57 protein-coding genes and 2 pseudogenes (1 of these 59 cut by a window edge) are annotated in these 56,271 nt (G+C 65.8%); 31 read left to right on the top strand and 28 right to left on the bottom strand.

What is annotated here, in order from left to right; translation table 11 throughout:
* Positions 1 to 39 precede the first annotated feature (39 nt).
* A complete protein-coding gene (locus tag ACWCPQ_RS17525) occupies positions 40 to 9,114 on the top strand; it encodes a preprotein translocase subunit SecA (RefSeq protein ID WP_449899873.1) in 9,075 nt (3,024 codons plus the stop codon).
* Positions 9,115 to 9,138: 24 nt separating this feature from the next.
* Here ACWCPQ_RS17525 and ACWCPQ_RS17520 read toward each other — a convergent pair whose 3' ends face one another.
* Positions 9,139 to 9,933 carry an IclR family transcriptional regulator gene (locus tag ACWCPQ_RS17520; protein WP_449899871.1) on the bottom strand — a complete coding sequence of 265 codons (795 nt, stop codon included), beginning with the start codon at positions 9,931 to 9,933 and terminating at the stop codon, positions 9,139 to 9,141.
* Positions 9,934 to 10,106: 173 nt separating this feature from the next.
* Between ACWCPQ_RS17520 and ACWCPQ_RS17515 the strand changes: the two genes are divergently transcribed.
* From ACWCPQ_RS17515 to ACWCPQ_RS17490, 6 genes are all read left to right on the top strand, one after another.
* On the top strand, positions 10,107 to 10,973 hold the full coding sequence (locus tag ACWCPQ_RS17515) for an isocitrate lyase/PEP mutase family protein (protein ID WP_449899869.1): 867 nt from the start codon (positions 10,107 to 10,109) through the stop codon (positions 10,971 to 10,973).
* Between the two features lie 17 nt (positions 10,974 to 10,990).
* Positions 10,991 to 12,235 (top strand): 3-isopropylmalate dehydratase large subunit, encoded by a 1,245-nt coding sequence (locus ACWCPQ_RS17510; RefSeq protein ID WP_449899899.1) that lies wholly within the window; start codon positions 10,991 to 10,993, stop codon positions 12,233 to 12,235.
* Positions 12,232 to 12,765, top strand: coding sequence for a 3-isopropylmalate dehydratase (locus tag ACWCPQ_RS17505; RefSeq protein ID WP_449899866.1), 534 nt, complete (start codon positions 12,232 to 12,234; stop codon positions 12,763 to 12,765). The genes ACWCPQ_RS17510 and ACWCPQ_RS17505 overlap by 4 nt, the downstream gene beginning before the upstream one ends.
* On the top strand, positions 12,762 to 14,111 hold the full coding sequence (locus tag ACWCPQ_RS17500; RefSeq protein ID WP_449899864.1) for an MFS transporter: 1,350 nt from the start codon (positions 12,762 to 12,764) through the stop codon (positions 14,109 to 14,111). Before ACWCPQ_RS17505 ends, ACWCPQ_RS17500 begins: the two co-directional genes overlap by 4 nt.
* Positions 14,108 to 15,817, top strand: a complete 1,710-nt coding sequence (locus ACWCPQ_RS17495; RefSeq protein WP_449899862.1) for a class I adenylate-forming enzyme family protein — start codon at positions 14,108 to 14,110, stop codon at positions 15,815 to 15,817. Before ACWCPQ_RS17500 ends, ACWCPQ_RS17495 begins: the two co-directional genes overlap by 4 nt.
* 455 nt (positions 15,818 to 16,272) lie before the next feature.
* Positions 16,273 to 17,172 carry a hypothetical protein gene (locus tag ACWCPQ_RS17490; RefSeq protein WP_449899860.1) on the top strand — a complete coding sequence of 300 codons (900 nt, stop codon included), beginning with the start codon at positions 16,273 to 16,275 and terminating at the stop codon, positions 17,170 to 17,172.
* Between the two features lie 395 nt (positions 17,173 to 17,567).
* Here ACWCPQ_RS17490 and ACWCPQ_RS17485 read toward each other — a convergent pair whose 3' ends face one another.
* The gene (locus ACWCPQ_RS17485; RefSeq protein WP_449899858.1) at positions 17,568 to 18,617 is read right to left on the bottom strand and encodes a hypothetical protein; all 1,050 of its coding nucleotides are present in this window, start codon (positions 18,615 to 18,617) and stop codon (positions 17,568 to 17,570) included.
* Between the two features lie 104 nt (positions 18,618 to 18,721).
* Between ACWCPQ_RS17485 and ACWCPQ_RS17480 the strand changes: the two genes are divergently transcribed.
* Both ACWCPQ_RS17480 and ACWCPQ_RS17475 read left to right on the top strand, forming a co-directional pair.
* Entirely contained in the window at positions 18,722 to 19,042 is a 321-nt protein-coding gene (locus tag ACWCPQ_RS17480) for a transposase (protein WP_449899855.1), read from the top strand.
* On the top strand, positions 19,042 to 19,941 hold the full coding sequence (locus ACWCPQ_RS17475) for an IS3 family transposase (protein WP_449899852.1): 900 nt from the start codon (positions 19,042 to 19,044) through the stop codon (positions 19,939 to 19,941). The genes ACWCPQ_RS17480 and ACWCPQ_RS17475 overlap by 1 nt, the downstream gene beginning before the upstream one ends.
* A 27-nt stretch (positions 19,942 to 19,968) precedes the next feature.
* On the opposite strand, the gene ACWCPQ_RS17470 is transcribed toward ACWCPQ_RS17475, so the two are convergent.
* The 3 genes from ACWCPQ_RS17470 to ACWCPQ_RS17460 form a co-directional block, all read right to left on the bottom strand.
* A complete protein-coding gene (locus tag ACWCPQ_RS17470; protein ID WP_449899849.1) occupies positions 19,969 to 20,259 on the bottom strand; it encodes a hypothetical protein in 291 nt (96 codons plus the stop codon).
* A gap of 500 nt (positions 20,260 to 20,759) precedes the next feature.
* Positions 20,760 to 21,206, bottom strand: a complete 447-nt coding sequence (locus tag ACWCPQ_RS17465) for a hypothetical protein (RefSeq protein ID WP_449899847.1) — start codon at positions 21,204 to 21,206, stop codon at positions 20,760 to 20,762.
* A 26-nt stretch (positions 21,207 to 21,232) separates the two neighbouring features.
* A complete protein-coding gene (locus ACWCPQ_RS17460; RefSeq protein ID WP_449899844.1) occupies positions 21,233 to 22,621 on the bottom strand; it encodes a hypothetical protein in 1,389 nt (462 codons plus the stop codon).
* A gap of 389 nt (positions 22,622 to 23,010) precedes the next feature.
* Here ACWCPQ_RS17460 and ACWCPQ_RS17455 point away from each other — a divergent pair, with 389 nt between their 5' ends.
* From ACWCPQ_RS17455 to ACWCPQ_RS17425, 7 genes are all read left to right on the top strand, one after another.
* Entirely contained in the window at positions 23,011 to 23,313 is a 303-nt protein-coding gene (locus ACWCPQ_RS17455) for a hypothetical protein (RefSeq protein ID WP_449899841.1), read from the top strand.
* A 79-nt stretch (positions 23,314 to 23,392) separates the two neighbouring features.
* The gene (locus ACWCPQ_RS17450; RefSeq protein ID WP_449899839.1) at positions 23,393 to 24,772 is read left to right on the top strand and encodes a hypothetical protein; all 1,380 of its coding nucleotides are present in this window, start codon (positions 23,393 to 23,395) and stop codon (positions 24,770 to 24,772) included.
* Positions 24,773 to 24,780: 8 nt separating this feature from the next.
* Entirely contained in the window at positions 24,781 to 25,353 is a 573-nt protein-coding gene (cyaB, locus tag ACWCPQ_RS17445) for a class IV adenylate cyclase (RefSeq protein WP_449899836.1), read from the top strand.
* A gap of 166 nt (positions 25,354 to 25,519) precedes the next feature.
* Positions 25,520 to 26,560: a hypothetical protein gene (locus ACWCPQ_RS17440; RefSeq protein WP_449899834.1), complete on the top strand. Its 1,041-nt coding sequence runs from the start codon at positions 25,520 to 25,522 to the stop codon at positions 26,558 to 26,560.
* A gap of 539 nt (positions 26,561 to 27,099) precedes the next feature.
* The gene (locus ACWCPQ_RS17435) at positions 27,100 to 27,402 is read left to right on the top strand and encodes a hypothetical protein (RefSeq protein WP_449899832.1); all 303 of its coding nucleotides are present in this window, start codon (positions 27,100 to 27,102) and stop codon (positions 27,400 to 27,402) included.
* 511 nt (positions 27,403 to 27,913) lie between these two features.
* The gene (locus tag ACWCPQ_RS17430; protein ID WP_449899830.1) at positions 27,914 to 28,945 is read left to right on the top strand and encodes a Fic family protein; all 1,032 of its coding nucleotides are present in this window, start codon (positions 27,914 to 27,916) and stop codon (positions 28,943 to 28,945) included.
* Between the two features lie 321 nt (positions 28,946 to 29,266).
* A complete protein-coding gene (locus ACWCPQ_RS17425; protein ID WP_449899828.1) occupies positions 29,267 to 29,509 on the top strand; it encodes a hypothetical protein in 243 nt (80 codons plus the stop codon).
* A 393-nt stretch (positions 29,510 to 29,902) separates the two neighbouring features.
* Here the strand turns inward: ACWCPQ_RS17425 and ACWCPQ_RS17420 are convergent, their stop codons facing one another.
* Positions 29,903 to 30,226 carry a hypothetical protein gene (locus ACWCPQ_RS17420; RefSeq protein WP_449899826.1) on the bottom strand — a complete coding sequence of 108 codons (324 nt, stop codon included), beginning with the start codon at positions 30,224 to 30,226 and terminating at the stop codon, positions 29,903 to 29,905.
* Positions 30,227 to 30,443: 217 nt separating this feature from the next.
* Here ACWCPQ_RS17420 and ACWCPQ_RS17415 point away from each other — a divergent pair.
* Positions 30,444 to 30,748, top strand: a pseudogene (locus tag ACWCPQ_RS17415) (IS3 family transposase); the annotation flags it as partial.
* Here the strand turns inward: ACWCPQ_RS17415 and ACWCPQ_RS17410 are convergent.
* On the bottom strand, positions 30,714 to 30,929 hold the full coding sequence (locus ACWCPQ_RS17410; RefSeq protein ID WP_449899902.1) for a hypothetical protein: 216 nt from the start codon (positions 30,927 to 30,929) through the stop codon (positions 30,714 to 30,716). The pseudogene ACWCPQ_RS17415 and the gene ACWCPQ_RS17410 sit on opposite strands and share 35 nt — an antisense overlap.
* Positions 30,930 to 30,971: 42 nt before the next feature.
* Here ACWCPQ_RS17410 and ACWCPQ_RS17405 point away from each other — a divergent pair, with 42 nt between their 5' ends.
* Positions 30,972 to 31,130, top strand: a complete 159-nt coding sequence (locus tag ACWCPQ_RS17405) for a hypothetical protein (protein ID WP_449899824.1) — start codon at positions 30,972 to 30,974, stop codon at positions 31,128 to 31,130.
* Positions 31,131 to 31,262: 132 nt separating this feature from the next.
* Here ACWCPQ_RS17405 and ACWCPQ_RS17400 read toward each other — a convergent pair whose 3' ends face one another.
* The 8 genes from ACWCPQ_RS17400 to ACWCPQ_RS17365 all read right to left on the bottom strand — a co-directional run bounded on the left by ACWCPQ_RS17400 (position 31,263) and on the right by ACWCPQ_RS17365 (position 37,585).
* Positions 31,263 to 31,727 (bottom strand): hypothetical protein, encoded by a 465-nt coding sequence (locus ACWCPQ_RS17400; RefSeq protein WP_449899821.1) that lies wholly within the window; start codon positions 31,725 to 31,727, stop codon positions 31,263 to 31,265.
* A 31-nt stretch (positions 31,728 to 31,758) separates the two neighbouring features.
* Positions 31,759 to 32,499 carry a hypothetical protein gene (locus ACWCPQ_RS17395; RefSeq protein WP_449899818.1) on the bottom strand — a complete coding sequence of 247 codons (741 nt, stop codon included), beginning with the start codon at positions 32,497 to 32,499 and terminating at the stop codon, positions 31,759 to 31,761.
* A 32-nt stretch (positions 32,500 to 32,531) separates the two neighbouring features.
* Entirely contained in the window at positions 32,532 to 33,662 is a 1,131-nt protein-coding gene (locus tag ACWCPQ_RS17390; protein ID WP_449899816.1) for a hypothetical protein, read from the bottom strand.
* Positions 33,663 to 34,348: 686 nt separating this feature from the next.
* Positions 34,349 to 34,708 carry an RDD family protein gene (locus ACWCPQ_RS17385; protein ID WP_449899814.1) on the bottom strand — a complete coding sequence of 120 codons (360 nt, stop codon included), beginning with the start codon at positions 34,706 to 34,708 and terminating at the stop codon, positions 34,349 to 34,351.
* Positions 34,709 to 34,871: 163 nt separating this feature from the next.
* Entirely contained in the window at positions 34,872 to 35,534 is a 663-nt protein-coding gene (locus ACWCPQ_RS17380) for a hypothetical protein (protein ID WP_449899812.1), read from the bottom strand.
* A 9-nt stretch (positions 35,535 to 35,543) separates the two neighbouring features.
* On the bottom strand, positions 35,544 to 36,782 hold the full coding sequence (locus tag ACWCPQ_RS17375; RefSeq protein ID WP_449899810.1) for a hypothetical protein: 1,239 nt from the start codon (positions 36,780 to 36,782) through the stop codon (positions 35,544 to 35,546).
* Positions 36,779 to 37,012, bottom strand: a complete 234-nt coding sequence (locus ACWCPQ_RS17370; RefSeq protein ID WP_449899807.1) for a hypothetical protein — start codon at positions 37,010 to 37,012, stop codon at positions 36,779 to 36,781. The genes ACWCPQ_RS17375 and ACWCPQ_RS17370 overlap by 4 nt, the downstream gene beginning before the upstream one ends.
* 105 nt (positions 37,013 to 37,117) lie before the next feature.
* Positions 37,118 to 37,585, bottom strand: a complete 468-nt coding sequence (locus tag ACWCPQ_RS17365; protein ID WP_449899805.1) for a dihydrofolate reductase family protein — start codon at positions 37,583 to 37,585, stop codon at positions 37,118 to 37,120.
* On the opposite strand from ACWCPQ_RS17365, the gene ACWCPQ_RS17360 reads away from it, so the two are divergent.
* Together ACWCPQ_RS17360 and ACWCPQ_RS17355 are read left to right on the top strand one after the other, a co-directional pair.
* The gene (locus ACWCPQ_RS17360; protein ID WP_449899803.1) at positions 37,490 to 38,125 is read left to right on the top strand and encodes a DUF2461 domain-containing protein; all 636 of its coding nucleotides are present in this window, start codon (positions 37,490 to 37,492) and stop codon (positions 38,123 to 38,125) included. The two genes, ACWCPQ_RS17365 and ACWCPQ_RS17360, sit on opposite strands and share 96 nt — an antisense overlap.
* Before the next feature lie 62 nt (positions 38,126 to 38,187).
* A complete protein-coding gene (locus ACWCPQ_RS17355; RefSeq protein ID WP_449899801.1) occupies positions 38,188 to 38,607 on the top strand; it encodes a hypothetical protein in 420 nt (139 codons plus the stop codon).
* Between the two features lie 18 nt (positions 38,608 to 38,625).
* Here ACWCPQ_RS17355 and ACWCPQ_RS17350 read toward each other — a convergent pair whose 3' ends face one another.
* Together ACWCPQ_RS17350 and ACWCPQ_RS17345 are read right to left on the bottom strand one after the other, a co-directional pair.
* Positions 38,626 to 39,003: a hypothetical protein gene (locus ACWCPQ_RS17350; RefSeq protein WP_449899798.1), complete on the bottom strand. Its 378-nt coding sequence runs from the start codon at positions 39,001 to 39,003 to the stop codon at positions 38,626 to 38,628.
* Between the two features lie 351 nt (positions 39,004 to 39,354).
* Positions 39,355 to 40,275: an NAD(P)-dependent oxidoreductase gene (locus ACWCPQ_RS17345; protein ID WP_449899796.1), complete on the bottom strand. Its 921-nt coding sequence runs from the start codon at positions 40,273 to 40,275 to the stop codon at positions 39,355 to 39,357.
* Positions 40,276 to 40,334: 59 nt separating this feature from the next.
* Here ACWCPQ_RS17345 and ACWCPQ_RS17340 point away from each other — a divergent pair, with 59 nt between their 5' ends.
* Positions 40,335 to 40,733: a MerR family transcriptional regulator gene (locus ACWCPQ_RS17340; RefSeq protein WP_449899794.1), complete on the top strand. Its 399-nt coding sequence runs from the start codon at positions 40,335 to 40,337 to the stop codon at positions 40,731 to 40,733.
* A 61-nt stretch (positions 40,734 to 40,794) separates the two neighbouring features.
* Here ACWCPQ_RS17340 and ACWCPQ_RS17335 read toward each other — a convergent pair whose 3' ends face one another.
* Positions 40,795 to 41,133: a hypothetical protein gene (locus ACWCPQ_RS17335; protein WP_449899792.1), complete on the bottom strand. Its 339-nt coding sequence runs from the start codon at positions 41,131 to 41,133 to the stop codon at positions 40,795 to 40,797.
* Positions 41,134 to 41,397: 264 nt separating this feature from the next.
* A complete protein-coding gene (locus ACWCPQ_RS17330; RefSeq protein WP_449899789.1) occupies positions 41,398 to 42,375 on the bottom strand; it encodes a helix-turn-helix transcriptional regulator in 978 nt (325 codons plus the stop codon).
* 81 nt (positions 42,376 to 42,456) lie between these two features.
* On the opposite strand from ACWCPQ_RS17330, the gene ACWCPQ_RS17325 reads away from it, so the two are divergent.
* The 3 genes from ACWCPQ_RS17325 to ACWCPQ_RS17315 all read left to right on the top strand — a co-directional run bounded on the left by ACWCPQ_RS17325 (position 42,457) and on the right by ACWCPQ_RS17315 (position 44,954).
* The gene (locus ACWCPQ_RS17325; protein ID WP_449899787.1) at positions 42,457 to 43,041 is read left to right on the top strand and encodes a VOC family protein; all 585 of its coding nucleotides are present in this window, start codon (positions 42,457 to 42,459) and stop codon (positions 43,039 to 43,041) included.
* A 174-nt stretch (positions 43,042 to 43,215) separates the two neighbouring features.
* Complete coding sequence (locus ACWCPQ_RS17320; protein WP_449899785.1) at positions 43,216 to 44,193, top strand: ATP-binding cassette domain-containing protein; 978 nt, start codon at positions 43,216 to 43,218, stop codon at positions 44,191 to 44,193.
* Entirely contained in the window at positions 44,190 to 44,954 is a 765-nt protein-coding gene (locus ACWCPQ_RS17315; protein WP_449899782.1) for an ABC transporter permease, read from the top strand. The genes ACWCPQ_RS17320 and ACWCPQ_RS17315 overlap by 4 nt, the downstream gene beginning before the upstream one ends.
* A gap of 86 nt (positions 44,955 to 45,040) precedes the next feature.
* Here the strand turns inward: ACWCPQ_RS17315 and ACWCPQ_RS17310 are convergent, their stop codons facing one another.
* Positions 45,041 to 45,421, bottom strand: coding sequence for a MerR family transcriptional regulator (locus tag ACWCPQ_RS17310; RefSeq protein ID WP_449899780.1), 381 nt, complete (start codon positions 45,419 to 45,421; stop codon positions 45,041 to 45,043).
* A 59-nt stretch (positions 45,422 to 45,480) separates the two neighbouring features.
* On the opposite strand from ACWCPQ_RS17310, the gene ACWCPQ_RS17305 reads away from it, so the two are divergent.
* On the top strand, positions 45,481 to 46,278 hold the full coding sequence (locus ACWCPQ_RS17305; protein ID WP_449899778.1) for an alpha/beta fold hydrolase: 798 nt from the start codon (positions 45,481 to 45,483) through the stop codon (positions 46,276 to 46,278).
* Positions 46,279 to 46,298: 20 nt separating this feature from the next.
* Here the strand turns inward: ACWCPQ_RS17305 and arfB are convergent, their stop codons facing one another.
* The 3 genes from arfB to ACWCPQ_RS17290 all read right to left on the bottom strand — a co-directional run bounded on the left by arfB (position 46,299) and on the right by ACWCPQ_RS17290 (position 48,667).
* Complete coding sequence (gene arfB, locus ACWCPQ_RS17300; RefSeq protein ID WP_449899776.1) at positions 46,299 to 46,727, bottom strand: alternative ribosome rescue aminoacyl-tRNA hydrolase ArfB; 429 nt, start codon at positions 46,725 to 46,727, stop codon at positions 46,299 to 46,301.
* Positions 46,728 to 46,838: 111 nt separating this feature from the next.
* Complete coding sequence (locus ACWCPQ_RS17295) at positions 46,839 to 47,735, bottom strand: aminoglycoside phosphotransferase family protein (RefSeq protein WP_449899774.1); 897 nt, start codon at positions 47,733 to 47,735, stop codon at positions 46,839 to 46,841.
* Positions 47,736 to 48,061: 326 nt separating this feature from the next.
* Positions 48,062 to 48,667 (bottom strand): dihydrofolate reductase family protein, encoded by a 606-nt coding sequence (locus ACWCPQ_RS17290; protein WP_449899772.1) that lies wholly within the window; start codon positions 48,665 to 48,667, stop codon positions 48,062 to 48,064.
* Positions 48,668 to 48,851: 184 nt separating this feature from the next.
* Here ACWCPQ_RS17290 and ACWCPQ_RS17285 point away from each other — a divergent pair, with 184 nt between their 5' ends.
* Positions 48,852 to 49,715, top strand: coding sequence for an alpha/beta fold hydrolase (locus ACWCPQ_RS17285; RefSeq protein WP_449899770.1), 864 nt, complete (start codon positions 48,852 to 48,854; stop codon positions 49,713 to 49,715).
* 112 nt (positions 49,716 to 49,827) lie between these two features.
* Positions 49,828 to 50,190 (top strand): MmcQ/YjbR family DNA-binding protein, encoded by a 363-nt coding sequence (locus tag ACWCPQ_RS17280; RefSeq protein ID WP_449899767.1) that lies wholly within the window; start codon positions 49,828 to 49,830, stop codon positions 50,188 to 50,190.
* 120 nt (positions 50,191 to 50,310) lie between these two features.
* Here ACWCPQ_RS17280 and ACWCPQ_RS17275 read toward each other — a convergent pair whose 3' ends face one another.
* The 3 genes and pseudogenes from ACWCPQ_RS17275 to ACWCPQ_RS17265 all read right to left on the bottom strand — a co-directional run bounded on the left by ACWCPQ_RS17275 (position 50,311) and on the right by ACWCPQ_RS17265 (position 51,804).
* Complete coding sequence (locus ACWCPQ_RS17275; protein ID WP_449899764.1) at positions 50,311 to 50,832, bottom strand: GNAT family N-acetyltransferase; 522 nt, start codon at positions 50,830 to 50,832, stop codon at positions 50,311 to 50,313.
* 267 nt (positions 50,833 to 51,099) lie between these two features.
* Positions 51,100 to 51,303, bottom strand: a pseudogene (locus ACWCPQ_RS17270) (dihydrofolate reductase family protein); the annotation flags it as partial.
* A 357-nt stretch (positions 51,304 to 51,660) separates the two neighbouring features.
* The gene (locus ACWCPQ_RS17265) at positions 51,661 to 51,804 is read right to left on the bottom strand and encodes a hypothetical protein (RefSeq protein ID WP_449899762.1); all 144 of its coding nucleotides are present in this window, start codon (positions 51,802 to 51,804) and stop codon (positions 51,661 to 51,663) included.
* Positions 51,805 to 51,866: 62 nt separating this feature from the next.
* On the opposite strand from ACWCPQ_RS17265, the gene ACWCPQ_RS17260 reads away from it, so the two are divergent.
* The 3 genes from ACWCPQ_RS17260 to ACWCPQ_RS17250 all read left to right on the top strand — a co-directional run bounded on the left by ACWCPQ_RS17260 (position 51,867) and on the right by ACWCPQ_RS17250 (position 53,881).
* A complete protein-coding gene (locus tag ACWCPQ_RS17260) occupies positions 51,867 to 52,049 on the top strand; it encodes an AAC(3) family N-acetyltransferase (RefSeq protein WP_449899759.1) in 183 nt (60 codons plus the stop codon).
* A gap of 32 nt (positions 52,050 to 52,081) precedes the next feature.
* Positions 52,082 to 52,588, top strand: a complete 507-nt coding sequence (locus ACWCPQ_RS17255; RefSeq protein WP_449899757.1) for a polyketide cyclase — start codon at positions 52,082 to 52,084, stop codon at positions 52,586 to 52,588.
* Between the two features lie 162 nt (positions 52,589 to 52,750).
* Entirely contained in the window at positions 52,751 to 53,881 is a 1,131-nt protein-coding gene (locus ACWCPQ_RS17250) for an NADH:flavin oxidoreductase (protein ID WP_449899754.1), read from the top strand.
* A 30-nt stretch (positions 53,882 to 53,911) separates the two neighbouring features.
* On the opposite strand, the gene ACWCPQ_RS17245 is transcribed toward ACWCPQ_RS17250, so the two are convergent.
* Positions 53,912 to 54,925, bottom strand: coding sequence for a zinc-dependent alcohol dehydrogenase family protein (locus ACWCPQ_RS17245; protein ID WP_449899752.1), 1,014 nt, complete (start codon positions 54,923 to 54,925; stop codon positions 53,912 to 53,914).
* A gap of 85 nt (positions 54,926 to 55,010) precedes the next feature.
* Between ACWCPQ_RS17245 and ACWCPQ_RS17240 the strand changes: the two genes are divergently transcribed.
* Positions 55,011 to 55,382 (top strand): winged helix-turn-helix transcriptional regulator, encoded by a 372-nt coding sequence (locus ACWCPQ_RS17240; protein ID WP_449899750.1) that lies wholly within the window; start codon positions 55,011 to 55,013, stop codon positions 55,380 to 55,382.
* 21 nt (positions 55,383 to 55,403) lie between these two features.
* Here the strand turns inward: ACWCPQ_RS17240 and ACWCPQ_RS17235 are convergent, their stop codons facing one another.
* A protein-coding gene (locus ACWCPQ_RS17235; RefSeq protein ID WP_449899748.1) for an alpha/beta fold hydrolase crosses the window boundary here: on the bottom strand, positions 55,404 to 56,271 show its 3' portion. Its footprint extends 245 nt past the window's final position; the window shows 868 of its 1,113 coding nt (coding positions 246-1,113); the start codon falls outside the window, past its right edge; its stop codon occupies positions 55,404 to 55,406.

The raw sequence follows: 56,271 nt of genomic DNA, 5'->3' as shown, positions 1-56,271 counted from the left end.
GTTCCCGAACAGATTCGGTATAACGGGGCCGATCTGTAGATGCCCCTGCAACTACCCCCGTGGCTTCCTCCGATGGTCGTCGAATGCGTGGCGGGCCATTTTCCGCGTGGCGACGAGGATGCGATGCGCGCAACGGCCGATCACTGGTCGAAAACCGCCGATGAATATCGTGCGGACGCCATACGCTACGACGCCGAGGCCGACAAGGTCGCCCACAATGCCCGCGGGCAAGGGGGCGACTCGCAAGCAGCGAACTACCGAGAGCTGGCCGCGAAGTCCCGCGCTCAGGCCGACTGCAACGACTCGCTGGCCGCACAGCTCTACGAGAACGCCAACAACACCGAGCTCACGAAATGGACCGTATACGGGTTCGCGCTGCTCCTGCTCTGGCAGCTGCTACGCGCCGCGATCATGTTCTCCCCGGCCGGGGCCACGATCGAGATGCAGATCCAACGTATAGCGACCGATATCGCCGTGCGCAGGGCCGCTCGGCAATCGCTGCTCTTCGTCGCCGGACTCTGCGCGAAATACGGCGCCGAACGCAGCACCCTCAGACTTGCCGGCAACGCGGCGTTCTGGGGCGGCCTGCAGATCGGCATAGTGAACGTCGGCGGACAAGCGATTCAGATGAGCGCGGGCCACCGCGAATCATGGGACGCGATGAACTCCCTGATCGCTGTCGGATCCGCGGCGGCCGGTGGCGCCGCGGGCGCGGTCGCGGCCAAGAAGGTCGGCGAGCGCTGGATTATTCCGGGAACAACGTCGCTCGCCCAGGGGGCGCGGAGTACCACCGGACAGATCGGTTACCAAGTCACCGGCATGGCTCTCCTCGGAATTATCGGCGGTGCCGGCGGCGGCTTCGTCGGCACCGGTGCCTCGATCGTGCTGGGAGGCGGGGATCTCACCCTCGAAGGTATCGGCGAAACCCTGGTTCCGGCCGTCATCAGTGGTTTCCTCGGTGGTGCCGCGCAGGGGGCCGCCGATATCCGAAGTGCGACCCGGACAGCGGCACGCACCGAGAACAACCGACCCGGCGCCGCACGCACCGCCCGAGCTCTCGCCGCCGGCGCGCTCAGTGTCGGGGCGCTCACCGGTCTCCTTCACTCCGATGCCCCACCAGCCGTCCATGCGCCACGTCAGGTCCGGCCCGTCACCGAGGCACCCACCGTGCCGGGCGCCGACGCCGGCACCCGCGCCCCGGGCCCGGTCGCCCCGGCACCGGCGCGCCGGGTGACGGCCGATCAGATCTCGGAACCTGCCCCGTTCCTCCGCGAGGAATACGATCTCGGCGGCTGGCGACCCGCCGATGAGCCCACTGTGCGACCCGATGGTGTGAACCAGGTCAGGACAGACGATCTGACCCATCCCGACGGGACACAACCGGCCACGAACAGGGCGCCGCGGATCCAGTCCGGGCACGCCGCCGACGAAGGCGGCCCGCCGAACACCGCCGGCGAAGGCGGCCCGCCGAACACCGCCGTCGACGCTCTTCGCCCGGCATCTCCGGCCGATCCCGCCGCAGTCGATGCGGGTACACGAAACCATGCCGACAGCCGCACCGGGGTAGGGCAACCCGATCCGGCGTCCTCGGCGGGCGGGGCCGCGGGTCCTCGCCTGGTGGACGCGCAGACGCCGTCGCCGCATCCCGCCACGGAGGGACCGCGGCCGCATCCCGCCGACCACGAACCAGCGGGCGCGCAGACCCACACCGGCGAGCAGTCCACCGTGCGACCGGCCGAGGAACCAGGTCTCGCACCCGATGCCGCTCCGCCGCCCGCTGCCGATCCCGAAGCAACCAACAGTCCGCGGCCCGGGCCCGCCGACGCCGACAGCGCGCAACCGCGACCGATCGCGCCCGACCAGCCGGCGGCACCCGTGGGCACCTTGCAAGGGGAAGGCGCAGCGGGCCGCCCTGCCGATACCCGGGCGGCACCGGTACGTCCGGAGGATCCGGCCGCAGCGTCCCCACGGGGTCAGGATCGCCGGCCCGCCCCGGACGGGGGGCCCGCGCAGCCGGCCGCCCCACGCGCGGCGGTCTCGGCCAGGTCCGATGCCCCGCCACCGGACCCGGCCGCACCCGGGCGGCGCGCCGCTGCCGCGTACACGGACGAGGGCCGTTCCGGCGCGAACCGCGACCGCACCCCGGAGCAGCCCGGAGCTCCCGCGGCGCGAACGGACCGGTCGGCACCGGACGACGACACCGCGCAGACCCCGCAGCAACCGCGGACCGCTGCCGAACCGGAAACAGTGCCGGAGCCGGCGGATCCCGCGAATCGAGCCGACGCAGCCGGGCCCGGGGAGCCGACGCCCGCTGCTGGTGAGTCCGGGACAAGACGGGGTGAAGATTCCACGAGCAGTGCACCCCCGAGCGCCGGCCGACAGATCGCCGAGGCAATACTGCGGGATTACGCGGCACGCTCGGGTCCCGACATCCCAGAGGCGCAGCGCTTGGTGAACGCCTCCGAAGAAACACTGGTCGCGATGTTGCACGGCAGCGAGGCCGACGCGACCGCCGCGATCATCGAGGTGACCCGCCGGGGTGAAGACAAGGTGCTGCGCTGGAATCAAATCGAAGCGGCCTTGGCGCTGGAGAGCAACAAGGTGCAAATGGGCGCCGGTGAGGGCAAGTCGCTGGCCTACTTCGCCCATGTGGCACTGGATGCCGTGCAGCACGGCGCGGTGCAGCTGATCACCACCCGTGATTCCCTCGCCGGCCGCGAGGTCACCCGATTCCTGAATCATCTGGGCGTGCTCGGATTCGACGTCGTGCGGATCGATCCGGATATCGCACCGCCACCACCGAAATCGGGTAAGCCGACCATCTATATCGGGACCATGCAGGACCTGGCTTTCGCGGACCTGCGCGGGCACCGGGTGCCCGGCCGCCGCATCACGATCGATGAGATCGACGAAGCACTTTTCTGGGCCGATACCTCGTACAGACTGTCCGAGGGTGCGGGCCGGCCGGCCGACGCCGCCGTCCTCGCGCAGGTCGATTTCGCACACAGTGTCCTGGACAGAGAAATCTTGACGGCCACCGATTTCGGGCTCGCCCGCGAACAGCACGGCGGCACGCCGAATCTCACCGAAAGCGGGCGCCGGACGATAGAACACCGGCTGGGCCGCGAATTGAGCGCCGGCGAGTCGAACCGGTTGAACATGGCGGCCGCCGCCAGATGGGAGTACGCCGAGAACGTGCACTATGTCCGGCACGTCGTCGATGGGCAAGAAAGAATATTCATCATCGACCAGGTCACCCACAAGGTGTTGTTCGATGCCGAAACCGGTACCGAGAGCCGATGGAACGGCGGGCTGGCCCAGGCGATCGAACGCGAACACGGCCTGCGCGTCCGTGCCGACCCCGACAGTTCGAAATCCCTCACCGCCCAAGATCTTCTGAGCCCGGCGAACTACGACAAGGTCACCGGCGCCACGGGCACAGCGAGTGCGCTCGGGCCCGATGTCGTCAAGATCGAAAGCTTCCAGAAGTCGCAGCTCGAGATCATCGCGGATTCGGTATCCCGCGACGAGGCCGCCCTGTTACGGACGGTCGTCACCGATACCAAGGAGATGCAGGCGACCGGCCGACCCCAACTGATCTTGGCGCATCGAAACGATATCGTCGCCGAACTGTCCACACTGTTCCATGCCGAGGATCCGGGTCATCCCGACTATGTCGAACATATCGCGGTGGATGCCAAATGGTTCCTCGAACAGGGCACCGGCGCCGAGGCCGCACTACAGCGAATCTTCGATGCCGCCGGTCAGGAGGGCAAGGTCCTGATCATCAATATGCAGGGCGCCCGCGGCGTGGATATCCCGATCACCGTGGGCAGCCGTGACCTCGGCGGCCTTCATGTCGCGGTCACCGGCCGGTCGGAGCTCTCCCACGATATCGATATCCAGGCCCAGGCCCGCGCCGCCCGGAACGGCGAACCCGGTAGCGCGAAGTTCTACCTCAGCCTGGAGAAACTCTATGCGATATCCGACAATCCGCGGGTACAACAGGTGGTCGTCAAATATGTCGACGAGTACACCCAGGCGGTGGCCGATCATCGGGCGGCGCCGACCGCCGAGACCGGAGCACGGCTGCACCGAGCCGAAAACGACATTCGTGAATTGGTGCGTCCTCTCCAAGACGAGGCGGCCGCGCAACACCGGCAGGCCAGGGCCGCTGTCGACCACCCCGGGGGTCCGGCCACCCGCGCCCCGCCACCGGCGCAGTCCGACGAGGACGAGCGCGTACCGCATTCACCGGCGACCAACCGGCTTCCGCAGATATCGGCCGAGGGCCCTCCCCACGCCGCCACCGCGGGGCACCAGGAAATCCTGGCCGGAAAAACAGGTAAATGGCCGGCCGCCGACGCCGAAACACTGCTGCGACAGGCACAGGACGGCCATCCGGCCGCGGCCCAGGCTCTCCAGCGACGCGTCGGTCCCGCCGTGCACCAGCATGTCCTGGCCACGCTGGGCTGGAATCCGGCGCACGGTGAGCCGACGGCACCGGTGCAGCAGCTGGCGCACGCGATCGGCGCGGCAGGTTTCCATGCCGCCCGACTCGACGGATGGCAGGTTCCGCAGAACCGCGACCTCGGTGGCTGGCTCGGTGAGAAGCTGCAGCAGGCCGTGGGCGACGCACTGGGAAATCTGACACATACCGAGGCCGAGCATCTCACCGGTGCGCTCGATACGCTACGACGAGGTCACGAACTCGATCCCCCACAACTCGCCGCCGTCGGCGAACTGACGCGGGCCGCCCGAGCACAGATCACGGACGGAGCCGCCGTATCGCGCACCGAGTCCGAGGATGTCGCGGCGGCCGTCGCGAGCGCCCCGACGGCTACACCCGGCACGAACAGCGCCGAAACGAATTCCCCCACACCATGGTTCGGTCTCGACTTCACGGCCGCGCCGAACAGCCCGCTGCTGGTCCCGGACACTTCCCTGCGTAACAGCCGGAATCGGCAGTCCGGACAACCGGGACGGGCACCCTGGGGGACCATCGACCGGGCAGGGCCCGTCGACCTCGCCGCGAACACACCGTGGGGCAGTCGCCGGGCGCTGAGCGCAGCGGAAAAGACGCGGCCGACATCGGCGACCTTCGGCCGGATCGACGCAACCCGTGATCGAGTCACTGCATCTCGCCGCACCGAAACCCTGCCGTCGATGCCGAATCTCGCACCGGTCTCGGCCACGCCTGCTCGTCGTGGGCCTGCCGTGCCCGCCGCCGGATTGGTGGTCGCGCTGGCCCGCGGCACGACGGCCGAACAGCTGCCACAGATCATCCGGGACGCGCTGGTGAACGACCCGCGGGCGGTACAGGACGGCATCGAACGACTCGCACCGCGGCAGCAGCAGGTCTTGCGCCATCGTTTCCTGCTCGACATGTCACCCGCCGAAACGGCAAAGGCGTTGGGCCGGTCCACCGAAGCGATCCGGACGACGCAGCATACGGCGTTCCTCCGCCTTGCCGGGCTGCTGGCGAAACAGGCGCACGACGAAACGGCGGTGACCTGGAAGACGCACAGCACCGATTCCGCGATCCCCGATCACCTCCGCGACTGCCTCGTCCAGTCCGTCCGCGCCACTTACGCCCTCGGCTACGACGGCGCGACCATCCCCGCCAAGGGCGCCGACACCTGGAAGGCCCTGGAGGAAGGTCTCGGCGGCGCTTTCACCAGAGTCACCGACGCGGCGACCGACCCCGTCGCCCATATCCTCGACCGAGTCGCCGACTCCCGCAACAAGATCGACACCGCCGTCATCGTCGTCGACTACGGCACCAACGCCCACAGCTTCACCGTCACCACCATCGGTGATCAGACGGTCATCTTCGACACCAACATCGCACAACCGTCCAGCGCGACAACCGGGACACCCACGGACCACGAGCGCATAGCCCGCGTCCGAACCCGCGAGAACTGGGAACCGACCGATACGGCGCGGATCGAATCCGCTTTCGTCCTCGAGTTCACCTCCGATACCGACGGCCGGCTCCAGCCGCTGCGTCCGGACAGGGTGGACGGCCCGGATCCGGTGGAACGGCAGCGCAGAATCCAGGGCACACCCGAGGAGGCCGCGGAACCAGGCAGAGCCGCCCAGAACAGCGGCGTCTCGCGATTCCTCGATTCCGCACCGGCCCGGGCCGCGAGGACCCCGGTAAGAGCGAACGAGAACATCATCAGGCGGTGGCGGACCGGCACCATGAACTCCGTAATGAATGGTTCGGTCATCGCGGGCAACGGCCTGTATCTCGCCGCGCACGACGCTTCGCCCGCAATGCTCTCCCGGGCTGCGATGGTTATCTCGGCTGCGCAACTTGCGGGTTTTTTCGCCGCCGTACCCATAGGGCAGAGGTTCCGATACCGCGAAACGCTGAAAACATTGGCAGCGTCCGGCTTCGTGGTATCGAGTGCCGGGGCCGCCTGGATGCTGTCCGGTCTTCCCGGAAAAATGGCCATGATGATAGCCGCCAGCGGTGCGTATACGTTCATCGACAGTGTCTACACCAACATCTCGCGGCTCTATGCCAAATGGCTGGCGAATTCACATCGGGATGAACTGAGCGCTCAATCATTGGCACTGCTGGAGCGTTCGGTCGCCAGCGCGGGAGGTAAATCCTTCAGCGGGTTGAGCAACAAGGTCGATTGGCTCCTGACCAGTATCCTCGGTGCGACCAACTGGCTGAGTTGGTGGGTTTTGAGATCGCTTCCGACGCAGACGCGCGCGGAGTTCAAACAAGCCCGGGCGGAGTTGAAGAGGCAAGCGGAAGAGGACAGACGCTCCGGGAAGAAGGCGCAGAAGGATCCCAGTATCGTCGCTGGGCTCCGCAATCTACTGAAAGACCATTGGATGCGCTGGTACTTCGCGGCCACCCTCCCGGCGGTCGCCGCGGTCACGATCGGCGCGACGCATCTGAACAAGCTGATCACCGGCCAGGATTACAACATGTGGCTGGGCGGGGCACTTCTGGCCGCTATCTCCCTGGGAATCACCGCGGCAAAGCCGCTGGAGAGTCTGCTCCGGCGCATCAGCGTAGGTGTCACCCTCCCGATGTCGTACTTCTCGCTGGCGCTGATGATGCTGACATACGGGGAATATCCGGGCAGTTTCCTGGCTGTTTTCGGTGCCGCGTTCTTCGCCGGTATGACTCAGATGGCCAACAACCTGCAGTTCGGTGTGAAAATGGAAAGGAGCGTTCCCAGTAACTCGTTGGGCGCCTCGTTCTCCGCCGTCATGGTCATCAACGCACTCGCCGGCATCGCGGGCGGTGCGGCATTGAACGTGGTGCTGTCCCACGGTCTCCGCGTGACCGGATGGATAGAGGCGGCAGCACTTGCCGTGGCGGGAATCACGGCGACGGCAGGCGGCATTCTGACGCGCGGGAGGAATGAGGAGCAGCCAGAGGCGGATCCGGACTCCGCCGCAGCCACGAACACCGCGATCCGGCTCGCCCGCACCTTCCGGACTCTCAGCGAGGATCACTCACCCGAACCCGACTACACCCACCCGAAATGGCACGGGAAGAACAACTGGAAGCCCCTCGAGGGCATCATCGGCGCACCATTGCGGCTGCATCGGGCACAAGGAAACGACGCCGTCGCCGGAATCCAGGAAACCGTCCGCACCCGGCAGAACGGCATCGCCCTCGCCGTCGTGATCACCGAGAAGGACGGTCTGGTGGACGGCGGGATCATCACCAATGTCAGGGGCGCTCCACTCCATTTCGGAAATCTCCTCGACGACCCCGAAAGAATCTTCGTCGCCTACTTCACCCACAACAACAACAGCACTCTCGAGTGGCTGTCGCCGGGCCGGTTCGACGAACCCAAGCGAAACCTTCTCGGACGCAAGAAGCTCCAGCACCCGAGCGGGAAAATCGACGGCCCGCTCCCCAAGACCACCCCAGTACCGGAGCAGCCCGAACCGGCTCACCGGCAAGCCCCCGCCTCAACCGATCCGACCCCCACCGCGGCCCGCCCGGCGCCGGATCAGCTGGTCAACTCCTCGTCGGCCTTCCGAACTCGGCATTCGGGCGCCACCACAACGACATCGCGGCCACAGTCCTGGAAAGTCCGCCAGGAAACCGGCACGACCAACACCGAACCTGCACGGCAGCCGAGGGCGGCAGAACTTTCTCCCGACCCCGGCGAGCGCCCCGGGCGCGACCCCACGGAATTCACACCGCCGACGACCGCAGCCGAACATCCGATCGAAACCTCGAACACCGTGGCCGCTCCCGGACAGCCCGCCGAACGGACACCCGGACCCACCGACGTAGCGGACGCCCTCGATCTCCACCACCGCCGCAACCGCACCCCCCCACCGTGGGCCGCGCAACCCCATCGCGGCGTACCGGACCACGCGCTGACAACCCAGTACCATCCGCACGGCGACACACCCGGAGTCCAGCCGAACAACCACCAGGAACCCACACCCGAAATCCCCACCCCGAACCGGCCCGCGGATTTCCTGTCACGCACCGGCAGCCGATATCCGATCGTCGGTGAAATCCACCAACCAAAACCCTGGAGAAGTCGCGGAGAGGCCGGCGAGACGAATACGGAAACCCCTCGGCTCGAGCGAATTCCGCACGAGACCGCGGCCGCCGGGTCCGCCCCCGGACCACACCACGACGAAGCCCTCGAGCCCACCGCACTCAAAGACCCGCAAGAACTCCCCCACCGACGACACAACAACATCCCACCGTGGGCCGCACAGCCCTTCCGCGGAGTCGAACCGAACAACCACCGCGAGCCCACACCCGAAATCCCCAGCCCGAACCGGCCCGCGGATTTCCTGTCACGCAACGACACCCGATATCCGATCGCCGAAGAGGCTCACCGATCGCAACCCTGGAAGACCCGCGAAGAAGCCGCGGTAACGAATACGGAACCGTCACCGTCGATTCCCGGACAACACCACAACGAGACCCCCGGGCCCGCGGCATTCAAAGACCCGCAAGAACTCCCCCACCGACGACACAACAACATCCCACCGTGGGCCGCTCAAACCTTCCGCGACGTACCCGACCACACACCGGCAACCCAGCACCACCCGCAGAACACCAACCGAGAACCCCCTGCTGAGCCTCTCCCCACTCCGTGGCAGTAGCGGGATCCTCGGCAACTCGAACCTTCAGCCTCGGGGCAAGGCCTGCACGATCCGCGTGATCCGGGCTCCCGCGTCGCACACCTTCTCGATTCGCGCGGCGAGCGCGGCACCTTCGAACTCCTCGGCCCGGCCACCGACGCTGATCGACGCGACCACCGAACCGTCACGTCCCAGCACCGGCGCTCCCACCGCGGCGACCCCGGGGAGGTAATCGGAGTCGCTCAGCGAGTAGCCCGCTTCTCTGATCCCGTCGAGGTGCTCGACGAGTCTGTCCACCTCGGTAATGGTCCGCTCGGTGATCGCGGGCAGTTCGGCGGTGATCCATCTGTCGCGCAGGGCTTGTGAGTAGGCGAGCATGACGATCGGGCCGGCCGCGGCGTGATAGGGCATCACCGATCCGACATTGATCCCGGCGACGACGAGAGCGTTGCGCCCTTCCAACAGGTCGATACAGACCGCGCCTTGATCTGCGGGCACCATCAGATAGGCCGTGTTGCCGAACGTGGTGGCCAGATCTGCCATGAAAGGCTTTGCCGCGGAGCGGATATCGAGCTTGGCCAGCGCCGCGGAACCGATCTCGAATACCGGCATCGCCACCCGGTAGGCGCCCTCGTCGGTGCGATCCACCCACCCCGCCTGAATCAGCGTGGCCATGAGGCGGAAGACCGTGGTCTTGTTCATCCCGCTCGCCGTGGTGAGGTCGTTCAGCGTCCAGACGGGTCGGTCGGCGCTGAAATGACCGAGCAGCGTGCACGCCTTGAGCACCGCCCCCACAACGTCCCGGCCCGCGGACACCTCGGGCTCGGCAGACGCGCTCACCTTCGGCTCGGTAGGCACAGCCACTACTCACTCACTTCCTGGTTCCCGTGATCGATGTCGCCACCTTACGAACACATCGACGGATCGGGGTTGACTTTGTGACCCCCACCACCTTACCGTCGCCATATCGAAAAATGAAACACATTCCGCATTGCGAAACGAAGGGTGGACTGGTGCGCAGCCCGACCTTGAAAGAACTCACGTCGAACGGACTCGTCTACGCGCCCGGCGTATGGGACGGATTGACCGCGCGCCTCGCCGAACAGGCCGGTTTCAGTGCGCTGTGCGCCTCGGGCTTCGCCGTATCGGCCGCCCTGGGCCTCCCCGACGCCGAGCTCTACACCCAGACCGAGAACCTCCAGGCGGTCCGCACCATCCGGGAATCCTCGAAACTTCCCCTGGTCGCCGATATAGACACCGGCTATGGCAATGCGGTGAACGCTGCCCGCACCGCCGCGAAATTCGCGGACGCGGGCGTCGGCGGAATGTTCATGGAGGATCAGGTCTCGCCCAAATCCTGCCCCATCTGCGTCGGCGACCCCGTGGACCTGATCACCGTCGAGGAGGCGACCGGCAAGATCCGCGCCGTCCGCGACTCCATCCCCGACGACGTGCTCCTCATCGCCCGCACCGACGCTCGCGGCGACGACGCCGTCCGCCGCGCCCAGGCCTACGTCGAGGCCGGCGCCGACATGATCATGCCGGTCACCAAGACCTTCGAAACCGTCGAACAGTGGCAGCGCTGCCATGAGGAGGTCGGTGTCCCGCTGATGGCGACCCTCACCGCCTCCACCTGGACCGAACGCGATTTCACCCCCGAGATCCTCGAACAGATCGGCGTCCGGCTGGCCCTGCTGCCCACCCAGGTACTGATGGCCGTGGCCGGAGCCGCGCAGGCCACGCTGCGCCGCCTCGCCGCCGGCGAAGCGCCCGCCCAGGTCAGCGCAGACGCGCTCCAGCACCACGAGTTCGTGGAACTGATCGGCTTCCCCGAGGTCGAGGCCATGCAGAACAAATACCTACCCGCGAAGGAGCAGTGACCGCCGTGGGTTACACGATGACGGAGAAGATCCTGAGCCGCGCCTCGGATCAGGAAAAGGTCCGCGCCGGTGAGAACCACCCGGTGCAGCCCGCGCGCATGATCGCCTACGACTTCCCCGGCTACACCGATGTGATGTTCCGGCAGATGCGCGAGGACTTCGGGATCACCGAGCTCCAGGACCCGAGCCGCTACATCGTCTTCATCGACCACATGCTCACCAAACGCAACGACAAGGAAACCGAGGTCCACCAGGTCACCCGCGACTGGTGCGAGTTCTACGGCATCGAACTGCACGAGGGCCGCGGTATCGGCCACCAGCTCACCGCCGAACTGGGCTTGGCGATCCCCGGCGAATTCCTCGTCCATTTCGACGGCCATATCAGCGGTATCGGCGCGTTCGGCGCCCTCGGCTGGGGTATCCGCCGCGACCTCATCGAAGCCTGGGTCACCGGCCGCGTCTTCGTCGATATCCCCGCCACCACCCGCTTCGACCTCGTCGGCGAGTTCCCGCCCGGCGTCGACAGCCGCGACCTCGTGCACACCATCATCGATATGGTCGGCGCCGACGGTTGCGCCCATCAGGTGATGGAGTTCGGCGGCCCCGGCGCCCGCTCGATGGCCATCGACCACCGCCAGGGCCTGTGCGGAATGGCCATGTTCACCGGCGCCGTATCCGCGATCTTCGAACCCGACGAGTTGTCACTCGCCTACGCGAACAAGGTCGCCCGCCGCAGCTTCGACCCGGTCCACCCCGACCCCGACGCCACCTACGCCGCCCGCCACACCATCGACCTGTCGACCCTCACCCCGCGAGTGGTCCTGCCCGGCTCCGCCCGCGCCGTCAACACCAAAACCGCCCAGGAACTCGCCGGCACCCCCATCACCAAAGCCTTCATCGGCTCCTGCGCCAGCGGCCGCATCGAAGATCTCCGCGCCGCCGCCCTGGTCCTCGACGGTCGCACCGTCGCCCCCGGCGTCGAGCTCAATGTCGTCCCCACCTCACAGAAGGTGTACGAGCAGGCCGAACAGGAAGGCATCCTCGATGTGCTCCGCGCGGCAGGTGCGCATATCAATATATCGAGCTGCGATTTCTGTTTCGGCTACCAGAAACCCCTGCAGCCCGGCGAGAACTGCATCTCCACCGGCGTCCTGAACATCTCCGGCCGTATGGGCAGCCCCGACGCCAATATCTACATGGGCTCCCCCTACACCGTCGCCGCCAGCGCCCTCACCGGCACCATCCAGGAGTCGAACCAGTGAGCGCTTATCCCCCACCACCGGACCTCATCGAAGGAAAGGTCGCCTGGATCTTCGGTGACGATTTCGATATCGACCTCGTCGTCGGCGTCTCCAATATCAAGTCCTACGACCCCGACCACCTGCGTTCGGTGTGTATGCAGGCCTACGACCCCACCTTCACCGACCGCGTCCGCCCCGGCGATATCATCGTCGGCGGCCGTAACTTCGGCTACGGTCATCCGCACTATCCGCCCATGGTCGCCCTCCGCAACGCGGGTATCGCGGCGATCGTCGCGGAATCCTTCTCGCCCGGCTTCTGGCGCGGCGAGACCTTCAACGGCATGCCGTTGATCACGATCCCCGGCGTCTCGACCGCAGTCCGGGTCGACGACGCCGTGGCCCTCGACTGGCGCACCGCCACCCTGCGCCGGCCCGAGGGAACCGACCTGGTCGGAACCCCACCGAGCCCGCGGACCATCCAGGTCATCGAAGCCGGTGGCTCGTACGAACTCCTGCTCGCCGAGCACGCACGCGAAAGACAGATTCAATGACGAACACAGAACCTCGCGTCGGGTCCAGTGACCTCCACCCCTCCGGACCGCTGCCGGTGACAGCGGCGAAGAAGTCGAACTCCGTGGCCCGCCGCGCCGCCATCGCCGGCGGCGTCGGCACCCTCATCGAGTACTACGACTTCGCGGTCTACGGCTTCCTGGCCGTCACCATCGCCCCCCTGTTCTTCCCCTCCGACAATCCCGGGGCGTCGATCCTGTCGACCCTCGCCGTCTTCGGCGTCGCCTACGTGGCCCGCCCCCTCGGCGGTATCTTCTTCGGCCGCCTCGGCGACCGCCGCGGCCGCCGCCACTCCCTCGTCATCACCGTCGTCAGCATGGGCGTGGCCTGCGGCATCCTCGGCCTGCTCCCCACCCATTCCGCCGTCGGCGTCCTCGCCCCCGTCCTGCTGGTCCTCGTCCGCCTCGCCCAAGGCTTCTCCGCCGGCGGCGAAGTAGGCGGCGCCGCCACCTATATCGCCGAATCGGCCCCACCCGGAAAACGCGGTTTCTTCGGCTCCTTCACCCCCGTCGGCTCCACCCTCGGCTTCGCTGTCGCCGCCGCCGTAGTCGGCATAGTCGCCCTCGCCACCACCGACGAGCAGATGGCATCGTGGGGCTGGCGTATCCCGTTCCTGCTCGCCCTCCCCCTCGCCTACGTCTGTCTCCGCGTCCGCATGAAGCTCGAGGACACCCCCGAATTCGAGGAGATGGCCGAGAAGCAGCAGGTCACCAAGAGCCCGCTGCTGGACACGGTCACCAAGAACCCGTGGTCGGTACTGCGCGTAGTGGGTGTCGCCATCGCCATGAACGGCTCCGGCTATATCGGCCTCACCTACTTCAGCGTCTACCTGATCAAGAACCTCGGCTTCTCCAAAGACGCCGTCTACTGGACCTCCGCCATAGCCATCGCCCTGGCCTGCGCCACCTTCCCGCTCAGCGGCATGCTCACCGACAGGTTCGGCCGCAAACCGGTCCTCGTCGGCGGCTACCTCGCCTACGTCGTGATCGCGCTGCCCGCCTTCATGATCATGGGCGCGACGAGCAGCATCGTCGTCATCGGTCTCGTCTACTTCGTCTACATGGTCCTCAACGGCGTCGTGCAGGTACCGGCGTTCCCGCTGTTCACCGAACTCTTCCCCCGAACGGTCCGCTACACCGGAGTCTCGCTGGGCTTCAATATCGGCACCATCGCCGCCGGCGGCACCGCCCCCTACGTCGCCGCCCAACTGGTCGAATCGACCGGCAACGCGATGTCCCCCGCCTACTGGGTGATGGGCGTCTGCGCCATCGGCCTGCTCACCGTCGCCACCATCCGCGAAACCAGCCGCAAGGAACTCCCGGCATGACCATCGGTAATACCGGGAACGCCCCGTCCGCCGCATTTGATGAGGGTGCGGCGGACGGGGTGTCCCGGCAGGACGGCCACGAACGCTCCGCCACACTCACGGAGGCATGGAACGACCGGGTTCGGCACGAACCCGACGCCCCCGCCCTCGTCTACTTCGACACCACACTCACCGTCCGCCAAGCCGACGACCTCGCCAACGCACTCGCGGCCGCTTTCGCCGAGCGGGGTGTGGGGCACGGTGAGCGGGTGGGTATTCACCTCCAGAACATCCCGCAATACGCGCTCGTCCAACTCGCCCTGTGGAAACTCGGTGCGATCGCCCTGCTGCTCAACCCGATGTATCGCGGCCGCGAACTCCGCGAACTGGTCAGCGATGCCGAACCGGTCGGGATCATCACCACCGACCGCGATGTGCGGCAGGTCCGGGAGGACGTCGAGGGCACCACGGCCGGGTGGGTGATCGGCACTTCGGAGGCGGACCTCCAGTCCCGCAACGACCCCCGCGTCTTCAAACCCGAAACCGCCACTGCCATTGATAGCTCCGCAGACGACCCCGCCGACGCACTCGACCTACTCACCCTGGCCCACGAGTACGCCGGCCGGAAGCCCCCATCAGTCCAGGTCCACGGCGACGACCTCGCTCTCCTCGCCTACACCTCCGGCACCACGGGCCCACCCAAGGGCGCCATGAACTCGCATGCCAACGTCCGCGCGGTAACCACCGGCTTCGCCGAACTCGCCGGCATCACCCCCGGCGACGTCGTCTACGCCCTGGCCCCGCTGTTCCACATCACCGGAGCGGTCGTCATCGGCGCCCTCGCCCTCACCGAACGAACCTCCCTTGTCTTCACCGGCCGCTTCACCACCGACGTAGCCGTCGACGCCCTCCGAGAACACGGCGTCGCCTACACCATCGGCTCCATCACCGCTTTCAACGCGATGATGAACTCGGAATACGCGACGGCTGAACACTTCTCCACCATCAAAACGCTGTACAGCGGGGGTGCGCCGGTCCCACCGAGCACAGTCACCCGCTTCCAGGAACGATTCGGCCACTACATCCACAACGCCTACGGCATGACCGAAACCTCCTCGGCAGTCACCGCGGTCCCGCCCGGAACGAGCGCCCCGGTCGACCCGGACAGCGGCACTCTGTCCATCGGACTACCGCTGCCGGGAGTGAACGTCAAGGTAGTCGGCCCCGACGGCCAGCTCCACCCTCCTGGCAGCCAAGGCGAACTCGTCGTCACCGGCCCACAGGTCATCCGCGGATACTGGCGCAAACCAGAAGAATCCGAAGCCGCCCTGCCAGGAGGTCACCTCCGAACCGGCGACAGCGCGATTGTCGACGAACAAGGCTGGGTTTACCTGGTCGATAGGATCAAAGACCAGATCAACGTCTCCGGATACAAGGTGTGGCCACGCGAGGTCGAAGATGTCCTCTATGAACATCCGGCCGTGCTCGAAGCAGCAGTAGTAGGGATTCCGGACGAATATCGTGGTGAGTCAGTTGTCGCCTACGTTTCCCTTAAGGACGGACGGACCGTGCAGGCCGACGACCTGATCGTATTCACCCGAGATCGACTCGCACCCTATAAAAGGCCCAGGGCAGTGCAAATCGTCGCAGATCTCCCAAAAACGCAGACGGGCAAAATTCGCCGACGTGCGCTACGCGATCAACATACTGAGGCCCGAACCGCATAGCGAGGACCTCGCGGCCATATCGGAAGTTCGACCGACGGTGGGGTGAACGCGGTGTCGGTCAAGCGGAGTGAGCAGCTCCGACGTATTGCCGGAGCTGACTCGCATCTTGAAGCCAAGGACTCAAGCGCCTGGCCCCACACTGCCAGGCACGGGACCGGTCCGCGATCAGGGCGTTTCGACCCTCAGTCGACACGAAGTGGGTGGTGCGACTGACTCGGCTGTCGTCGGCGTTGTCGTCAGATCTGTCGTCGCCGACCCCTTGACCCCCAGGTCGGGCGGGGGCGTCTGCACAGCTCAGAGTTATGCTGTGCCAGTTTGCCTGAAGACCAATTGTGCTGGTACACGCGCGGATCGTGTGGTCCCGCCCCGGTCCCGTTGCCGCCCAGCTCACTTCCGGTCAGCGACCTGGTCGCGTATACGCTTGTCAGCTCCGTCGGCGCACAAGGAGGACGCAAATGAATGGTGTCGGTCGAAATATCACACCGTTTCATGCAGCATTGCTAGTCACAGCCGATCCGAACCGGCCGGGATATGTTACGTCAGAGATAATCCACGAATATTCGAAGCCTGAAGCGGATACGATCCGGGAGGCATATCGGACGATAGACGAGATCCTTAATAAAAGCGTTTTCGCCTACCTGAAGGAAACGTTAAAGGGATTCATGGGAGCGATAGAGGCAGATGTAGTCGATATGTCCGAGGCGCTTAGCCAAATTGAGAGTTCGGACATGGGACTTCGCTCCGGCCTGAGAATGCGCACCGCAGTGCTCGCGCTGTGCTCATCTTTTCACCTCCATCAAGAACACAACTATAAGCAAGTCTTTTTGAAGTATGGAGAGGGGAGTCAAGAGCACAAGAGCGTGCAAAAGATATTCAACAGACTCTTCGAAAAGAGTGCAGAATACCGACTGCTATATCATCTTCGTAATTCTCTTGTTCACTACGCATTGGATATCGTGGCAATTCAGTTAGGCGCCAAGGAGATCGATGGCGTCATGCGCGGTTGGACGAACCCCACTGTCGACATCAGTTCGATGCTATCGCTTAACACGGAAATCAGTGATAAATATCGGGCACAGCTTGAAACGCTAGACGAGAATCCAAGCATTATAGAGTTGGTAACTCGCGCAATGCCAATGCTCATTGAGGCGGACAAGAAGGTTGTACGCATCTTGAATCCGAATTCTAACGATGCACGCGCGCAACTAGCGGATTTCGACTCAAAATTCGGTGACAAAGTCGGCGGCAAGTCGCTGTCGAGCGCCAGGGTCGACAATCCTATGGGCACCTTCCGGTTCGAATTTGCGGTGTTTGCTGAGAATGTTTTGGCAGCGGCGAGAAATGCTTCCGTTTAATCTAGTTCAATCTCGCGTGGCGGGGGTGCAGATGCGGATGAAGCGGATCGGGGCGGGGGTGACGGGTCATGGGAGTGGTCCTTTTCCGGGACGGTGGGATCTGGGCTCCGCCTGTACCAGGCCGCGCCCGCCCTGGTGCAGGCTCGGCGACGGCCGAACCGCGGACATAGGAGGCCGACGTGATACTCCTCGCTTCGCACCCGGCACACCTCTTCATTACGAGTCGAATACGTTGTGTCCGCGCTCATGTCGTGGGTGTCCGCACTCCTGCGCGAGGTGGTGATACGCCTCCGTGGGAGTTCCATCGTGTCCAGGATTGTCCGGGGGACTTGTGACAACTCAGTGACATCTGAAGGAGACAGTCGGTGCTTGCGTGTGGCGTTGTGACTTGATCTCTAGCTGGAGGTTTCGGAGTTGGTGGCGTTGGGCTGTCCGTGCGGCTCGGGACTCTGCTGCGGACGCTCTGCCGACCCGCGGCTACTCCCAACAGCGGGCGTTGAGTCGATGGCAGGCACTTCGGGGTCTGGAAGTTTCGGATGATCGCAATTCAACCCATAATTGTGGTCCTCCGGCCGCGGCCGCTCTGTGAGCCACGGCCAGTCCGGAATCCGTCGTGCCGGGTAAGCATCCGTGGAACCAGCAGGTAGTCCGAGCTCAACTCGCATCGAGTTGCGCAGGAGAACGATGAGATCCTTTGTCCGGAACCAGTCGGGGAAGTACTCACCAAAGGTCTGCCGCAGCTCTATCGGACCCGTAACGCTCATGAGCGCTCCGGCGACCCGGTCAGCAAGATCAACTACCTCCGGCGATGCAAGCAGTTGTATCTCCCCGAGGAGGGGCTGCAATTCGTCGTCCCACTTAACGAGGTAGTCGACAAGGTCGCTGCGAATCATCTCGTCGTCTTCGGACGACAGAGGAGGTGTGTCGTCGTCATAGCGGAGGAAGGTGCCGATGCCGTCGATCTCGCGCATCAATTGCTCAGCCAACGTCAGGTACGCGGCGTACACCTTGCGACGATCTACCAACCAGCGGCGGGAGTCTTCGGCAGCAATCGTTCTGTTGTGGGACCACTTGGCAGTCAGAGCGGACAAAAGCACGCCGCCCAACGCCCCAGCCAAAGCGCAGAGCCCGGTGATCAGAGGGACTGCACTCACCGCGTGATCATAGGACATGGCGCTCATAGCTCGGACGGTGTTCCAGTCGCGGGTGTGGCGTCCGGAGTTGTTCCGGCCCGGGCTGATCGGTGAGGTGTCCGAGGTCGGTGAGCCGTGAGGAGGCAGGGGCCACGCCACGACCTCTCCCGTTGGGACCGGGAATTCTTTCAGCAATTCCACCGCCTTTCGCTCGCCGACGTCCGCGAGGTTTGACGTGCGGTGATCCGACCGTTTCTCTAAGCCGTCTGCCGCTTTCGGCTGGTGTTCCTCAAAAACTGCTGCTAACAGCATGCTTCGTGATTTTCTCTACCTGGCTGTATGCCGCTGTATGAGGCTCCCCCCGGGTAGTGGACACCGAGTTAGCAGGATCGTTTGTCCTGCGGAAGGATGTCCCTGTGTCTCGGAAACGTCGGTCGTTCACGACCGAGTACAAGGTCGAGGCTGCTCATCGGGTGATCGATTCCGGTCGCACGGTCGCCGAGGTCTCGAGAGAACTCGGCGTGCACGAGAGTCTGCTGGGCCGGTGGGTCGCCGATGAACGCCGTCGCATGGAAGCTGCTGCGGTGCATCGTGAACAGCCGTTGTCCGGTGCGGAGCGGGCGGAGTTGCTGCGGTTGCGCAAGCAGGTCGCCGAGCAGGACAAAGACATCGCGTTCCTGAAAGAAGCTTCGGCGTACTTTGCCGCGATGCAGCAGAACCGGCCCGGTTCGAGCTGATGGCAGAGTGCGCCGCTGCTGATGCGTTCACCGGCGCTGCTGGTGAGGACGTCGCGCGGATGGCGCGATTGTTGAATGTGTCGAGGTCCGGATACTACGAGTACCGGAAACGCTGCCGGTCGAGGGTGTTGACACCCGCGGCGCAGCGCCGGGCGGACCTGGCAGTCAAGATCGTGGCCCATCACCGTGAATCGGACGGCACCTACGGTGCCCCACGAATCACCACCGATCTACGCGAGGCCGGTGAGAAGGTCAGCGAGAAGACCGTGGCCAAGATCATGGCCTCTATCGGAATCGAGGGGATCAGCCCCCGCACCTTCAAGGTCACGACCACGGTGGTCGACCCGGGTGCGTCGTTCCCGCCGGATCTGGTCGGCCGCCGGTTCGACCAGGGTCGGCTCGACGCGGTATGGACGAGCGATATCACGTACCTGACCTGCGGGGAAGCAGACATGTATTTGTGCGCGATCACCGATGAGCACTCCAAACGGGTGCTGGGCTGGTCGGTGGCCGACCATATGCGCACCGAACTGGTCACCGACACCCTCGACATGGCGGTCGCGGCACGCGGCGGACGTGGCCGCGGAATCGTTCTACATGCCGATCGCGGCAGTCAATACACCGCTTCGGCCATGGCAGCGGCCTGCCGTCGTCATGGTTTGCACCGGTCGATGGGCGCTACCGGGATCTGCTGGGACAACGCCGGCGCGGAGTCGTTGTGGTCGACGTTCAAACACGAACACTACTACCGGTATACCTACGTGACGAAGACTGAACTCGTTGCCGCGGTTGACAAATGGATGCACTGGTACAACACTCGGCGCCGTCACTCCGCGATCGGGATGATCAGCCCGATCGCTTACGAACATTCACTCTCCACAGCTGCTACAGCTGCATAATCCCCTGTCCACCATTCGGGGTGAACCTCAACGGTCGCTGGCACTCTTCGCGAGTTCAGGATTGCGCAGCAGCTTCAGAGCCGCCAGTCGACGGTTGCCCTCAACCACGATTAGGTCGCCGTCCTCGTTGACGACAACTGGTAGCTCAGTTGGATTGAGTGTGCCTTCTCTGGCGATATCCTGAGCCAGGTTCACCAGCTTAGAGTGTGCGCCTGCCAACAGTTCTGTGATCGCGGCCTCCTGGCTGTCTACCTCTTCGGCGAACCGTGGGTTGCGCTCGTCCAGCAGCAAACTCTCGATAGGTTCAACTTCGGTCATCCGCGATCCTCATCTCACTGATAATTGAGCTGATCTTAGCGACATGGAGGCGGCAATCAATTCCACGTCGCACAACGTCTTTGGTAAGCAGTTGGGACTGCTGGGCACGAGACTGCGTCTGGCATCCTGGTGTACGGCTTCGAGCCGGGGTTCACGGCCGTGTCGCAGCCGGAGACTTGCTAATCACCCTGGGATCCGGCGCGCACTGACGTGGCTCCCCATCTTCAATTCTCCCTACAGAGCGGATACTTCACCGCCGTAACTCATATATGTATAAGCCCAACCCCTGCGCTCCATAGCTGCTGATGACGTGCGCTGCCACGGCGGGTTGGGTGCCGCTGAACCTGGCAGACCCCACGTGGTCTTATACGATCGTATCGGCCGAGAACGTTATGCGAGTATAGATTCCGCAAGGAGAGGCCCCACGCCGCGCTCTCTTTCACGCCGTCGGCTGGTTCGGAATCGCCGGTTCGGCTGGCCCGAGGTCGACGGCCCGCGGGTCAGGCGCGTGCTGCGCCTTCGGGCCACACAACGTCCACAGGCACCCCGCGCTCCCGCGCCAGCTTCACTACGCTACCGGTACCGCCTGCCTCGCCACCTTCACCATCCCAGACCGCGACCAACCGGTCAGCCGTCCCGAGCAGCCCCTCGTTCGCCGCCTCGTACGCCTCGCGGCTGGCCTCCTCGAAATTCATCACCCGGACCTCAGACGCACGCGCCACCAGCTCATCGAACACCGGAGCGTGATCCGGTTTCACCTTGGCTTCGCGGTAGTTCCGGGCGGGCAGCACCACCTCGAGCCGTCCACCGGCCTCGAGCACCGCTTGCGCGAATACGGAATCGGCTCCCCGGGCGATACAGCTCACGCCCACCAGATCGGGAACCTCGGTAAGGCGCCGAGCGATCTCTTCACGCACCAACACCTCGGTCTCCTCGGTGATGTTCATGTGCCCGGTCACAGCGACCCGCATTTTCACTCCTGTGCGTTAACCAGCGGGCGCATCCGGTCGCGCAGCTCAGCGATCGCGCGGTTGCCTTTCGCCCGCTCTGTTCGTTTGTAGAGCTTGCCGACCTTGACCCGAACCCGATCCGACCGAGTCCGTTCAACGACGTCCAACGCATCATGGCCTACCCGGCAGGCTTCCTCCATTTCGGCCTGGATAACGCGCGCTTCCGCGAGCCCGAGATGATCCAGCGCGGTGCTGCGGATCCGGTCCGGACGCCGTGATTGCACAGCCAGTTCGATATGGTCGGCCGCTTCACCTGCGAACACAGGCCTCCGGCGCGACATGTCCAACAGACGACCGCCGATCGTTCCCGCCAGCTCCGCCGCATCGAAGTAGTGCACCCAGAAGGGATCGGTTGCAGTCTGCGAGTCCGCGAACCTCTCCTTCGCCTTCTCACATGCACGCCGGAACCCTGATGGGCGTTCGAGCTTGCTCAAGGCCCAAGCCTCACGGGTGTACAGCATTGCCTCCACCGTCGGCGTGAGGGCTCCTGCGCCACGGTCGCGAGCTATCCGGACCAATTCCAGAGCGTCGGCCGCTCCCGCGTCGCCATCGAGACCAAGAAGTTGCCGCGCCATTCCGGCCAGCGCGAACGCACAGAACGCGGGATCGTCCGCGTGGCTCGCTGCGCGGGCAGCGAGCGCGTAGTACTGCTGGGCTGTGGCCTGCTGGCCGGAGTCCCAGCTCATCGTTGCCGCGGTCTCGGCGAGCTGCGCCAGCACACCCCATAGTCGTTTCGCCATTCGCACGGGCTGCCGCTCCCGCAGCATCTCGTTCACTTCTGCCAACTGGCCGACGACTGCCTTGCGCCGTAGCCCGCCGCCGAACTGGTCATCCCAGTCCCGGAATGATCGAGCCACGTTTTCGAGCTGCTCAACCTCTTGCATGCCCAGTCCCATCGGCTTGTCCACCTGCCGTGGAGCATCATCGAAGAACAGCCATTGCTCCACAGTCTCGAGCAGGCCGGCGCCAACCGCGACTCCCAAAATGGTCTGCGTGGCATGGCGCCGATCCATCGTCAGGTCCTTGCGCGTGAGTTCCACTGTCGCAGTGACACAGTCCGCAGAGGGTGAGTTGTTCCAGACCGCACTCGCTGCACTGGTTACCGGATTCTGCGCGCTCAGGCCGATAGCTGCCGCAAACTGCGCCTTCTGTTCGACGGTTGCGCGGGCCAGGGTCGTGTCCATGATCCGGGCAAAGTCTTCGGACAGAGTCACCCAGGCGCCCCGTTGTGCCCACTTCTTGATAGTCGGAACGCCAACTCCGGTGATCTTCGAGAACTTCGACTGAGTTACCCCGAGTGCACGCCGGAGCTCGGTAGCTTCCGCGCCGGTCCACGTAACCTGCATGCCCATATGCTGCCCCTAACGGGAGTCCGGTGGTACGGACATTATCCCAAGGGAGACTGCGGTATACCCCGATCGTCTTCACGCAGACCACGGCGCGCGGCGATTGTGAGGGAGCCGCCCGATGCTCGACTTCTGTGATTGATTCCGAGCCCGGTCGTCCAGCACCCGTCCCAGCAAACCGTGAGGTGACCCATGGGCAAGATCCTGCCGCTTCCTGTCCGCAGGCCCGTTGACCGCGCAGTGGCCCTGGAGTATTGGCACGCCAGTCGGCTCAATGACCGCGCTTTGCTGGAACGGATCGCTGCTGGACTACGCGGGTTACCTGACACCAACCCAACAACCACCCGGGCAGATCCTCCGATTCGTGGACACTCGCAGCCCGACCCGGGGGCTCCATGAACCACTCGACAGCTTTCGGCTGGATCGACTTCGACATCAGCATTGCTCCGGAGTGGGATTGCGCCCAGATCCACCGACTCGCTCATCACCTCGGATACCGCCTCATGTGGCCCGACGAACGGTCGGTGCTCCGAGTGGCCGATCAGGTACGCAACGCCCGGGCCGACCTGGTGATCCTTCCGACGCCCGACCATCTGAGCCCGCTCGAACTCAACGCGGTGATGGATGTGGCCGATGTGGAAGCCGTGGCGCCGCGACTCAGCTTCGCTCGCTGGGCATTCGCGAAGGTGGGCCCATGAGCGCCACGGTGGCGGTTGGTTTCGCCATCGCGGTCGGACTACCGCTGCTGGTGATCGCGGCGACAATCTGGTGGCCGTGATGATCGGAGCACCGAACCACTTCGCGCACGAGCAAAAGTCCGCCGCAACCTACCTCGATGTCGCCGCCAACGACCACGGCGACGAGAAAGGGCTACTCGTACACCGGGCCTTGCGACGCATCGAGTCAACCGAACCGCATATCGTCGAGATCGGCCCGGGTGGTGGCGCTGCCGTCGACTACCTCGCGACGCGGGCAGCCGAGGAGCCACGCCCTGTGCGACTCACACTGGTAGAAGCACCCGGCGTCTCCTCGGTCTCGCTCACGAACGCGATCGGCCGGTTCAACGCGGTCGGGTCGTGCGTGCTGGTGCACGGATGGGCTCGAGACCTCGGGCGAGTGTTGCGTGAGCCGGTCGATGTGATCAGCGCGTCGGCCCTGATGCACGAGGTCTACTCCTACGGTGGCGCCTACTCCGGACTGCACACCTTGATGCGGACACTGCCGACCGTGCTCCATCCCTACGGTTACTTCGTCTACCGCGACGTCTACGCCGTCGCCGCGCCGAGCCTGCACGAGCAGGTCGTTCAGTCCTACAGCTCACAATCCTGGTTGCAGTTCTGGCGCATGTTCGTGCCGCACTACCTGCGGGAGGGAACCCATCCCTATCACCATCACGGCGATGAGGTTGTCGCCCGGCAGAACTCGCGCATCGTGCCCGTAGCCGAACTGGACACCCGGGTGTGCGCGGTGATCGAGGCACCGGTCGGGCTGTTCCGCGAGGTGCAACGGCACTACATCACCTGCCGCGACCATGTCTGGCGTTCCGGGATCCTCGGGTTTCGGCCGGTTCTCGACGGACCACTGTCCGGAGACTGGATCGACTTCCGGACCGGCCACAAACGAGTCCACTACACCCTGACGGAATCGGATCGCATGCCGTCGATACAACGGGCGAACGTCCTCGCAGTGAGTGAAACGTTCGACGATCATCACGTGATCGACGGAGATATCTTCGACGCCGTCAGCGACGTAGCCCTGATGGCATTCATGTCCGCGGCCGAACAGGGCGCCGACGACTGTGTCCGAACCTGGGATTCGTGGTTGACCCGGGAAGGCCGCGAGACCTACGCCTACCTCACCGTCGACGAGCTGCTTTCCGCGTTCGCGGTGCACTCGATCAACGCCCATCCCACCCAAGACCTGGTCTTGATGCCGGTCTCGGCCGATGATGTGTTCACCTGTGACCGCCGCTACTACAACCGATTCCTCACCCACCGCCTATCGAACCCGCTCGTCGACGCAAAGCAGATGGTGCTGTTCCAGAACATCCCACTCAGCGACACCGAAACCCTGCAACGCGCCCTCGGCACCCTGCAAACGATCTGCTCGAAACCGACACTTGCCCGACTGCACACGGCAATTCACTGGAAAGGATGATCTCCCGCATGGACCTGATCGAGGTCGAACGCAAGCGCGAACTCGCCGACAGCGAAACCCTGAGCCGACGCCTCACTGAACTCGGCTACTGCGAAATCAGCTCGCTGACCGAAGTCGACACCTACTACAGCCGGCCCGACGTCGACTACATGGAAACTGTCGAATGCCTGCGCGTACGGCAGCGCGATGGGTCGGCCGAGATCACCTACAAACCACCGTCCAGCACAGCCACCCATTCGGATCACGGCGTAATCGCGAAACAGGAGACCAACGTTCAGCTCGCCGGCCCCGGCGAGGTGGGCGCGGCGAACGCACTACTCACCGCGGTTGGAATGATCGAACTTGTACGAGTCGAGAAGGCACGCACCACCTACCGGCACCCAGACCATCACGACACGGTCGTAAGTATCGATCTCGTCGCCGGTGTCGGCGCCTTCGTCGAAACCGAGGTTCTCGCTACCGACAGCGATGGCGCAGCCGCACATCTCGAGGACATCGAACGGGAGATCGGCATTTCCGCTAACCCGATCGTGCGCCTCCCCTATCGGGATTTGGTAATGCGCGCACAACCAGCAGTATGACGGATGCGGCAAGCAGCGAAAGTGTGCGCTGCGCGCTCGCGCTCTCGCCTTGCACATTCCGCCGGAATTACTCGGATTGGCCGACCTACCCCCACGCACAGTGCGGTTCGCCGCCCCCGCCGCTATCGTCGGCGTCACCCCAGCGCCGGGCGAGGAGACCGAACCCATGCGTCGTCGCACGTTGCTGGCCGGCCTGGCCGGCACCGTCACCGCTCTCGGCGTCACCCCGCCACAGTCGAGGGCGGTAGCGGTATCCGACCCGCTGCGCGTGCTGGAGGGTGCGCTGCTGGCCCCGCCCACTCCCGGCATCCCGGTCGATCTCGAGCAACTCGGCCACCGGATCGCCACCGCGCAGTCGATGTTCGGCCGCGGGCACTACACCGAGCTCGCCGCCGGACTACCCCGGCTGCTGTCGGACGCGACGGCAACCCGCGCCACCGACACCAGCACAGACGATGTCACCGAAGCCGGGACGCTCCTCGCCCGCGCCTACGTGCTGGCGTCCAGGCTGAGTGTCAAGCTCAGCCACGATCAACTCGCCTGGACCACCGCCGACCGCGCGATGCAAGCCGCCGACGGCAGCCACGACCCGCTGACCCGAGTCGCGGCCCACCGGGTATGGGCGATCGTGCTGCGCCGCACCGGATACACCGACTCTGCAACACGGCTGGTCCTCGACACCGCGACCTCGCTACAGCCAGAACTTCACAGAGGCACGGAATATCTTGCGGCGTATGGGTCGCTGCTGTCCACCGCGGCATACACCGCCGAGGTCGACGGCGATCGCGAGTCCGCCCGAACGCTGGTCACAGAGGCCTCACGCACCGCGACCCGGCTAGGCCACGAGCGTCCACGTTCCGCCGCCGGATTCGGATCCGGCACCGTCGGGCTGTACCAGGTCAGTATCTCCAGAGTCCTCGGCGACTCCGGTGCAGCGATCGACGCGGCACGCCGGATCGATCCCGCAGCAATTCCGCTGGCCGAGAGCCGCTCCCGCTACTGGTCCGACGTAGCCCGCGCGTTCCACCAGTGGGGCAAACCCGAACATTGCTACCGAGCGCTGTGTGCTGCCGAACAAGCTGCTCCCGACGAAGTCCGCTACCGCAAACCTATCCAGAAGATCACCGCAGACCTGCTGCAACATTCGCAGGCCGAGACACTGCCGGGCCTACTGGCCTTCGCCGAGCGCACCGGCACGCACACGTAATTGCCCGGCTGATCCACACGCCGCTGCCCATCACTGCTCGGACGTCTGCGGCGTCGAAATGCTGCACCAGTGACCTCTGCCGACCCGGCGGGCTTGGTTCCTGTTCCTTGGTCAGAGGCAGTGCGACGTTCGATTGAAAGTCGGCGCGATCGGATCGTCGCGCCACGGGGTCGGCCCCTGCCAGGTCGCCACATCCCGCAGCTAGCGCGAGAACAGCGCCCGTACTGCTGTGCACCGGCATACCGAGCGGAAGCGTAGCGGTTTCCTACTACTGCTGTCTCTGGGACCGCGAAGGCCGGTCGATGACGCTTGATCCAGCCCCGGCGCCGGGTGCATGCCATGACACACCACCCAGGAGGCACTTTGCGCGAACGACCACCTCTGCCCAAGCGACCGGCGCGAAACCGGGCAATGGAAGCGACCGTCCGGCTGTGGCGCGACCAATACTGCATCGATACAGCAACATTGGAACGAGTGGCGGCCGGGCTCCGTGCGAGCCGAGATATCCCGGAACCCGCCACCGACGCCGATATCGCGCCATGAGCCCCTCGATCGCGTTCGGCTGGATCAGCCACGACATCATCCGAGCACCCGAGACCGACCGCGACCACGTACACCGCCTCGCCGACCGACTCGGCTACTACCTCGTATGGCCCGGCGAACACTCGGTGCTACGCGTGGCCGACCAGGTACGCAACGCCGGCGCCGACCTGGTGATCCTGCCGGCACCCGACCACCTCGGCCCGCACGAACTCGACGCCGTACTGGACGTCGCCGATGTGGAAACCGTGCTACCGCGTCTCAGCTTCCCACGCTGGACCTCCACGCAGGACACACCGTGAGCGCCCTGGTAGTGGCCGGTTACGCCATCGCGATCGGACTACCGCTGCTGGTGATCGCGGCAACGATTTGGTGGCCCTGATCGTCGCATCATGAATGGGCCGCCGACAGTAGCACCTGGGTGCAACGGCGCAGCCCGCTGTCGGAAACAGCCACCTCACGCCGCGGGGTCGGTCGGCATCTTCAGCAGATGCCCACCTTCCCGCCCAACGCGGAAACCTACGCGGCGAGGGCTTCGACCGAAGCCCGGCGTCGTATCCCCGGTAAGTCGGATTAGGCTGCTCACTATTCCGGGTTTAGTATAAAACTAGGAATAGGAGCGGTTACATTCCGAGTTTCGGAGGAGCTATGGCAGACGCAGGCTGGCCCCCGCACAAGCGCCGTGTGGTCCCGTGGCACCAGCAGTTCAGGGGCGGGACCCGTGACGACCGAACGATGCGAGAAGTCGAGGTCAGCCTCCCCCCATTCATCGCAGACTCCGACGTTCGACTGCCCTCGCGCCTCTCCGCCGACATGGAAGCAGCGTTACAGGAAATCACCGCACTCGACGCCGAGCACCCAGCCATACTCGGCGCTCTCGGGACTCTACTGCTGCGCACCGAGTGCGTTGCCTCCTCTCGGATCGAGGAGATCGACGCCGCGGTCGACGACTATGCGCGAGCGCTACACGGCGTGAAAGCCAACCCATCGGCCACGTTGATGGTCGCCGCGACTACGGCCACCGACGTACTTCTGACCGAGGTCACCGCCACCCGGAGAATCGAACTGGCCGACCTGACGGCAGCCCACCGCGAACTGATGCGGGACGACCCGACGGACGGCGACTACGCCGGACGCGTCCGCGACCTGCAGAACTGGATCGGCGGCAGCAAGTACTCACCACGCGAGGCCCTCTACGTTCCTCCGCCGCCGGAAACCGTCGACGAATACCTACAAGACCTCATCCGGTACGCCAACCGGGACGACATCCCCGCACTGGCCCAAGCTGCGATCGCTCATGCCCAGTTCGAGTCCATCCACCCGTTCACCGATGGCAACGGCCGTATCGGTCGAGCACTCATCAACAGTGTGCTGCGGCGGCGAGCTGTGACGAACACCGTTGTGGTCCCGTTGGCTTCGGCGCTCGTAGCCCACCGGGACCGCTACTTCGACGATCTCGCTGCCTACCGAAGCGGCGACCCGGAACCACTGATGCACTCGTTCACAGCCGGTTCACGCATCGCCGCCTCTCAATCCCGCAGGACCGCACGCTATCTGGCCGCCATTCCGGAGCAGTGGCGCGAGTCGACCGGTCCGGTACGCAGCCACAGTGCAGCCGCCAAGATCCTGGCGTCGTTGATCTCCATGCCGGTCATCACCGCGGAAGACGTCTCGGACCGGCTCCGGCTCAGCACGAGTAGTGCTTACGCCGCTATCGATCGGCTGAACGAGGCCGGAGTGCTGCGCCCCCTGACGAATCGGAAGAGGGAACAGGTATGGGGCGCCGGTCTCGTCCTCGACGAACTGGACGCACTCGGCGCACGAATCAAGAAGGCGGCAACCTGAGCCGTTGCTTGCGCGACTCCGGCGAGGTGGTCCGGCGCGGCGTCGGCGCCAGCGATGAGAGCGTCTCTCACACTTCGATATGCGGCCCTTCGCACCGGGTCGGCGGCGATGCGGCAGAATGCTACCTACACGTCGGCCGTCAGCACGTAACACTGCTGAGCATTTGCTGATACCAGTGAGCGAGCCCTCTTCCACCCAGTAAATGGAGCAGAATAGATGCGTTCTACGATCCGCAACGGGCTTGTCGCCGCCGCGATCACCGCTGCGGGACTCACTGCGCTCACCCCGTCCGCCGCCGCCCAGCCCTCCATGTAGAACCCGGTGATCACGCCGTGCAGCCACCTGTTCCGCACACCACTCGAGGCACCGCGCCCCGGCACCGACGTCTATTGGAGCCCGTTCGGCACCGCCGACATCGTCTGCTTCGATGCCGACATGGGAGGGTTCAGCTTCTACCAGCGCGATCCATGGGGCGGCTGGCACAGAATGAACGAACTGAGGCCCGGCCACTTCTTCTATGAGGTGGCCACCTCGACCGTGCCCGACCAGGCCACCTGGGGCTGAAACTCCGAGCGCGCGTTCCGCATTCGTGGGATAAGGCTGCCGGTCACGCGAAATCATCGATCGGCGGCCACGGCGCTTGCGCGACGGCGACCGGAGTCGGATCGGTCATCGCCCTGACTCGACGGTGCAGATGCGATCCGTCGGCATAGCCGACCTCACCGGCAGCAGCCGGCTCACACTGCCGACCTTACCGGCACCGAATTCCCGGTACAGGTCGGCGGTCCACGCACAGACCGAACCGGCGCATTCGGCTACCCCGTAACCCCCACGCCGAATCGGCGTTCGAACTCCACGCGTAGATCCGGTCTCCTCGGTGATGTTCATGTGCCCGGTCACAGCGACCCGCATTTTCACTCCTGTGCGTTGACCATCGGGCGCATCCGGTCGCGCAGTTCAGCGATCGCGAGTCTGCCTTTCGCCCGCTTGTTCGGTCGTAGAGCTTGCCGACCTCGACCCGGCGCCGACCTGACTGGGTCCGTTCAACGCGCGGCCGGGAGCTTCGACCGTCGCGACCTCGCCATGCTCGATTTGCGACGCCCGCCCGGGGCCTCCCATGATCTCGGCCAACCCCGCCTGCGTGAATCCCAGCCGCTTCCGCTCCTCGGCAAGCTGGTAGCCCCACTGCTCGGCCATGATCGACCGACGGCGACGCGCGGCCTCCTCCTCACCCACGCGGCGGCGATAGCCTTCACGATCCCATTTGGAGAAGCTACTCATCGCTCTTCCTCCTCCTCTGCCCGTTCCTTCAGATACACCGCATACAGCTCTCCGCACGAGGAATCGCCTGCTCATACCAGCTCTTCCACTGCTCGGTCTTGTCGCCCTTCCCGGCGGAGCCACACGGGACAAACGGGGAATTTCGGTGAGCGTCAGTGGGGAGATTCAGCGAGCGCCGTCAGCGGTTCTCGATTCCGCCCAGATCGGCGCCGGCTGCATTCTGCATACCGACCGCGGTTCTCAATTTCGATCCCGGCGTTTCGTTCACGCCTAGAACCGGCACCGGATGGCCGGGTCGGTGCGGCCGGGGACAACGCGGCCATAGAAAGCTTCTTCAGCCTGCTGCAACGCAATGTTTTGGACCGACAGCGGTGGGACACCCGTGATCAGTTGCGGATCGCGATCGTGACCTGGATCGAACGCACCTACCACCGCCGTCGCCGCCAAACCCGGCTCGGCCGGTTGACCCCGGTCGAATACGAAGCGATCATGACCGCAGCAGCAGCCGGTCAGGCTGCCTAACCACTGTCACCTGATCGTGCAGCAGCCCCATATCCTCGCGGGTGTCGGCGCCTTCGTCGAAACCGAGATTCTCACCACCAACAGCGAGAAAGCGGCTACACAGCTCGAGGGCATCGAACAGGCGATCGGTGTTTCCACTTACCCGATCGTGTGCCTTCCTTACCGAGACCTCGTAGTACACGCACAACCAGCAGTATGAACGATGTGGCAGGGAGCGGATTGTGTGCTGTGTACCCTCGCTCTCGTCTTGCGCATTCCGCCGGAACTGCTCGCATCGGCCAACTCACCGCTACGCACAGTGCGGCTCGCCGCCCACGCTGGCGGCTCCGCGCCAGGTGGCGATGATCCCGACTTCGCCACCGACGCCGATATCGCGCCATGAGCCCCTCGATCGCGTTCGGCTGGATCAACCACGACATCATCCGCGCACCCGAGACCGACCGCGACCGCGTACACCGCCTCGCCTACCGACTCGGCTACCGGCCACCTCCACCCCCCGGGGCGGGTCTGGTTGTCAGATGTTCAGGAACTCGAGATGGACGATACGAGTTTGCGCGTCACGCTCGTCGACCAGAACCTTACGGAAAACAAGACTTCCCGACGGAGAAGTGATGTGATCCCGGGCGTAGAGAAGTTTCGGCGAAGAGTTCGGATCAGGACCGGCGATCGTCGAAATGGACAGCGCGTGCCCGGGCCCGAGCGGGGTGGAATACCCGGAGTTCTCCAGCATCCACACCAGATCCGGCGGCGTCATCTCGACGGCCAGCCGGAACCGCGGCTCCCGTCCGGCCTCCTTCTTCACCAGCAGAACCTTCCGGTTCACCGGAAGAGTCCACCCACCGTATTCGGTCGCCTCACGGATGAGCTCCGGGCCGGTACCGGTTTCGGTATCTGCCTCCACCGCACGATCGACGGGCTCGGCACATCCCACGCCCGCCAGCGAAACGAGCATCAGCAGACCGACGAACAGGACACGCAACGACGCCCGGAGAACCCGCAGCGACCGACTCTCATCGGGTGGGGTCGGTGCGGTCGCCCTTCCGGCTGTCCGGGGGGTCCGGAAAATCGATAGCGCCATTGGTGGGTACAACCCCCTCGTAGTGTTGGACCGACGATGTCCCGAACATATTGAATTCCTGGGCATACCCCGCGGTGTGCAGGCCGCCCATCCGCTTGTCACTGATGTCGAAGCCGAGTAGTTCGACCCCTTTCGGACTGGGCCCGGAACTGTCCCAGTTGTAGCGGTCGAAGACGTAGCACTTGTAATCGACTACGACGGACGGCTGCCCCCCGTCGCTTTCCGGAGCCCGGACCGTGACTACGCCACTCGCGGTGAAGTGCACTGCGTTCACCGCAAAGTACCAGTCCCCCTGCATGTCCTGATCGAAGGTGTGGTCCTCGGTCCACGGCTGTTGGAATGTGACGGTTCTCCCGTGGTTCGCCGGATCAAAAGCGATTTGTTGCACAGTGAGAGTGACGAAACTGTCGACGCGCCGCTTCATGATCGGATCGTCGGTCATCATCTCGTCCGGGCTGATGGTCAGATCCTTACCGCTGTTGCCGAGATAGTGGCGGAGGTTCCGAGCCGCGTTCGTCCATCCCGCGGCATCCGCCGCGACCGCTCCTCCGAGAGCGACCTTCGCGAATGCGGCGTCGTCCGCTCGGCTGTACCAGGGCTGCGAACCGTGTGCCCCCTGCCCGGGATCTGTCGGCGGCAAGGGCATCGCCATTCCCGGGATCTCCGGTGCCATCAGAACACCGTCCCGACGTTTGTCAGCATGGCTCAACCTGCGGATGCATTGCTTTCCTCCCACCACACGTTGTCGCCGAACCCGTACTTCGCGACGCCCGGGTCGACCACGACTTTCTCCGGCACCGCGAAATCGACCGGGTTGTACACCGGAGCCTTCCGCCCAGGGGCGTAGTCCACGGCGCCGGAGATCCTCTCCAGCATCGTTGTGATGGTCGTATGCCGAGATTCGGCGGCCCTTCTCACCCCATCGAGCGCCGACCGAATCTCGGTCCTCAACGATTCCGGCATCGGGTTGCCGACCAGCGACGCCCACACACCGAGCGGAAACGACGCCTCCTGATGGCTGATCGGCTTCAGCACCAGATCACTCAGGCCGACAGCCTGGTTGAAGACCAGCCGTTCCAGTATGAGCGCACCGTTCTCGACGATCTTCGCGACAGCATCGAGATCGATACTTCTGTCGGCCATTGTCCGCGCCGCGGTGCCGGTGCCGGCCCCGAACGCCTGTGCGGCGTCACCGGTCCAACTGCTCTGCAGCCATCTTGCGCCGTTGACAAGGTTCTCCGAGGCGACATAGTCATTGATGCCGAGCCAGCCGATCCGCTGGCCGATCGCCTGCAATGCCTCCCAGTCCGCAACCAGCGGTGCGAGGTAGTCCGCGACGGGCTTCAGACCGATCGCCGCGGCGAAATTGTCGTCGTAGACCTGTATCTGGTCGATCGCCGCGGTTACGACCTGGCGGACGGCGTACTTGATCTCCGGAACGTCCGGAAAGCTGGGCAGTTGCAGGCCACTGAATCTGTTGACGCCCTGTTCCGGTCCGGCCGAGTCGGCGGCGCCCGAAACGCCGGGCAGACCATTCGACGCTGTGGAGACCGCGTTCGCCGTGGCACCATCTGTCGTCTGATAGGTGGCCGCTGTCGAAGAGAGGTCCGTTCGGAATGTCTCGACGGTTGTGAGATCTGTTCGCTGGGCAGTAGAGATCGCTGTCTGAAACTTCTCGAATGACGGCGTCAGCGTGGCCATCAGCCCCGTCGTGTCGGCCGGAAGGACCGTCCCGGGTAGAAACCGGGAAGCGTTCGAGATGAGGTTCGCTCCCAGATCGGTGAGATCCAATCCGAACCCGGCAAGGGCTGCCAGATCGACCGTTACATCAGTCACAACATCTCCCCCGCGCGTGCACACGACCTCACGCGCACCCATCGCTTCCGACCGGAACAGTCATATGACATGCGGGACATGCTGCCGTACAGATGCATCGAATCCCCCAAGCCTCGAGACGAGGATACCTCGTAGACAGGTGAACGGAACCCCCAGCGCAACTCCCGCCCGGACGACCCAGTCAGGGGCGCCACCTTCATCTACCGGATCACGTCGGGCGAGCAACTTCCGCTCCACCTGCCGGTCGGGCAGGACGCGCTCGACCGTCCGTCGTGATCAACGAACGCGTCGAACGCGAGATCACGCCACGCTCTGATGCCGCGGCCGTCCCCCGCAAGAGCGAACGCACAGAACGCGGTATCGTCCGCGTGGCTCGCGTGCGGGCAGCGAGTGCGTAGTACTGCTGGGCTGTCGGGCAATCGAAGCGGCCATCCGGATGTGGCGCGATCGATACACCGTCGAGACAGACGCAGCTCGACCCGGTACTGAGTATTGCCGACGTCGAGACAGTGCTACCGCGGCATCTCCCAGCGCTGGCATTCGAATAATCGCCGCGGTGCCGAACTCTCCCTGGACGGTCACGGCCATCGCTGCACCGACGAACCCTGGCTCCACCATGGCGCAGGCGCGGTCGGTGGACTCGCCGCCCGCCTCGACCCGAGCGTTCAGCCACCCGCAGGTCGCGGTCAGCTGAAGACGGTGAGGATCTCCAGCGCGCCGAAGATACCGATGAACCACTGCTTGATCAACTGCCCCAGCGTTGGATAGCTGCCGTCCTCGCGCCGCAACCGGAGCCCGAAAACGAGTTTGCCGAGCGTGGTCCGGATCAGCCTCTGGATGAATGTGCGATGCATGAACGAGGCGGCGATAGCGGCGAGTACTCCCGACATGATCGGATTCCACGGTGGCTCGGGGGAATGCTCGAAGCTGTACCACACCGCCACACCCACCGCGATGTGCAACAGCATGTCCACGATCAGGGCCATTGTGACCAGCGTGTACCGCAGCTCTTTCGATGTGTAGGGGTTCGACGTCCTGCCCACCATGAGTTCGTCCGAGGGCTTCGGGGTGCTGGGGGCGGGTCGGGCGCCGGTTCTGCCGCCGGCACGGATCTTGTGCCGCATGGGGTTCGGTTCGGGCTTGCTTAGTCCTACAGCTGGGCGTTCGGCTCCCGCGTTGCCTGGGTGATATGGCGCAGTGTTCGATTCGTCAGAGCGCAAGACTGGAACTCCTACTGTCCGAGAGGGGTTGCGGGAAGGTCACCGACATCGCCATATCGAGAACCATCCGGCGGTATTGCGGCCCGGCGTCGGCGTCCGCGGTCGAGAACTCGACCACGGCGATCGCGGTGCCGTCCTCGGACGGCACCGTTGCCTCGATTCGGAACACCTCCGGACCGTCTCCGGCGGCCGGGTAGCTCGAGACAGCCGGCGCCGCATGCTTTTCGGTCCACTCGAAGTAGAGGACCGGGACGATCGGTGCTTCCACCACCACGAGTGTGCCCCGTGACTTCGCGTCGGCCTTGGCGTTGATCAGCTCACTGAGCACCAGCCTCGGGTTGCGTTCCTCTCCGAAATCGAACGAGGAAACGGTCAGCCAGGAGACGGCCACCCGCTCGGCTTCAGCATCTGCGGTGCGGTGCAGACCTATGCCGGTGTACAGAGCGTTGTTCGCGGCCAGCGTGGCCAGCAGGAAGTGCAGTCTTCCCAGCACATTCGGTACATCGTCGCGAAGTTCGTCGGGAACGGACTCGGTGATCACCGGGCCCACAATCGGCAGGAGAGTGTCCAGGTCGCCGAGCGGAATCTCGTTGTATCCGGGCGGAATCTCGATACCGACCGCCGGAGCGGGGCGTAGCTTGTCGTTCGGCACGGCGGGCTGCTACTCCTCCCCGCCGAGCCCGGCCAGTTTGGACACCGACGAGCCGGCCCTGGTGAGTATCGCCATGGCCGGTGCGGCGCTGGGCAACGGGGAAGTGCCGCCCAGATCGGCCGCTTGCAGCACTTTGTAGGTCGAGGCGAGCGCCGGATTGGCCTGCGCCGCGGCGCTGAGACCCGAATCGACCGGATTTGCGAGAGCTTTCATGAAGATGCCGGGATCGTGCGCACCCGCTGTCCACGTGTTGAGCATTCCCCCCAACCGCCCGACATCGTCGGCCCCTCGGATGCCGACCCAGGCGGCCTTGCCCGCGGCGCTGGCGCCGGGAACGACGCTGAGCGCGTCACCACCCACGGTCAGCCATGCCTTCGGGTCACCGGACATGAGACCTTCCCGCACCTCCGGGTCGGTGAAATCCAGGGCGAGCGCTCCGGCACCCGCGGCCAGTGACACTCCCAGTGCGATCGCGGAAACCGGCGGAGGCGTGACCAGCGCGAGCAGACCGGCGACGGCCGCGGTGGTGGAGAGTGCGGTGTGGATACCCTCGCGGTGCTCGTCGATCCAGTCGCCGATGGCCCCGATCGCATCCTTGATCCGGTCCCAGATGCTCTTATCCGGCTCGCTCGGCGCGAAATCCTTCGCCGCGGCATCCAGTTCGGAAGCGATCCGCTTGGCCACATTCTCGTGTTCGGTGGCGAGATCGCGGACCCGGGCGGCGATCGAATCCTGGACCCCCAGCCAATTGTTCAGCGCGGTGTTGGCCGCATTCACCCGTGCGGTGGCCGCATTGAGCCGGTTCTGTGCTGCCTGCAGTGCGGCCGGGTCGTCGAACTGCTGGTTCGCGAGGCCGAGATCGGGGTTGGCATTTGCCTGCTGAACTTCGGTGACGGCCTTGTTCACCTCACCGGCCGCCGCCGCGGCTTCCTGATCGAGGGCTTTCGCCTGATCGCGAAACCCGACGAGGGCCGTGTTCCACTCCCCGAGAACCGTGACCGCACGCTCCAGCGAACTCTGGGCATAACCCAGATCCTGGGCAAGAGTGGCATCGAAGTGGCTCCGGAACGCGTCGCCCGCCTCCCCGCGCCAGACTTCGTCGTTGCTGCTACGCAGGCGGGCCAGCAGATCGTTGGTTTCACGGACCGCGTCGGCGGCCGTCTCGACCTGGTTACTCAGGCCGGTGACATCGTCGGGTACGCCGGGTACCGGGTTGTAGCCGAGATGCGGATAGGGGTTGTCCGTCACGGCTGCCCTTGTTCATCGGTGGTAACGGGCGTTCCGTTGACCTGGCCGAGGGCGGCAGCCGTCGCATTGTCGGCAACCTGGTAGGCGGCGAGGCATTGGTCCACGCCGTCCGCGGTGGTCCGGGAGAGCTCCCCGATGCGCTGCACCCCGAAACGCCACCGCCGCTGGAAACTGTCCGCGGCGTCGTCGAGCGTCTGGGTGCCGATGCTCGCGGCGCCCACATCGGCCATCGCTTTGAGAGGCGTCCTCGAGTATCTGTTGTGAATTTTTCAGTCCGGTAGCAGTTTTCGTCAAAACATCGATATCGACCTGAAGTGGACCGGGCACCCGCCCCCCTATCTGCACCTGCCGGGTCGGTTGCTCGGAGAATACCAGTTCGCAGTCGAAGGGCTGATCCGTGAATGGCGGAAGTCAGTAGTCGAGGTGCGGTGCTCGATCATCTCGAGGGCGACGTCCGGATAGCGGTCGTAGATGCGTTCCGCGCCCGTCGCCCCGGTGATCACCGGGTACATCACGACCCGGAAGCTGTCGACGAATCCGGCTCGGAGCAGGGACCGGCACAGGCTGGGGCTGCCGAGCGTGCTGAGGAGCCCCGAGCTACTCGACTTCGTGGCGTCGACCGCCTCGGAAGATTCACGACGTAGCCGAGGATCGACCGGTCGACACCCCGTCGTTCCACTCCAACGGCGGGCGATAGATTCGAGGGTATGAGCGAGTTCGCGGGATTCCCGATCGCGGGGCCGGACTTCTTCGAGGATCTCGAGGCCGATAATTCGAAGACGTTCTGGACCGCCAACAAGCACATCTACGAGGACGCCGTGAAAGGGCCGATGACCGCGCTGAGCGCCGATCTCGAACCGGACTTCGGCCCGGTCAAGATCTTCCGTCCCTACCGCGATGTACGGTTCTCCAAGGACAAATCACCGTACAAGACCCATCAGGGCGCCGTCGCGCACACTGCGCCAGGGGTCGGCTGGTACGTCCAGATCGGCGCACCCGGGCTGTTCGTCGCCGGTGGCCTCTACTCGGCCTCACCGGAACAGTTGTCCCGCCTGCGCGCCACCCTGGATGACGACGTGCGCGGTGCCGAGTTCGAGAAGATCCTGGACAAGCTCGTCCAGGCGGGCTATGTCCTCGGTGGCAGCAAGCTGAAAACCCGTCCCAAGGGCTATCCACTCGACCACCCGCGCATCGACCTGCTGCGGCACAAATCGCTCGTGGTCAGCCGGGAGTTCGGCACCCCGGGCTGGCTGAGAACACCACGCGCCGCCACGGAGGTCCGCACGTCGTGGGAGACCCTGCGGCCCATCGTGGGGTGGCTCGGGGCCGTCGTCGGCATCTGAGTCCGCAGGCGGGCCGCATCGCCCGCACTCCCTCCGGGGAAGACGGATTCGCTGCGCACGACGTGATCGTGGGTGAGCTCTCGCTCGCTTCCGTCGATCTCGTCAGCGCGCTCGTCGACCACGCAGTGCCTGACGGTCGCCGACTCGACAGCAGCGCGCCGACGCATCGCACCATGCAGCACCTCGTGACCGATCAGCCCGCCATCGGCACCCTCGACCACCCCCAAGACATCTATCCCGCCCACGGCGCCGACCTCACCGACACCCGGCCCGATATCAACGAAACCGAAATGATCCGGTGGGTACCGCTCGACGAAGCGGTGCGGATGATCGACCGCCGCGAGATCGTCGGCGCCGCGACCGTGGTCGGCGTGTATCGGTCGCTGCTGAAGGACCGCGGGTCGGTGGCCGGCCGCACGCCCGCATCGGCCGACCTTCGTTCACCGAATGGCTCGACGCCACCTACCCCGGTAAAGGGCTGACCCCGCGGCCCCGTCCGATCAGCAGTCTTGCGGAGCCCGCCAGGCGTCCTGCGCGTAGGTGGTCGAGCCGACCATGGCGCCGACCACGCCGCCGATGATCCCGAACGGGATGGCCCCGATGAAGAAGAGAGGCAGACCCGTGATCGCGCCGATCGCGGTTCCGAGCGCGCCACCCAGGCCGGCCCGGAGTTCGATGGAGTCGCCGGGCGCCATGCACGCCGCGATGGGTGCCACCGGCCCGGACCCCGGAACATCGGGTGCTTGTGCTGGTGCGACCGGCGCGGGCGCGGGGGCGGGCGCGGGCGCGGCCGCCGCGACGCCCCCTGATCCGACAATGAGCAGCGCGGCAACGACGCTGCCGAGCACGGTGTGGGTCGATATCTTCGAGGTATGCACGCAGATTCCTGATCAGTCGAAAACGCAGTGTGTGACCTGAGTAACCAGGTCTGCGACCATAATCTCGTATCGGCCGGTGTAATGCTCGCTTTCGGGTTCCTCGTTCGGAGCAAGCCGGAAACCGTGCTCGCCGATGATCCGGCCTACCCCTCCTGCCTCTCTCGCACAGGTAGACCCAGGTTTCCGTCCTCTCGATACGGGACCGGTGTCACGCCCCGGACTGCCGACCGGAGAAGGGGGCAACGGGCGGGCGGGCCCCATATCGAACGAACACCCACCCCGGCACGGCTTCCCTCCCCGAACATCTTCGGATACGGCACCACGGATGCGGGCACCGCCGCTGGCCGTAGCTCATCGGTGTTGAGGTAGGTCCTGCGGATTCTTGAAGATCTCGAACATGGCGAAGTAGTTCTGGGAGCCGTACCCCTGAGCGAGCGCGAGTTCGGCGAAATCCTTCATCAACTGCGGCTGATCGGCGTTGACGCCCTGCTCGATGCTGGTGCGAGTGATGTGGTCCAGGGCGTTGAGGTTCATTTGCATGGTGCCGAGATCACCTGGGTAGGCGGCTTTGTCCAGGTTCGGCGCCTGTTCGGCGAGGCTCTCCGGGGCCAGCATCAGGGGCATGAACCAGCCCAGCGCGAGTTCGGCGAACTCGACCGCGGGCACACCCGCGGAGCCGACCAGGGCAGCGCCGTGCAGGAATCCGTTCAGAGTCGCGTACATCATGCCCAGCAGCGCCGTGTTGTAGAGGACGGCGAGCCCTGGATCGGTGCCGAGGTATCGAGGGTCACCCAGGAGTGCGAGAGTCTTACGGTGGCGGTCGAATACTTCCCAAGAGCCGCTGTACAAAAAGACCGATTCGGGGTCACCGACGAGCGGCGGCGGCACCATGATCGCGCCATCGAGGTAGTCGAGGTCGCGCTCGTCCGCCCAAGCCGCTGCTGCCCGGGCTTGCGCCGGAGTCCCCGAATTGAGGTTCACCAGCAGGCGCCCCCTGAACGCATCGCCACCTGAGTCCAAGACCTCGTACATGGTCGAATAGTCATTCAGACACGTGAAGGCGATGGGGCCGGCGGCCACAGCCTCGGCTACGGTGGCCGCTCGATGCGCGCCCCTGGCAACCAGAGCGTCGGCTTTGCCGGGGGTGCGGTTCCACACCGTTACGGACTGGTTCGCGCCGAGAAACGCCTCCGCCAGCGCCGAGCCCATCGGCCCCAGGCCGATGACGGTGATCGCGGTGTCGTGCTCTGCGGATGAATGCTGAGTTGTCATGCTGGATAGGCTGGAGCCTCACACCAGTGTCAGAGTCAACTCGAGATGGCGGTTGTCACATGCGTATCGGCGAGCTGTCCCGACTCACGGGAGCGAGCGTACGCTCGTTGCGTTACTACGAGGAACAGGATCTGCTTCGGCCGGTGCGACGCCCGAGCGGCTACCGCGAATACCAGGCGGAGGATGTCGCCACGGTGCACGGCATCCGCTTGATGCTCGCGGCCGGGCTCGGCACCGCAACGATCCGCGGATTGCTGCCGTGCATGTCCGACGCCGGCGGCGAACTCACGCCGTCCTGCTCTGCAATGCTGCCCGACCTGCACCGCGAACGGCAACGGCTGAGCAGTGCCGCAGCCGAACTCCTGACCGCACGCGACAGACTGGACGCACTCATCGAGGCCACCTCACGGCTCGACCTCGCTGATCCCGCGGAGTGTGACTCGGTGATGGCGTTCTGATACCGCGGCACCACCGGACCAGCACATGAGTGCGCCGATTGCTCACCACGAGACCGGCAACTCACCGGAAAGCGTCGACGTTCTCCTCAGCCCATTGCGCGAAGGTCCTGGCCACTGATCCCGTCAGTCGTGGGACCGTGTCGCGCACTCGCAGCAGAGCGTCGTCGACGTCGCCGCCGGTCACGTCCAGGACGGCGTCGGCGGCGTCTTCGCCGAAGACCGCGACCATGCCCGGCCGTGCATCCTCCCGGGTGATCTCGGTGAACTCGATCTCCCGGTTCAACAGCCCGGCGATGGTTGCGACCTGCTGACGCGCACTGACCGATGCGGGGCCGGTCAGCGCATACCGCTGCCCCCGATGGATCTCGGCATCCGGCCCGAGCCGCGGCACGAGAAACATCGACCGCACCCCGTCCAGCGCGGCCGACAGCGAGGAGATATCGGCCAGATCGCCCTCGACTGCCTCGACCCCGGCCGGAAAGCGGCTCCACCGGTGTCACGGGTGAGCGCCCTGATGGGCTCGGCGCCGAACGCGCGCAACTCCTTCAGCAACGAGCGTCCGATGTTCCCGGTGGCTCCCGTGGCCAGAATCATGAGCATGTCCTCTGGCGTGGTGATCAACCGAGGCCCACGCTAGAACCTCAACCTATATGCAGGTCAAGGTTCAACGACCGAAGCCACCGGTCGTTGCCGTGGCAGCCAGGAGCCTGGATCCCCAGTCCTTCATGAGATCGGTCGCTTCGGGTGGCCCGTGCACGACGAACGGCGCTCCGATCGAGACGAGGCAGAAGGCCGCCCAGTCCAGGGATTCGGCGGCGATATGGGCCTCGCAGGAGCCGGGGTCGACGGCGGCGACGGTGCCGTAGTGGACGATCTCGGCTCTGACCCGTTCGGCGGAGGCCTGGATGGTGGCGTGGACCCGGTATCTGGAGGGCATCGACCCGATCCGGTCGCGGACGTAGTCCACCGGATCGCCGCCGGGCAGGCCGCGCGGTGCGAATCGCGCGCCGGTGCGGCGTGGTTGCGTGATCCGGTCGATTCGGAAAGTTCGCCAGTCGGCGCGATCGAGATCCCAGGCCACCAGGTAGAGGCGGCTTTCGACATTGACTATCTGATGCGGCTGGGTGGTGCGCTGCGAAGTGGCCGCGCTGCTGCCGCGGTAGGAGAAGGAGACGGTATCGGCGTCCCGGCAGGCGAGTGCGAGTGTGGTCAAGGCGGTGACATCGTCGATCCCGGCTCGGTGGTATCCATCGCCGGCGGGGGTCGCGACGGTGCGCAGACTGTCGATCCGGCGGCGGATACGAGCGGGCAGGACCTGGACGATCTTGGCCATGGCGCTCATCGCGGCTTCCGCGGAGGCGGGATGGACGCCGGTGGCGATCTCCTTCAGCCCCAGCACGGTCGCGGCGGCCTCCTCCTCGCCCAGCACCAATGGTGGCAGGCAGGCACCCGCACTGAGCTGGTAGCCGCCGCCGGTTCCGCGTGTCGTGACGATCGGATAGCCGACCTCCTGGAGACCGAGCACATCACGCCGGATGGTCCGCTCGCTGACATCGAGCCGGCGGGCGAGTTCGGCACCGGACCAGTGGCGGCGGCTCTGCAGCAGACCGAGAAGCGCGAGAGTGCGAGTGCTGGTGGACACACCCCGAGGTTATGCGTACTTGTGGCCATATCCTGTCCGCAACTGCGACGACTCTGGGGGCGCCAACCGAAAGGAGACAGTATGTCCACCACTCCCGCCGTCCCCCCGGCGCCCGCCGGATCCGCGACGGTCGACCCCTTCATCTGGACCGACGACGCGGCAGGTCTGCTCGACTTCCTGGTCGATGTGTTCGGGGCGATCGAGGTCCCCGAGGCCCGGACCGCCGATACCGACGGCCTGATTCTGCATTCCGAACTGCGGATAGGCGATTCGACGCTCACGATCGCCGACCGCAAACCGGACTGGCCGTATATGCCGTCCTTCGTCCGCGTCTACGTCGACGATCCGGCCGCCACGCTGAAACGAGCCGCCGCGCGTGGTGCGCGGATCGTCACCGAGCCGACGGACTTCTGGGGCGACGTACTCGCCCGCTTCGCCGACCCGTTCGGCCACCTGTGGTGGGTGTACAAGCACAATCCCGGTAACGCGTCCTGGGATGAAGGACCGGCGGACGGAACCGGCGAAGGCGACTGGGGGCAGGCCGATCCCGCCGAGGACGGCGCGGGCGAGCAGTCCTGGGAGTCGTTCGCCACACCGGAATTGACCGCCGTTCATTCCTCGCTCATGGAAGCGATGGCGTCGCTGCAGGATCCCCGCACCCGCTGACCCGCTTGCCGAGGCCCTGCGGCCGCATATGCGCCGCAGGGCATCGGCAAGCGACTTTCCGAGGCACGGACTTTCCGGGCCGCCCGTTCGGCTTGTGGCCGTATATCGTCCACAACGGAGGATTTGATCGTCCTATACCCCATCGAGAGGCAGGACGTGATCAACACCCGGAATTTGACCAGGACCTTCCACGGTCCCGGCGAATCAGAAGTCCGCGCGGTCGACGGCATCGATCTGATCGTCGCGCGGGAAGAAGTCTTGGCGATCCTCGGCCCCAACGGGGCCGGTAAGACGACCTTGATGCGCATGCTCACGACGCTGCTGCCGCCGACCGGCGGATCCGCGGAGATCGGTGGCCACGACGTCCAGCGTGAACCGGCCCAGGTGCGGCAGGTGATCGGATACGTCGGTCAGGGCAACAGCGCGGGACATACGCAGCGCGCGATGGACGAGGTGGTGACCCAGGCCCGGATCCACGGACTGGACCGGACATCGGCGCGGCTCCGGGCGAGTGAGCTGTTTACCGCCCTGGGGCTCGACGGACTCGGAAAGCGGAAGTCCCAGGCCATGTCCGGCGGCCAGCGCCGCCGTCTGGATCTGGCGATGGGTTTGGTCCACCGGCCCGCGCTGTTGTTCCTCGACGAGCCGACGACCGGCCTGGACCCGCACAACCGGGCCAACCTGTGGGACCACATCGCCCGCCTCCGGGCGGAATCCGGTATGACGATCGTGGTCACCACCCACTACCTCGACGAGGCCGACCAGATCGCCGACCGGGTCGTAATCGTGGATCACGGACGCATCATCGCCGACGGTTCACCCGACGCGCTCAAGAGCGAGCACGCGGGAGACAAGGTGACGTTCGAGACCGGAGACCCGGCCCGGACCGGTGAGCTGGCCGAACTGGCGCGCCGGACCGACTGCGTGAACCGGGTGACCCGCACCGGCACCACCGTCGTCGCCCAAGCGGCGAACGGCCCGAAAGCCGTACCCGCGCTGGTCACCGCGGCCCATTCGCGCGGCATCGAGGTCGTTTCCGCCGCTACCCGGGAGCCCACCCTCGACGACGTCTTCCTCGAGCTCACCGGACGCAGCCTGCGCGACCCCGGCACGGCCGAGCGCGGCACCCACGATCCGGAGGAGACCCGATGACCACCACCGAACCGCGCCGCAATATCGTCGGCGACACCCTGCTCGTCACGCTCCGGGAACTGCGCCCCGTGCTCAGCGACCCGTTCTCGGTCGTCTTCGGCCTGGTCCAACCACTGTTCTTCCTGTTGCTGTTCGGGCCGCTGCTGGCCCGCGACGGTGAGTCGCCCTGGGCGTGGTTCGTTCCCGGAATCCTGGTCATGACGTCGTTGTTCGGTACCGCCGGCACCGGCTCCAATCTCCAGTTCGACCTCCAGACCGGCACTCACGAGCGCCTGCTGGTCACGCCGCTGTCCCGGTCGGCGCTCTTCCTGGGCCGCGCGGTCAAGGAATTCCTCCCCCTGATCGCGCAGGCGACCCTGATCATCCTGGTGACCATCCCCTTGGGGCTGCGTCCGGATCCACTCGGCGCGGTGCAGGGCCTACTGCTGCTGGGTGTCCTCGGCCTGGGCATCGGCTCGTTCAGTTACGCCCTGGCCATCGTCGTCCGGAAACAGGACTGGGTTTTCTGGACCGTGCACCAGACCTTGCTGTTTCCCTCGATGATCCTGTCCGGCATGCTGCTGCCCCTCGAACAAGCCCCGGGCTGGATGCGCGCGCTCTCGGTGGTGAACCCGCTGACCCACGTCGTGAACGCCGAACGCGATCTGTTCGCCAGCCGCCTCACCACGGCCGACGTCGGCTGGGGCTGGCTCGCCGCGATCCTCACCGCGGCCATCGGTATCGCGGTGGGCCTGCGCGCACTGCGCAAGAGCACCAGCTGACCAGGAAAGGATCGCGACCGACGGGTCGACCCGGCAGAAGGCGTTCACGATCAAGAGCTGATGCCATGAACACCGGCCGAGAAAGTCTATGGAGCACGACCCTGCATGGCAGTCGAGCCGGCTTCCGTGGTCGACAGGTAGCAGGCCAGTAATTCGCGGGTTTCTCGCAAGCAGGTGATGCGCGAGTCGAGGGAGTCCAGTTCGGTGCGGAGAAGGGCGAGCATATCGGGGTGGGGCTCGAGAGTGGGGGCAGGGCCGTGCGCGCAGGGCAGGATATCGCGAATGGCCCGGGTGGGCAGACCGGCGGCCAGGAGAGCACGGATCTGGCGGACGGTATCGGGGGCGGTCGGAGCGTACTCGCGAAAGCCGCCGCCGGTTCGTTGTGCCGTGAGCAGCCCCTGCTCCTCGTAGTAGCGGAGTAGCCGATGGCTCACACCCGTGCGCTGCGCCAGTTCACCGATTCGCATCCCGACTCCGCCCGCTCCGAGTTGACTCTCACATCGATGTGAGATTTTAGCGTGGGTCCATGACACAGCAGAACACGAGTGAATTCCAGGGGTCTGTCCACGGAAGCGGACCGGGCGTCCTGCTCGCACACGGGGCGAGCAGCGATATCGAGGACAGTTTCGGCTCGATCGTGCCGCGGTTGGCCGAGGCGAATACGGTCGTCGCGGCGGACTACCCCGGATCGGGGCGGACGCCGCGCGCGACAGAGCCGCTGACGCTCGACGGCCTGGCCGACGGCCTGGTGGACGCGGCGCTACGGGCCGGGCAGGAACAGTTCGCCGTGGCCGGATTCTCTACCGGGGCCGCGGTGGCAGTGCGGATCGCGACTCGGCACCCTCAACGGGTGACCGGGCTGGCGTTGTCGGCGGGATTCGCTCATCCCAATGCGCGCCTGCGGTTGGTGGCCGCCACGTGGCGGCGGCTGGCCGCTTCCGGAGATACCCGGTCATTGGCGGCGTATCTGACCTTGCTCGGCTGGAGTCCCGGATGGCTCGATGCCCGATCGGGCCGTGAGATCGGTGCGCTGGTCGACACGATCGGGCCGGCGCTACCGGCCGGAGCCGACGATCAACTCGACCTGCTGACCCGAGTCGACGTCCGGTCGGAGTCGCCGGGTATCAGGGTTCCCACCGTGGTCATCGCCGGCGCCCACGACCTGGTCGTATCGGCTTCGCACGCGGCGGAGCTCGCGACCGGGATCCCGAACGCCCGGCTCGTCGAACTCGATTCCGGACACGCACTCGCCAGCGAGCGCCCCGCCGAATGGGCAGAAGTCATCAACGACTTCCTGGCAGTTCAGGTCCCACAGCCACGGTGATGTCGCTATCCCCACAACAACTAGTCGTCGGGAAAGGCACGGCGGTTTCGCTTGGTGATGCCGCGCCGCTTCTTCGCGGCGATGCGACGTTCCTTCGCGCCACGCGAGGGCTTGGTGGCGCGGCGAACGGGCGGCGGCGCGGCAGCGGCCTCACGCAGTAACGAGGCCAGGCGTTCGCGGGCGGCCGCGCGGTTCTGCAGCTGGGCACGGTGCTCCGAAGCGGCGATCGTGAGCACCCCGTCGACCAGGCGGCCGGCCAGGCGATCGAGCATCCGGATGCGCAGCCACTCCGGCACGGAGGGCGAGTCGGCGAGGTCGAACGACAGCTCGACCCGGCTGTCGGTGGTATTGACGTGCTGCCCGCCCGGGCCGGACGAGCGGGAGAACCGCTCGCCTAACTCGGCGGCGGGTATCACCAGCGTCCGAGTCACGGTCAAGTCTGCTGCCATGATCCGACGCCGTCTTTCCGATTCGCGAGTCCACTATCCCAGGTGGGCTGAATGATGACCTCGTCGTTCACGATAGCAACGACCTTGTCCACGGCCGATTCTCCCCGTCCGTCACACGCCCTTCAGAACACGTTCGAGTGCCGCTCGGCCTACCGGTCCCCAGTGCGGCTTGCCGCCCGGAAGGCCGCGATCTCCGTTCTGCCCCATGAGTATCAGGAACAGACTCTTCATGGCCGCCAGCCCGCGGGCCCGCCGGATCGCCGCCTCGTCCGCGTGCGCGTACCTGTCGAAGAACCGCGCCGCCGCGCCCGCGGGCAGCAGCACCCATGCGGCGGCGAGGTCCCACGCCGGGTCACCTGCGAACAGGTCACCGAAATCGACGATGCCCGAGAGCGTTCCGTCCGAGACGACGACGTTCGCGGGATGGAGGTCGCCGTGCACCCACACCGGTGGGCCCTCCCACGGGCCGGCGGCGACGGCATCGTCCCAGACCGCCCGGACGTCGGCGGCGAGGTCGGCCGGGGCGACGGCTCGGAAGAAGGCCTCGAAGCCGTCGGTGCAGTCCCTGGGATGGGCGCCGCGGTCGGTAGCGATCGGCGCCTCGGCGGGTGCGGGAACGTGCAGCGCCCGCAGGAAGGCCGCCAGCGTATCGGCCGCATCGGCGCCGCGGCTGATCGTGACGTGGTCGAGCGGCTCGCCGGGAACCCACGTCACCACAGTCCAGTGCTTGGGGAAACGCTCGGACGGTTCACCGAACCGCACCGGGGTCGGCACCGGCAGCGGCAGGCGCGGGGCCAGCACGGGTAGCCACCGCCGCTCCTTCAGCTGCCGGTCCGGGGTGGGATCCATGCGCTGCATACGGACGGCCAACTCGTCCCCGAGACGCCACATCTGGTTGCCCCAGCCACCTGCCACCTCGCAGATGGTCAGGCCCGCGAGGTCGGGATGTTGCTCGCGCAGCACAGCGCGGACCAAGTCTGCGGTGATCTCCAACTCGGTGCCGGTCATGCGAAGTCACTGTACCGAGGCGGTGTAAGGCTCAACCATGGGATGGGCGGTTGCTCGACGTGGGTTCGTTGCACGTTCTCCTCGATGAAACCAGCCGACCGCACCGGGACCGCTACTTCGACGATCTGTCCGCCTACCGAAGCGGCGACCCGAATCGAGCAGTGCCTACGCCGCCATCGATCGGCTTTACGAAGCAGGAGTGCTACGCCCCCTGACGAACCGGAAGAGGGAACAGGTATGGGGCGCTGGTCTCGTCCTGGACGAACTGGATGCACTCGGTGCACGAATCGAAAAGGCGGCAACCTGAGCCGTTGCGGAGGGAAGCGTCATGCAGGGGCGCCGAGCGGCGGGTGCTCGAGCAGGCGGGGCTTGTACTCGACCAGCTGGATGCGGCCGTCGAAGGTGCGGTGCTCGACCATCTCGAGGGCGAGGTCCGGATAGCCGTCATAGATTCGTTCTTCGCCGGTCGCCCCGGTGATCACCGGGAACATCACGACCCGGAAGCGGTCGACGAGTCCGGCTCGTAACAGGGACCGGCTCAGGCTGAGACTGCCGATCGTGCTGAGCAGCCCCGAACCACTCGACTTCATGGCGCGGACCGCCTCGACGGCGTCGTCGCGGACCAGCGTGGAGTTGGCCCACGTCAGCGGCTCCTCGAGCGAGGCGGAGAACACCACCTTGGACGCCTTCGTGAGCTCATCGACGGACGCCTCTTCTTCGGGCCTGAACTCGTCCTGGCCATCCGGGACCTCACCGACGGCGAAACCCGACATCAGACGGTAGGTGTTCGCTCCCATCAGGTAGGTGACCTCGGGCTGCTCGCCGAGCCACGCGAGATACTCCGGGCCTTCGAGGCCCCAGAAACCGGGCCATCCCTGCCCCGATGCGTAGCCGTCGAGCGAGGTGATGAAATCGACGAGAAGCTCCGACATGGCGGTGTCCTTTCCTAGGGTGTCACGAGCTTCGACCGGCCGGGAGCCGCAAACTCATCGCCGCGCCGTGGGTAACGAGAAACTCATTGCCGGGCCGCGTGGATACGATCTCGGCTGCTCCGATGATTTTCGGGTGAATCTGCCGTCGACATCGTCGGAAATGCCGACAGAAGGGAGTCCGGACATGACGAGACCGTTCGGATCGGGTACGACCTCGATACGGGCGAACGGTGTGGATCTGGGCATCGAGAGCTTCGGCAGCGCCGACGATCCGCTGGTCCTGCTGGTCGGTGGCACAACGATGTTGTCCTGGCCCGACAGGCTGTGCGAGCGGCTCGCGTCGGGCGGGCGGTGTGTGGTCCGCTACGACCTGCGCGACTCCGGCGCGTCGACGACCCTCGACCCGGAGAATCCGGCCTACCACCTGCGGGATCTCGCCGCCGACGCGGCCGCGCTGGTCGGGGTACTCGGTGCCGGGACGGCCCATCTCGGCGGGATCGGCGTCGGTGGGATGGTCGCCCAGGTCGCCGCGCTGGATCATCCGGACGTGTTCTCCGCACTGACCCTCGTCGGCACTCGGCCGGTGGCGCCGGGCCCGGTCGACGAGGACCTGCCCGACCACGACCGCACGGTCATGGGCCCGCTGTTCTCGCGCCCATGGCCGGACTGGCGCGACCGGGACGCTGTCGCGGCGTTCGCCGCCGAGGGCGCCGAGCCGCTGGGCAACGATCCGCAGCAGGCGCGGGCCACGGCGACCCGGATCTGGGACCGGACGCGGTCGAGCGATCCCGCGGTGCACCAGGCGAACCAGCTCGGGATGGTGTTCTCCCGGCTCGACTGCGCCCCGCGCTGGCGGGACCGGCTCGGGGAGCTCGACGTACCCACGCTCGTGGTGCACGGCCGCGCCGACCCGTTCTTCCCGGTCGGCAACGGTGAGGTCCTCGCCGCCGAAATCCCCGGGGCGCGGTTACTCGTCCTCGACGACATGGGTACCGCTCTGCGCGAAGCCGCGGCCGACCCGGTCGCTGCCGCCATGCTCGCTCTGTAGCCTCCGGCTGGTGGGTAACGCTGCCGATATGGCGAAATCGCCCGGGCTGCAGTGGCAATGACCGACACCGATATTCGAGGGCGTACGCACGCGTAACCAGAGGAGTTCGACCATGGCGGTGCTCGAAGACGTCAGCCCACTGGGGGCCGAGTTGGAACGCTCCTACCAGGTCTATGTACGTGGCCGGCTGAAGTTCCGTGTCGGGCGGATCGTCTACGTGGCATTCTCCATGGACGAGACCGTGATGGGCTTCGCGTTTCCCAAGGAAGAACGAGTGGCGCTCGTCGCGAGCGAGCCGCACAAGTTTCGGATGCCATCCGCATCGGAGATGCGCTTCAACTGGATCGAGTCCGACCTCGCGGCACTGGACCCGACCGAGGCCCGTGAACTCGTCGTCGACGCCTGGCGCATGGTCGTTCCCGAGAAGCTCTCCCGGGCTTACGATCTCGCTCAGCACCACCAGTGGATCCGATGACGAGAACCGCGCGGTCCTCTTGCATACACCGACGGAGGCTCGGCGGTTCTCCGGTCACTGATGTCCCGGGACCTCGCACCCCTGTCGGTGCTCTCGATCCGGTCCCGGCGCCGGATCGAATCACCCGGGCGGCGATTCATCGGCACCTCGCTCGAGGTCGGATACCCCGCTGACCTGGTCGTTGTCGATGTGCACTCGTGCATGCAGCGTTGTATCGATGAGTCGGCGAGCCGCCGTATTGCCGAGCGTCGTGGACGCGGTGATGTGGTGGGCACCGTTCTCGGCGGCAAGCCTGCGTAGCTGTGTGGTGACGATGCGGCCGATTCCGTGGTTGCGGTACGAGCGGGCGATCCAGATCCCTGCTTCGACATCGTCACCGTGCGGTTCGAGCCGGGCAGCTCCGATCACCGTCCCCTCCAGTGTGATGGTGAAGGTTCGTTCCATCGGCCGGGTCGGATGCAATGCGCGACCACGATGGAATTCGACGAACGCCCGCCTGCGCTCCGCTGTCCACCCGGGTGGCCCGTCGACCGGGGGCATCACCTCCAGTGGATCGGCGCCGGCGACTGCGGCCTCCAACAGGAGATACAAGCCGTCCTCGTCGAGCTCTTCGAGCGAAACAGACTGCTGGGGTTCGTTCACGACGTTGAAGCCTCACCGGCGCAGCGCGCCAAGTCAACGCATTTACGAGTCGGGACCAGGGCGGTGATCACACTCCGAACCCGGAACCCTCCCTGCGCCGGATCGGCGCCAGGTCGAATCACTCGGCCGGCCGGCCCCAGTGGGCCTCGTCAACGCGTCATCGAGCGCTCCGGGACGATGCAGGGCAGTCGGATCCACGCCGTGACCGGCTACCGGTTATCTCCCACTCGTCGATCGGTACTCGACGCTATCGTGGAGGCCGGGTGCTCAGTGTCCGGTCCCGTATCTGGTCAGGATCACACCGCCAGGGAATGTCCGGGTCGCCATCAGGGTCAGGTCGATCCAGTTGTCCAGAACCGCGAAGAACGGGGTGCCGCCACCTGTCAGGACCGGGTGGGTGACGATCACGTACTCGTCGATCAGCCCGGCTCGCATGGCCACCGCGGCGAGTGTGGCGCCGCCGATATCGAGGATGTACTCGGGCGGACCCGGCACAGCCGGAGCAGGCCGTGCCGGGTAGAGATCGTTCCGGACCGCTGGATGCCGACCGAAACCGGACACCCCCGCGCGCCCGGGGACGCGCCCGGCGAACCCGGATCTGTATTGCTCAACGCGTGACTCCCCCGCGCGCAGATGCGTTGTGTCCCTCTCGGCCTGCCGCCCGACGGTCCGGCATTCGTTGTGTGGGCATGCTGGGGCATGCTACCGGGAACCGTTACCGTTCAATATGTTTGGACAATCCGGCACCTCGACTCGGGTGCGTATGCCGAACCTGGTGTCCTGGTCGCCCGAGCCCGCGTGAACGGCCCGCCTCGCAGACGGCAGTGATCAGGAACCGACCGGTTCGGCGAGTCCCCCGGCAAGGCCGCCGGGGGGGCGCGGACGCAATAACCGGATCGCGGCGGCCCCGGGCTCCCGGAAACTTCCGGCCATGGTCCACAGCGATTCCAGCGTCGCGGCCACCACAGGCACCGGCCGACCGAACCCATCCCCATACGCGGGCCTCCGTTGCCGAGGACCTGCGAACGCTGGGTTTGCGCAGTGGCGGCCTCGTCCTGGTACACGCGAGCCTGAAATCGCTGGGTCGGGTGTCCGGTGGGGCCGTTGCCGTCCTCCAGGCACTACAGGACACTCACCACGCGGGCACGCTCGTCGTCCCGACGCATACATCGAGCCCGACCCGATCCCACCACGCAGTTTCGCCCGGCAGGGCTTGATCGCAGGCTCGGTGGAGCGTGAAGATCGATGCATGATCGGTGACCGGTGGGGAGTGAGCGACCACGAGACCGTGCGCTCCTATCCCTGCGACCACTTCGTCACCGAACCCGAGCTCGAGGTGTGGCGGGGTGTGACTGTCCGGGCACCTGCCGGAGCGGTATGGCCGTGGATCACCCAGGTGAGGCTCGCGCCCTACTCGTACGACTGGATCGACAACCTGGGTCGCCGCTCACCTCGCGAGCTGATGGATATTCCCGAACCGCGGGTGGGCGAAAATTTCACGACCGCCTGCGGACGCAGGCTGGGCCGGATCGTTTCGATCGACCCGGGCCGCGAGATGACCGGCGTCATCGTGGGCGCTTTCATGTCCTATGTCCTCGTGGCCGAAGGGCGGGACTCGACTCGTCTCCTGTTCAAACTGGTCATGCATACCAACCGCCCGGTGGCGCTCGGATTGTCCGTCGGCGACCTGGTCATGGCCCGACGGCAGTTGCTCAACCTCAAACGCCTCGCCGAAGGGCACCACGACCGCCCGTGACGACCCGGTGGTGTTCGACGAGGCGACGAGCAGTCCCCTCCGCCTGACCGGCAGGTCGACGCCGGATTCCCGTCCGCGTATCCGCGAGCAGCGCGGTTTCCGGGACGAAGCGAATATCACATCACGGAATAGCCGTCGAACTGACCGATGTTGCCTTCACTTGTGACCGATGAACCGCAGCCCGTGGACGGCCTGTTCGAGCCGTTCGATGTGAAATCACTACACCTGCGCAATCGCTTCGCCATGGCGCCGATGACCCGGATGTTCTCGCCGGACGGGATCCCCACCGCGGACGTCGCGGAGTATTACCGCCGGCGCGCCGCGGGCGGAGTCGGATTGATCATCACCGAGGGCACGTATATCCCCGACCCCGCCGCGGGCCCGCATACCGCGGTGCCGCGCCACTACGGAGAGCAGAGCCTCGTCGGCTGGAAAGCGGTCGTCGACGCCGTACACAGCGAAGGTGGGCAGATCATCCCGCAGCTGTGGCATCTCGGGGTCAGCCGCGGCAACCGGCCCGAACTCAATCCCGATATCGAATCCGTCAGCCCGTCCGGCCTCGACCTCGACGGCACCGCATCCGGTCGGGCACTGACCGCGTCCGATCTCGACGCATTGCGTGACGCCTGGGTCGCCGCGGCCGTCAATGCGAAGGCCACCGGTTTCGACGGTATCGAATTGCACGGCGCTCACGGCTATCTGCTCGATCAATTCCTTTGGGAGAAAACCAATCTCCGCGACGACGGATACGGGGGCGGGCTCGAGGCACGGGTCCGGTTCCCCGCCGAGGTCGTCGCGGCGATCCGCGAAGCCGTGGGTCCCGACCTGGCGATCGTGTACCGGTACTCGCAGTGGAAATCGAGCGACTACAAGGCGCGTATAGCGGCCACACCCGACGAACTCGCCCGCGTGCTCACCCCGCTCGTCCGGGCAGGTGTCGATGTTCTGCATCCCTCCACCCGCAGGCACTGGGAGCCGGCCTTTCCCGAAGTGTCCGGTAGAGACGGCGAATTGGGACTGGCCGGCTGGACCAAGAAGATCACCGGACTGCCCACCATCACCGTCGGGTCGGTCGGCCTCGACGAGGTCTTCACGACCTCGTTCACCGGTCGCGGCGATTCGAACGTCACCGGGATCGACCGGCTGCTGAAACAGCACGCCGACGGCGAATTCGATCTCGTCGCACTCGGCCGCGCGCTGCTCGCCGACCCCGAGTGGGTCCGAAAGCTCCGCGAGGGGCGAAGCGACGAACATATCGCCTACCGGCAGGAGCACCAGCGAACTCTGGCGTAGTACGGGCTACCGGAGGATGGCGGCCCATTGTCACTGTTCGGCGCCGAGTTCCGGCTCGGGCGCAACCGTGACGACGATCTTCCCGGCGTGGCGTCCGTTCTCCAGGTGACGGTGCGCCTCGACGATATCGTCGAGAGCGAACACCGGGCCGACCTCGGGCCGCAGCGCGCCGAGGCGGATACCGGCGTTCAAGAAGGCCGCCATACGCTGCACCGCCGCGACGTCGAGAGTGTGCTCGAAACTCCGGTAACTGTGGACAGTGAGTGATGTGCCCCCTGGAAAGGGCGTCGGCCGGGGATCCAGGAAGCCCGCGGCCACCAGGGTTGCGCCGGGGCGGGCCGCGTCCAGGAGATCCCGCTGACCGGGCCCCATGGCGAGGTCCAGGACGATATCGGCGCCGGTCCCGCCGCTGTGGCGCCGGACGGCTTCGGCGAAGTCCTCCTGGTCGGTGCCGATCACCGCGGCGGCCCCGGCGGCGGTGATCGAGTCGCGCTTCGTCGCGGCGTCGCGAGTGACAGCGATGGGCACGGCACCGATCTGATTCGCGATCTGCATCGCCGACCGGCCGACACCGCCGGACGCGGCGGAGATGAGGACATGGTCGCCCGGACGCATTCGCGCCTTCTCGACGAGCGCGCCGTAGGCGGTGGAGTACGCGACCCAGACCGCGGCCGCCGCCACGACGCCGAGCCCGGCGGGGCGGGCGAGGACTCGGCTCGCCGGGACCGTGGTGTATTCGGCGTAGCTACCCCGGATGCCCGCATCCGGAACAGCGGTCAGGATGACGGGATCGCCGATATCCAGCCCGGTCACCCCGGGGCCGACGGCGTCGATGATGCCGGTCCCCTCGACACCGAGGCGGGCATGCGGCAGGGCGACGGGAGCGGGTGACGCGCCGGAACGCATCATCCGGTCGAGCGGGTTCACCGCGAACGCCTCGATCCTGACCCTCACCTCGCCGGCTGTGGGTTCGACGACCGGTTCTTCGACGATCTGCAGGACATCCGGCCCGCCGAACCGATCGAACACGACTACTCGTGGCATGGCGTTTCCTCCGCATCAGGCGCTGAATTCGTTGCTCTGGAAACGCTACGGAGCTCTGGGTTACCTCCTGGTACCTTCGAATTTTATGCAGAACACTGCGGGACCGGCCTTCCTCGCCGACTGCCCCACCCGCTTGGCGGTCGAGATCATCTCCGACAAATGGGCTGTGCTGGTGCTCTTCGGGCTCAGCGGTGAGCCACGCCGCCACGGTGAGCTCGTCGAACTCATCGGCGGCGGCATCTCGCGCAAGGTCCTCACCCAGACGCTGCGCCGACTCCAGCAGTACGGCCTCGTCGAGCGCCACGCCGAAGCGCCACGGCGGGTCGTGTACAGCCTCACCGACCTCGGCCGGACGCTCGTCGAGCCCATCGATGTGCTGACCGACTGGGCAAGGCAGCACGGTGCGGCGATCGTCGACTTCCAGGAGGCGGACGGCGTCCCCACCGACCCAGCGTGACCTTCTCGCCTCACGCCGCGGTTATCGACCGCTTCGAGGTGCTGCCCAGCGGGCGAGGAAGTCTTCGATATCGGTGGCGATCCGTTGCGGTTGTTCGCCGTTGATCGCGTGGGACGCGCCCGGATAGACCTGCACCGTTGCGCAGCGCAGATTCTCCCGGGCATTCCGGGCGGCGGCATCGCTGTCGTGCATCGGCGAGTTGCCGGCGATGATCGCCAGCACCGGCATCTCCAGGGCGCGCAGCCGCTCCGGACCGATCGGACTCGGCTGCGGTTGCTTGATCGTGTAGGACGACATTCCGGCCTCGATCATCCGGGCGACCGGAACATCCTCGACCGGGGCGCCACCGGCGGTCCAGCTGTTGAAACTGTCCCGCCACGACTTCGGAAACCAGCTCACGCTCGCCGGCAGCGACCGCACCAGCAACTGGGCGGAGAGCCCGGCGAATGTCTGCACCGGCTCCACCAGAATCAGGCTCGCTACCTTTTCGGGTTCGTGGACGGCGAGGTTGACGGCGGTCCAGCCGCCGATCGAGAGTCCGAGCAGGTGGAACGCCGGTTCGGGCAGCGCGAGCAGGACTTCGTGCAACCAGCGGGCCTGGTCGGCATGGGTTTCGATCGGGCGGTCCTGCACGCTCATTCCGGGTTCGCCGAGCAGGTCGAGCGCGTACACCGGACGCTGTGCGAGCAGTCCGGGCATATTCTCGGCGAATACCGGTGCGCCCGAACGAGTTCCGGGAAGCAGGAGGAAAGGTTCCCGGTCGCCGGCCCCTTCCGGACCGGCGTATCGGTACACCCGCACGACCCCGTAGCCGGTCCGCAGATCCAGCACACGCTCCGGTTCGGGCATTGCCCGCATCGCCTCGTCGTATGCGTCCCGGTAGCGGTCT

It is taken from the genome of Nocardia sp. NPDC001965 (assembly GCF_053594175.1).
The sequence above is the reverse complement of the archived record's forward strand: the minus strand, read 5'-3'. Positions and strand labels throughout refer to the sequence as shown.

Coding starts and splice junctions, on each gene's coding strand:
- ACWCPQ_RS17305 (WP_449899778.1), top strand. CDS start 45,481: ATGACACAGCAGAACACGAGTGAATTCCAGGGGTCTGTCCACGGAAGC.
- ACWCPQ_RS17470 (WP_449899849.1), bottom strand. CDS start 20,259: ATGACCGAAGTTGAACCTATCGAGAGTTTGCTGCTGGACGAGCGCAAC.
- ACWCPQ_RS17490 (WP_449899860.1), top strand. CDS start 16,273: ATGAATGGTGTCGGTCGAAATATCACACCGTTTCATGCAGCATTGCTA.
- ACWCPQ_RS17485 (WP_449899858.1), bottom strand. CDS start 18,617: ATGCTGTTAGCAGCAGTTTTTGAGGAACACCAGCCGAAAGCGGCAGAC.
- ACWCPQ_RS17360 (WP_449899803.1), top strand. CDS start 37,490: ATGAGCGAGTTCGCGGGATTCCCGATCGCGGGGCCGGACTTCTTCGAG.
- ACWCPQ_RS17310 (WP_449899780.1), bottom strand. CDS start 45,421: ATGCGAATCGGTGAACTGGCGCAGCGCACGGGTGTGAGCCATCGGCTA.
- ACWCPQ_RS17440 (WP_449899834.1), top strand. CDS start 25,520: ATGCGTCGTCGCACGTTGCTGGCCGGCCTGGCCGGCACCGTCACCGCT.
- ACWCPQ_RS17420 (WP_449899826.1), bottom strand. CDS start 30,226: ATGAGTAGCTTCTCCAAATGGGATCGTGAAGGCTATCGCCGCCGCGTG.
- ACWCPQ_RS17510 (WP_449899899.1), top strand. CDS start 10,991: ATGACGGAGAAGATCCTGAGCCGCGCCTCGGATCAGGAAAAGGTCCGC.
- ACWCPQ_RS17500 (WP_449899864.1), top strand. CDS start 12,762: ATGACGAACACAGAACCTCGCGTCGGGTCCAGTGACCTCCACCCCTCC.
- ACWCPQ_RS17240 (WP_449899750.1), top strand. CDS start 55,011: ATGCAGAACACTGCGGGACCGGCCTTCCTCGCCGACTGCCCCACCCGC.
- ACWCPQ_RS17385 (WP_449899814.1), bottom strand. CDS start 34,708: ATGGTGGGCAGGACGTCGAACCCCTACACATCGAAAGAGCTGCGGTAC.
- ACWCPQ_RS17255 (WP_449899757.1), top strand. CDS start 52,082: ATGATCGGTGACCGGTGGGGAGTGAGCGACCACGAGACCGTGCGCTCC.
- ACWCPQ_RS17345 (WP_449899796.1), bottom strand. CDS start 40,275: ATGACAACTCAGCATTCATCCGCAGAGCACGACACCGCGATCACCGTC.
- ACWCPQ_RS17325 (WP_449899787.1), top strand. CDS start 42,457: ATGTCCACCACTCCCGCCGTCCCCCCGGCGCCCGCCGGATCCGCGACG.
- ACWCPQ_RS17340 (WP_449899794.1), top strand. CDS start 40,335: ATGCGTATCGGCGAGCTGTCCCGACTCACGGGAGCGAGCGTACGCTCG.
- ACWCPQ_RS17295 (WP_449899774.1), bottom strand. CDS start 47,735: ATGACCGGCACCGAGTTGGAGATCACCGCAGACTTGGTCCGCGCTGTG.
- cyaB (WP_449899836.1), top strand. CDS start 24,781: ATGGACCTGATCGAGGTCGAACGCAAGCGCGAACTCGCCGACAGCGAA.
- ACWCPQ_RS17465 (WP_449899847.1), bottom strand. CDS start 21,206: ATGAACATCACCGAGGAGACCGAGGTGTTGGTGCGTGAAGAGATCGCT.
- ACWCPQ_RS17290 (WP_449899772.1), bottom strand. CDS start 48,667: ATGTCGGAGCTTCTCGTCGATTTCATCACCTCGCTCGACGGCTACGCA.
- ACWCPQ_RS17335 (WP_449899792.1), bottom strand. CDS start 41,133: ATGTTTCTCGTGCCGCGGCTCGGGCCGGATGCCGAGATCCATCGGGGG.
- ACWCPQ_RS17455 (WP_449899841.1), top strand. CDS start 23,011: ATGAACCACTCGACAGCTTTCGGCTGGATCGACTTCGACATCAGCATT.
- ACWCPQ_RS17370 (WP_449899807.1), bottom strand. CDS start 37,012: ATGGCCGATGTGGGCGCCGCGAGCATCGGCACCCAGACGCTCGACGAC.
- ACWCPQ_RS17285 (WP_449899770.1), top strand. CDS start 48,852: ATGACGAGACCGTTCGGATCGGGTACGACCTCGATACGGGCGAACGGT.
- ACWCPQ_RS17280 (WP_449899767.1), top strand. CDS start 49,828: ATGGCGGTGCTCGAAGACGTCAGCCCACTGGGGGCCGAGTTGGAACGC.
- ACWCPQ_RS17460 (WP_449899844.1), bottom strand. CDS start 22,621: ATGGGCATGCAGGTTACGTGGACCGGCGCGGAAGCTACCGAGCTCCGG.
- ACWCPQ_RS17430 (WP_449899830.1), top strand. CDS start 27,914: ATGGAAGCAGCGTTACAGGAAATCACCGCACTCGACGCCGAGCACCCA.
- ACWCPQ_RS17525 (WP_449899873.1), top strand. CDS start 40: ATGCCCCTGCAACTACCCCCGTGGCTTCCTCCGATGGTCGTCGAATGC.
- ACWCPQ_RS17450 (WP_449899839.1), top strand. CDS start 23,393: ATGATCGGAGCACCGAACCACTTCGCGCACGAGCAAAAGTCCGCCGCA.
- ACWCPQ_RS17495 (WP_449899862.1), top strand. CDS start 14,108: ATGACCATCGGTAATACCGGGAACGCCCCGTCCGCCGCATTTGATGAG.
- ACWCPQ_RS17395 (WP_449899818.1), bottom strand. CDS start 32,499: ATGGCACCGGAGATCCCGGGAATGGCGATGCCCTTGCCGCCGACAGAT.
- ACWCPQ_RS17435 (WP_449899832.1), top strand. CDS start 27,100: ATGAGCCCCTCGATCGCGTTCGGCTGGATCAGCCACGACATCATCCGA.
- arfB (WP_449899776.1), bottom strand. CDS start 46,727: ATGGCAGCAGACTTGACCGTGACTCGGACGCTGGTGATACCCGCCGCC.
- ACWCPQ_RS17245 (WP_449899752.1), bottom strand. CDS start 54,925: ATGCCACGAGTAGTCGTGTTCGATCGGTTCGGCGGGCCGGATGTCCTG.
- ACWCPQ_RS17475 (WP_449899852.1), top strand. CDS start 19,042: ATGGCAGAGTGCGCCGCTGCTGATGCGTTCACCGGCGCTGCTGGTGAG.
- ACWCPQ_RS17315 (WP_449899782.1), top strand. CDS start 44,190: ATGACCACCACCGAACCGCGCCGCAATATCGTCGGCGACACCCTGCTC.